Origin of the sequence: Shimia aestuarii, assembly GCF_022814865.1 — a bacterium.
Lineage (GTDB): Bacteria > Pseudomonadota > Alphaproteobacteria > Rhodobacterales > Rhodobacteraceae > Shimia > Shimia aestuarii_A.
Window position 1 is genome coordinate 111991 of sequence record NZ_JAKVRD010000007.1, and the last position, 57342, is coordinate 169332.

At 60.3% G+C, this 57342-nt stretch carries 53 protein-coding genes (1 of these 53 only partly in view); 24 read left to right on the forward strand and 29 right to left on the reverse strand.

Going from position 1 to position 57342, the window contains the following annotated elements; all coding sequences use genetic code 11:
* Positions 1-42 precede the first annotated feature (42 nt).
* Positions 43-1338, forward strand: a complete 1296-nt coding sequence (gene gltA / locus MK745_RS09270) for a citrate synthase (protein WP_243613009.1) — start codon at positions 43-45, stop codon at positions 1336-1338.
* Between the two features lie 241 nt (positions 1339-1579).
* A complete protein-coding gene (locus tag MK745_RS09275) occupies positions 1580-2581 on the forward strand; it encodes a calcium-binding protein (protein ID WP_243613010.1) in 1002 nt (333 codons plus the stop codon).
* On the opposite strand, the gene MK745_RS09280 is transcribed toward MK745_RS09275, so the two are convergent.
* The 10 genes from MK745_RS09280 to MK745_RS09325 all read right to left on the reverse strand — a co-directional run bounded on the left by MK745_RS09280 (position 2578) and on the right by MK745_RS09325 (position 14106).
* Complete coding sequence (locus MK745_RS09280; RefSeq protein WP_243613011.1) at positions 2578-3357, reverse strand: enoyl-CoA hydratase-related protein; 780 nt, start codon at positions 3355-3357, stop codon at positions 2578-2580. The two genes, MK745_RS09275 and MK745_RS09280, sit on opposite strands and share 4 nt — an antisense overlap.
* 71 nt (positions 3358-3428) lie before the next feature.
* Complete coding sequence (locus tag MK745_RS09285) at positions 3429-3881, reverse strand: cytochrome c-type biogenesis protein (RefSeq protein WP_243613012.1); 453 nt, start codon at positions 3879-3881, stop codon at positions 3429-3431.
* Entirely contained in the window at positions 3878-5854 is a 1977-nt protein-coding gene (locus MK745_RS09290) for a heme lyase CcmF/NrfE family subunit (RefSeq protein WP_243613013.1), read from the reverse strand. Before MK745_RS09290 ends, MK745_RS09285 begins: the two co-directional genes overlap by 4 nt.
* An 83-nt stretch (positions 5855-5937) precedes the next feature.
* Positions 5938-6498, reverse strand: coding sequence for a holin family protein (locus MK745_RS09295; protein ID WP_243613014.1), 561 nt, complete (start codon positions 6496-6498; stop codon positions 5938-5940).
* Positions 6489-7100: a holin-associated N-acetylmuramidase gene (locus tag MK745_RS09300; protein WP_243613015.1), complete on the reverse strand. Its 612-nt coding sequence runs from the start codon at positions 7098-7100 to the stop codon at positions 6489-6491. The genes MK745_RS09295 and MK745_RS09300 overlap by 10 nt, the downstream gene beginning before the upstream one ends.
* A gap of 136 nt (positions 7101-7236) precedes the next feature.
* On the reverse strand, positions 7237-7680 hold the full coding sequence (ccmE, locus tag MK745_RS09305; RefSeq protein ID WP_243613016.1) for a cytochrome c maturation protein CcmE: 444 nt from the start codon (positions 7678-7680) through the stop codon (positions 7237-7239).
* A gap of 16 nt (positions 7681-7696) precedes the next feature.
* Positions 7697-8725: an N-acetyl-gamma-glutamyl-phosphate reductase gene (gene argC, locus MK745_RS09310; protein WP_243613017.1), complete on the reverse strand. Its 1029-nt coding sequence runs from the start codon at positions 8723-8725 to the stop codon at positions 7697-7699.
* 107 nt (positions 8726-8832) lie between these two features.
* Positions 8833-9645 carry a glutamate racemase gene (locus tag MK745_RS09315; protein ID WP_243613018.1) on the reverse strand — a complete coding sequence of 271 codons (813 nt, stop codon included), beginning with the start codon at positions 9643-9645 and terminating at the stop codon, positions 8833-8835.
* Between the two features lie 30 nt (positions 9646-9675).
* Positions 9676-10554: a lysophospholipid acyltransferase family protein gene (locus MK745_RS09320; RefSeq protein ID WP_243613019.1), complete on the reverse strand. Its 879-nt coding sequence runs from the start codon at positions 10552-10554 to the stop codon at positions 9676-9678.
* 132 nt (positions 10555-10686) lie between these two features.
* Positions 10687-14106: an indolepyruvate ferredoxin oxidoreductase family protein gene (locus MK745_RS09325; protein ID WP_243613020.1), complete on the reverse strand. Its 3420-nt coding sequence runs from the start codon at positions 14104-14106 to the stop codon at positions 10687-10689.
* A gap of 172 nt (positions 14107-14278) precedes the next feature.
* Here MK745_RS09325 and MK745_RS09330 point away from each other — a divergent pair, with 172 nt between their 5' ends.
* From MK745_RS09330 to grxD, 6 genes are all read left to right on the forward strand, one after another.
* Complete coding sequence (locus MK745_RS09330) at positions 14279-15184, forward strand: LysR family transcriptional regulator (RefSeq protein ID WP_243613021.1); 906 nt, start codon at positions 14279-14281, stop codon at positions 15182-15184.
* A 232-nt stretch (positions 15185-15416) separates the two neighbouring features.
* Positions 15417-16886, forward strand: a complete 1470-nt coding sequence (locus MK745_RS09335) for a nitrilase-related carbon-nitrogen hydrolase (RefSeq protein WP_243613022.1) — start codon at positions 15417-15419, stop codon at positions 16884-16886.
* Positions 16887-16984: 98 nt separating this feature from the next.
* Positions 16985-19144 (forward strand): phosphoribosylformylglycinamidine synthase subunit PurL, encoded by a 2160-nt coding sequence (purL, locus tag MK745_RS09340; protein ID WP_243613023.1) that lies wholly within the window; start codon positions 16985-16987, stop codon positions 19142-19144.
* 115 nt (positions 19145-19259) lie between these two features.
* Complete coding sequence (locus MK745_RS09345; RefSeq protein ID WP_243613024.1) at positions 19260-19490, forward strand: BolA family protein; 231 nt, start codon at positions 19260-19262, stop codon at positions 19488-19490.
* 4 nt (positions 19491-19494) lie between these two features.
* Entirely contained in the window at positions 19495-19776 is a 282-nt protein-coding gene (locus MK745_RS09350) for a hypothetical protein (RefSeq protein ID WP_243613025.1), read from the forward strand.
* Positions 19773-20135, forward strand: a complete 363-nt coding sequence (gene grxD, locus MK745_RS09355; protein WP_243613026.1) for a Grx4 family monothiol glutaredoxin — start codon at positions 19773-19775, stop codon at positions 20133-20135. The genes MK745_RS09350 and grxD overlap by 4 nt, the downstream gene beginning before the upstream one ends.
* 94 nt (positions 20136-20229) lie before the next feature.
* Here the strand turns inward: grxD and MK745_RS09360 are convergent, their stop codons facing one another.
* Both MK745_RS09360 and MK745_RS09365 read right to left on the reverse strand, forming a co-directional pair.
* A complete protein-coding gene (locus MK745_RS09360) occupies positions 20230-20613 on the reverse strand; it encodes a cell division protein ZapA (protein ID WP_243613027.1) in 384 nt (127 codons plus the stop codon).
* Positions 20613-21266, reverse strand: a complete 654-nt coding sequence (locus tag MK745_RS09365; protein ID WP_243613028.1) for a hypothetical protein — start codon at positions 21264-21266, stop codon at positions 20613-20615. Before MK745_RS09365 ends, MK745_RS09360 begins: the two co-directional genes overlap by 1 nt.
* A 234-nt stretch (positions 21267-21500) precedes the next feature.
* Between MK745_RS09365 and tkt the strand changes: the two genes are divergently transcribed.
* Positions 21501-23522, forward strand: a complete 2022-nt coding sequence (tkt, locus tag MK745_RS09370; RefSeq protein ID WP_243613029.1) for a transketolase — start codon at positions 21501-21503, stop codon at positions 23520-23522.
* A gap of 91 nt (positions 23523-23613) precedes the next feature.
* Here the strand turns inward: tkt and MK745_RS19765 are convergent, their stop codons facing one another.
* The 6 genes from MK745_RS19765 to MK745_RS09395 all read right to left on the reverse strand — a co-directional run bounded on the left by MK745_RS19765 (position 23614) and on the right by MK745_RS09395 (position 27647).
* The gene (locus MK745_RS19765) at positions 23614-23736 is read right to left on the reverse strand and encodes a hypothetical protein (protein WP_279391774.1); all 123 of its coding nucleotides are present in this window, start codon (positions 23734-23736) and stop codon (positions 23614-23616) included.
* 62 nt (positions 23737-23798) lie between these two features.
* Positions 23799-24242, reverse strand: coding sequence for a hypothetical protein (locus MK745_RS09375; protein ID WP_243613030.1), 444 nt, complete (start codon positions 24240-24242; stop codon positions 23799-23801).
* A gap of 120 nt (positions 24243-24362) precedes the next feature.
* Positions 24363-25337 carry a DUF808 domain-containing protein gene (locus MK745_RS09380; RefSeq protein WP_243613031.1) on the reverse strand — a complete coding sequence of 325 codons (975 nt, stop codon included), beginning with the start codon at positions 25335-25337 and terminating at the stop codon, positions 24363-24365.
* Positions 25338-25645: 308 nt separating this feature from the next.
* Positions 25646-26137 carry a pantetheine-phosphate adenylyltransferase gene (coaD, locus tag MK745_RS09385; RefSeq protein ID WP_243613032.1) on the reverse strand — a complete coding sequence of 164 codons (492 nt, stop codon included), beginning with the start codon at positions 26135-26137 and terminating at the stop codon, positions 25646-25648.
* Positions 26138-26256: 119 nt separating this feature from the next.
* On the reverse strand, positions 26257-26691 hold the full coding sequence (locus MK745_RS09390; protein WP_243613033.1) for a CBS domain-containing protein: 435 nt from the start codon (positions 26689-26691) through the stop codon (positions 26257-26259).
* Between the two features lie 59 nt (positions 26692-26750).
* Positions 26751-27647 (reverse strand): LysR family transcriptional regulator, encoded by an 897-nt coding sequence (locus tag MK745_RS09395; RefSeq protein ID WP_243613034.1) that lies wholly within the window; start codon positions 27645-27647, stop codon positions 26751-26753.
* Between the two features lie 101 nt (positions 27648-27748).
* On the opposite strand from MK745_RS09395, the gene MK745_RS09400 reads away from it, so the two are divergent.
* From MK745_RS09400 to mmsB, 5 genes are all read left to right on the forward strand, one after another.
* Positions 27749-29248, forward strand: a complete 1500-nt coding sequence (locus tag MK745_RS09400; RefSeq protein ID WP_243613035.1) for a CoA-acylating methylmalonate-semialdehyde dehydrogenase — start codon at positions 27749-27751, stop codon at positions 29246-29248.
* 144 nt (positions 29249-29392) lie between these two features.
* Complete coding sequence (locus tag MK745_RS09405) at positions 29393-30526, forward strand: carboxylate-amine ligase (protein ID WP_243613036.1); 1134 nt, start codon at positions 29393-29395, stop codon at positions 30524-30526.
* A gap of 110 nt (positions 30527-30636) precedes the next feature.
* A complete protein-coding gene (locus MK745_RS09410) occupies positions 30637-31782 on the forward strand; it encodes an acyl-CoA dehydrogenase family protein (protein ID WP_243613037.1) in 1146 nt (381 codons plus the stop codon).
* Between the two features lie 64 nt (positions 31783-31846).
* A complete protein-coding gene (locus tag MK745_RS09415; RefSeq protein ID WP_243613038.1) occupies positions 31847-32887 on the forward strand; it encodes an enoyl-CoA hydratase/isomerase family protein in 1041 nt (346 codons plus the stop codon).
* A 3-nt stretch (positions 32888-32890) separates the two neighbouring features.
* Positions 32891-33763 (forward strand): 3-hydroxyisobutyrate dehydrogenase, encoded by an 873-nt coding sequence (gene mmsB / locus MK745_RS09420; protein ID WP_243613039.1) that lies wholly within the window; start codon positions 32891-32893, stop codon positions 33761-33763.
* 31 nt (positions 33764-33794) lie between these two features.
* Here mmsB and MK745_RS09425 read toward each other — a convergent pair whose 3' ends face one another.
* On the reverse strand, positions 33795-34670 hold the full coding sequence (locus tag MK745_RS09425; RefSeq protein ID WP_243613040.1) for a patatin-like phospholipase family protein: 876 nt from the start codon (positions 34668-34670) through the stop codon (positions 33795-33797).
* Positions 34667-37525 carry an excinuclease ABC subunit UvrA gene (gene uvrA, locus MK745_RS09430; protein WP_243613041.1) on the reverse strand — a complete coding sequence of 953 codons (2859 nt, stop codon included), beginning with the start codon at positions 37523-37525 and terminating at the stop codon, positions 34667-34669. Before uvrA ends, MK745_RS09425 begins: the two co-directional genes overlap by 4 nt.
* Before the next feature lie 183 nt (positions 37526-37708).
* Here uvrA and MK745_RS09435 point away from each other — a divergent pair, with 183 nt between their 5' ends.
* Positions 37709-38068 carry a rhodanese-like domain-containing protein gene (locus MK745_RS09435; protein WP_243613042.1) on the forward strand — a complete coding sequence of 120 codons (360 nt, stop codon included), beginning with the start codon at positions 37709-37711 and terminating at the stop codon, positions 38066-38068.
* 15 nt (positions 38069-38083) lie between these two features.
* On the opposite strand, the gene MK745_RS09440 is transcribed toward MK745_RS09435, so the two are convergent.
* The 6 genes from MK745_RS09440 to MK745_RS09465 form a co-directional block, all read right to left on the reverse strand.
* Entirely contained in the window at positions 38084-38680 is a 597-nt protein-coding gene (locus tag MK745_RS09440) for a class I SAM-dependent methyltransferase (protein ID WP_243613043.1), read from the reverse strand.
* Between the two features lie 22 nt (positions 38681-38702).
* Positions 38703-40094 (reverse strand): dihydrolipoyl dehydrogenase, encoded by a 1392-nt coding sequence (gene lpdA, locus MK745_RS09445; RefSeq protein WP_243613044.1) that lies wholly within the window; start codon positions 40092-40094, stop codon positions 38703-38705.
* Between the two features lie 133 nt (positions 40095-40227).
* On the reverse strand, positions 40228-40806 hold the full coding sequence (locus tag MK745_RS09450) for a DUF924 family protein (protein ID WP_243613045.1): 579 nt from the start codon (positions 40804-40806) through the stop codon (positions 40228-40230).
* 101 nt (positions 40807-40907) lie between these two features.
* Entirely contained in the window at positions 40908-42167 is a 1260-nt protein-coding gene (locus MK745_RS09455) for an MFS transporter (RefSeq protein ID WP_243613046.1), read from the reverse strand.
* A gap of 86 nt (positions 42168-42253) precedes the next feature.
* A complete protein-coding gene (gene queA / locus MK745_RS09460; protein WP_243613047.1) occupies positions 42254-43312 on the reverse strand; it encodes a tRNA preQ1(34) S-adenosylmethionine ribosyltransferase-isomerase QueA in 1059 nt (352 codons plus the stop codon).
* Between the two features lie 5 nt (positions 43313-43317).
* On the reverse strand, positions 43318-46533 hold the full coding sequence (locus tag MK745_RS09465; RefSeq protein ID WP_243613048.1) for a DUF3971 domain-containing protein: 3216 nt from the start codon (positions 46531-46533) through the stop codon (positions 43318-43320).
* A 157-nt stretch (positions 46534-46690) separates the two neighbouring features.
* On the opposite strand from MK745_RS09465, the gene MK745_RS09470 reads away from it, so the two are divergent.
* The 4 genes from MK745_RS09470 to MK745_RS09485 all read left to right on the forward strand — a co-directional run bounded on the left by MK745_RS09470 (position 46691) and on the right by MK745_RS09485 (position 49971).
* Positions 46691-47152 carry a peroxiredoxin gene (locus MK745_RS09470; protein WP_243613049.1) on the forward strand — a complete coding sequence of 154 codons (462 nt, stop codon included), beginning with the start codon at positions 46691-46693 and terminating at the stop codon, positions 47150-47152.
* A 20-nt stretch (positions 47153-47172) separates the two neighbouring features.
* The gene (locus tag MK745_RS09475) at positions 47173-47982 is read left to right on the forward strand and encodes a ferritin-like domain-containing protein (RefSeq protein WP_243613094.1); all 810 of its coding nucleotides are present in this window, start codon (positions 47173-47175) and stop codon (positions 47980-47982) included.
* Positions 47983-48134: 152 nt separating this feature from the next.
* Positions 48135-49448: a M23 family metallopeptidase gene (locus MK745_RS09480; RefSeq protein WP_243613050.1), complete on the forward strand. Its 1314-nt coding sequence runs from the start codon at positions 48135-48137 to the stop codon at positions 49446-49448.
* Positions 49438-49971 (forward strand): bactofilin family protein, encoded by a 534-nt coding sequence (locus tag MK745_RS09485; protein ID WP_243613051.1) that lies wholly within the window; start codon positions 49438-49440, stop codon positions 49969-49971. The genes MK745_RS09480 and MK745_RS09485 overlap by 11 nt, the downstream gene beginning before the upstream one ends.
* Before the next feature lie 230 nt (positions 49972-50201).
* Here the strand turns inward: MK745_RS09485 and MK745_RS09490 are convergent, their stop codons facing one another.
* Positions 50202-50756: a peptidylprolyl isomerase gene (locus tag MK745_RS09490; protein ID WP_243613095.1), complete on the reverse strand. Its 555-nt coding sequence runs from the start codon at positions 50754-50756 to the stop codon at positions 50202-50204.
* Positions 50749-51261, reverse strand: a complete 513-nt coding sequence (locus tag MK745_RS09495) for a peptidylprolyl isomerase (RefSeq protein WP_243613052.1) — start codon at positions 51259-51261, stop codon at positions 50749-50751. Before MK745_RS09495 ends, MK745_RS09490 begins: the two co-directional genes overlap by 8 nt.
* A gap of 136 nt (positions 51262-51397) precedes the next feature.
* Between MK745_RS09495 and MK745_RS09500 the strand changes: the two genes are divergently transcribed.
* Complete coding sequence (locus MK745_RS09500; RefSeq protein ID WP_243613053.1) at positions 51398-52588, forward strand: phosphoglycerate kinase; 1191 nt, start codon at positions 51398-51400, stop codon at positions 52586-52588.
* Positions 52589-52727: 139 nt separating this feature from the next.
* Positions 52728-53621, forward strand: a complete 894-nt coding sequence (locus MK745_RS09505; RefSeq protein WP_243613054.1) for a fructose bisphosphate aldolase — start codon at positions 52728-52730, stop codon at positions 53619-53621.
* A gap of 84 nt (positions 53622-53705) precedes the next feature.
* Here the strand turns inward: MK745_RS09505 and MK745_RS09510 are convergent, their stop codons facing one another.
* Complete coding sequence (locus tag MK745_RS09510) at positions 53706-55325, reverse strand: acyl-CoA dehydrogenase family protein (RefSeq protein ID WP_243613055.1); 1620 nt, start codon at positions 55323-55325, stop codon at positions 53706-53708.
* Between the two features lie 158 nt (positions 55326-55483).
* Here MK745_RS09510 and MK745_RS09515 point away from each other — a divergent pair, with 158 nt between their 5' ends.
* From MK745_RS09515 to MK745_RS09525, 3 genes are all read left to right on the forward strand, one after another.
* Positions 55484-55786 (forward strand): FtsB family cell division protein, encoded by a 303-nt coding sequence (locus MK745_RS09515; protein WP_243613056.1) that lies wholly within the window; start codon positions 55484-55486, stop codon positions 55784-55786.
* A gap of 130 nt (positions 55787-55916) precedes the next feature.
* Complete coding sequence (pdhA, locus tag MK745_RS09520; protein ID WP_243613057.1) at positions 55917-56906, forward strand: pyruvate dehydrogenase (acetyl-transferring) E1 component subunit alpha; 990 nt, start codon at positions 55917-55919, stop codon at positions 56904-56906.
* 21 nt (positions 56907-56927) lie between these two features.
* Positions 56928-57342 carry the 5' end (the start) of a pyruvate dehydrogenase complex E1 component subunit beta gene (locus MK745_RS09525; RefSeq protein WP_243613058.1) on the forward strand. The gene runs 947 nt beyond the window's last position, so the window shows 415 of its 1362 coding nt (coding positions 1-415); its start codon is at positions 56928-56930; its stop codon lies beyond the right edge, outside the window.

Genomic DNA, 57342 nt, shown 5'->3' on the forward strand with positions numbered 1-57342 from the left:
CCCGACGCGCCACGCCGAGGGAACGAGAGGAAGGGAACACGTATGACCGATAGCCAGAGAACTGCGACTTTGACCATTGGAGACAAGTCGTTTGATTTGCCGATCCATTCGCCGACGGCGGGGCCAGACGTGCTCGACATCCGCAAGCTCTATGCTCAGGCTGGTGTCTTTACCTACGATCCGGGCTTTACCTCGACCGCGTCCTGCGACTCCACCATCACCTATATTGATGGCAACGAGGGCGTCCTGCTGCACCGCGGCTATCCGATCAGCGATCTCGCAGGCAAATCGCACTATCTCGAAGTCTGCTTCCTGCTGCTCTACGGCTACCTGCCCTCCGCGGCAGAGCTTGAGCAGTTCGAAGACACGATCACGCGCCACACCATGGTGCACGAGCAGATGCACACCTTCTTCCGTGGCTTCCGCCGTGACGCGCACCCGATGGCGATCATGGTCGGTGTTGTCGGCGCAATGTCGGCCTTCTACCACGACTCGACCGACATCTCGGATCCGCGTCAGCGTGAAATCGCATCGCACCGCCTAGTTGCGAAGATGCCGACCATCGCGGCGATGGCCTATAAATACACCATCGGCCAGCCCTTCGTGTATCCGCGCAATGACCTCGACTATGCGTCGAACTTCCTGCGCATGTGTTTCGCCGTACCGGCCGAAGACTATGAAGTGAACCCGATCCTCGCCCGCGCGATGGACCGTATCTTTACGCTCCATGCCGACCACGAGCAGAACGCCTCGACCTCGACCGTGCGTCTTGCATCTTCGTCGGGCGCCAACCCGTTTGCCTGCATCGCAGCGGGCATCGCCTGTCTTTGGGGCCCCGCACATGGCGGCGCCAACCAGGCTTGTCTCGAGATGCTCAAGGAAATCGGCTCGCCCGAGAACATCCCGGAATACATCGCCCGCGCCAAGGACAAGGACGATCCGTTCCGCCTGATGGGCTTTGGCCACCGCGTCTATAAGAACTTTGACCCGCGCGCGACCGTGATGAAACAGTCCGCCGACGAGGTGCTCGAACTGCTCGGCGTGGAAAACAACCCGATCCTCGCGACCGCCAAGGCGCTCGAAGAAGCAGCCCTCGCCGATCCCTATTTCGCTGAGAAAAAGCTCTTCCCGAACGTCGACTTCTACTCGGGCATCATCCTCGAGGCGATGGGCTTCCCGACCTCGATGTTCACCCCGATCTTCGCGCTGTCGCGCACCGTCGGCTGGATCTCGCAGTGGAAAGAACAGTTCTCGGATCCGGCCCACAAGATCGGCCGCCCGCGTCAGCTTTATCTCGGCGAAACCGAGCGCAGCTACACGGACATCGAAGACCGCTAAGGCGCGATTCAACCCACATTCAAAGACGCGCCCCGGCCTTGCCGCGGGCGCGTTTTTCGTTGGGTTTTTGGTGCTAACCCTTTCTAATTCTGACGCTTTCCTTGGATTGTTCGCAAACCGTAAACAACCGCGACTGTGATTTGACTTCTCTCACGACTCGGCGCAAATCTTAACGCGCTGGGACACATTTCTGCCTCATTTCCCGATCTGCCAACACGCGCTTCGCGCCAAGGGGGCCTTTATGCTCTACGCTGCCGCCATTCTCGGAACCGCCTTTCTTGGCTGGGGTCTCATCGAATTGCTTGGTGAAGACGATGACTCCGCGCCTGAAACCGTGGTCGAAGAACAAGAGTACGATACCGTCACCAAAGGCGACGCTGAAGACAACGACCTGACCGGCAGCACAGGCAATGACCTCCTGATCGGCAAGGGCGGCGACGACACGCTCACCGGCGGCGATGGCAACGACGACCTGCGTGGATGGGCCGGGTTCGATACCCTCTTTGGTGGCGACGGCATGGATACGCTCGATGGCGGCTCTGCCGACGATAGCCTCCGAGGCGGCGATGGCGATGACCTCCTGATCGGCGGCACCGGCGACGACCATCTCGAAGGCGGCGCCCAGAATGACCAGATGGCAGGCGGCGATGGCACCGATACGCTTTTTGGCGAACGCGGCGATGACTCGCTGCTCGGCAATGCAGGCGATGATAGCCTAATCGGTGGCAATGGCGCGGATGCTCTGGCTGGCGGCAGCGGAGAGGACGTCCTTCTTGGTGGTGACGGCAATGACGTGCTCCTCGGGACCGATCCTTTCGCCCACGAGCTGACCTTCGATGACCTGGCACAGATCTCCCCCGACGCCTCCGCCCTCGCCGGTCTCTCCGCCGATGTCAGCGAAGACACAAGCGGCCCTGACACGCTTTATGGCGAAGCCGGAGATGATTGGCTGGTGTTCGGCGCGGGCGATCAGGTCTGGGGCGGCGACGGCGAAGATCTCTTCACCCTCTTTAATGACCAAACCGACGGCAGCGCCCCGGCATCTATCGTCGATTTCAACAACGGGTCGGACGCGGAACAGATTGCCGTGATCTACAAAGGTGGCACCACACCCCCTGCCGTCACTGCCGAAAAGATCGGCGACGACACCCATGTTTCGCTGGATGGGGTCAAAGCACTGATCGTCGAGGATGAGGACGTGGCGACCGTTCTGGCCGCCATCGTCCTTGTCGAAAGCGCTTAACGCCCCTCGTAATGCGCTGGCCGTTTCTCTAGGAAGGCGACAACGCCTTCTTGGAAATCGCGGGTCTTGCCGCATTTGCCCTGAAGCTTCGCCTCGAGCGAAAGCTGCTCTTCGAAATCATTCTCCGGCGAAGCCTGAATCGCGGCCTTGATATGCGCGTAAGCCTGCGTTGGCCCTTCTGCGAGCGTCTTGGCCCGGCCGCGCCACGTCTCTTCAAACGCCTCATCGGCGACCGCTTCCCAGATCATGCCCCAGCTTTCCGCCTGTTTCGCACTGATCTTCTCGGCGAAAAGCGACGCGCCCATGGCACGCGCCTGCCCGACAAGCCGCGGCAGCGCATAAGTGCCGCCCGCATCCGGGATCAGACCAATCTTGGAAAACGCCTGCATGAAATAAGCCCGCTCCGACGCGATCACCACATCCGCCGCGAGCGCAAGGTTGGCCCCTGCCCCCGCTGCCGCACCGTTGACCGCCGCGATGACAGGCACCGGACAATCCCGGATCGCCCGTAGCATCGGCGTATACTCATCGCGCAACGCCCGCTCGAGATCGAGATTCGTGGCATTGCCCACGCCATCGCCAAGGTCTTGCCCAGAACAAAAGGCCCGCCCTGCCCCGGTAAGCACGACGACGCGCGCCTCGCGTCCAGCTTCGATCATCGCATGCGTGATCTCGGCCCGCATCTGTGCGGTAAAGGCGTTCATCACATCCGGGCGGTTGAGCGCAATGATCGCGATCCCGTCCGTGAGCTCATAGGTGATGGCTTGATAGTCCATGGCGTTTCCCCGTCAGTTCGATTTGCCCAGAGCATACCCGGACACCCTTCGCACCCAAGCGAAACCGCGCGTCATTCCTCGAGAATTTCTTTCAACCGCGCCTGTTCCTCGGCATCAAGCCCTTCTTCCGCCGTCTTCGGCGCGCTCTGGCGTCGGCGCAGGTAAAGCGCCGCCGTGCCAAGCGCGAGGAGGAGCATCACCGGCCCCGCAAGGTAGAGCACAAGGTTCGTCCCCCCTGCGCGCGGCTTGAGAAGGACATACTCACCATAGCGCGAAACGATGAAATCCACCGCCTCCTCATCCGTGTCCCCGGCGACAAGCCGTTCCCGCACCAAAAGCCGCAGGTCACGCGCCAGTTCGGCATTGGAATCGTCGATGCTCTCGTTGCGACACACAAGACAACGCAGGTCTTTCGACAGATCCCGCGCCCGTTCCTCGAGCACCGGATCATCAAGGATTTCGTCAGGCTGCACCGCCCAAACCGGCGCCGCGATCAGGGCAAGGATGACCAGAAGACGTTTCATTCCGCAGGCACTCCCGCACTCGGCACCGATTTGCGCGCCCCTGCGGCGACGCGATAGCGCCGGTCGCTGAGGCTGAAGACACCGCCAATCGCCATCATCAAACACCCTAGCCAGATCCAGTTGGTCAGCGGCTTGATGTAAATCCGCATGGCCCAACCGCCATCATTCTGCGGATCGCCAATCACCACATAGACATCGCGCAGGAACCGGTAGTCGATCGAGGCCTCTGTGGTCGGCATCGACTGCACCGGATAGGCGCGTTTCTCAGGATGTAGCGTCGCGACGAAATTGCCATCGCGGCGCACGGTCACGTCGCCCATGGTCGAGATATAGTTTGGCCCCTGCACGCGCTCGACGCTGTTGAGCGTGAACTCATAGGCGCCCACTGTCCACGGCTCGCCCGTCTGCACAACGCGGATATCTTCCTGCTCCCACGCCATCAGACCGGCAATCCCGACCATCGTCACGCCAAGCCCGGCATGGGCCACCGCCTTGCCCCAATCCGCGCGCGGCAGGCGTTTGAGACGACCAAGACGCTGACCGAACGCGCCGCGCCCGGTGCGGCTAAAGATATCGACCATCGCACCGACAACGATCCACGTCCCAAGGAAGACCCCGACCGGACCAAGAAGCGACTTTTCGCTCTGCACCGACCACGCGAGCCCGGCCAATGCAAACGCCAGCAAGAGCGCCGGCAGGAGCGGACGCGCCGCGCGCAGCACATTGGCCCGCTTCCAAGGCAGCATCGCACCCACCGGCAGAAGCACCCCGAGCAAGACCATGAACGGCGTGAACGCCATATTGAAGAACGGCGCCCCAACCGAGAGCTTGCGGGTAAAGAAGATCTCCGACACCAGCGGCCAGATCGTGCCGATAAACACCACGAAACAGGCCACCGCGAGAAGAATGTTGTTCATCACGAGAACGCTTTCGCGACTCACGATGCTAAAGACGCCCTTGGCCTCCATGGCGCTTGCCCGCGCGGCGAAAAGCATAAGCGCCCCGCCCATGAAGATCGCAAGAATCGCAAGGATAAACACCCCGCGCTCCGGGTCATTGGCAAAGGCATGCACCGAGGTGATGACGCCCGAGCGCACGATGAACGTCCCAATGAGGGAGAATCCAAAGGCCAGAATGGCAAGCAGGATGGTCCAGCTTTTCAACGCCTCGCGCTTCTCGACCACGATGGCCGAATGCAAGAGCGCCGCCGCAAGAAGCCACGGCATGAACGAGGCATTCTCGACCGGATCCCAGAACCAGAACCCGCCCCAGCCAAGCTCGTAATAGGCCCACCAAGACCCAAGCGCGATACCAATGGTGAGGAACACCCATGCCGCCAGCGTCCAAGGCCGCACCCACCGCGCCCATGCCGCATCGACACGGCCCTCGATCAAGGCTGCCACAGCAAAGCTGAACGCCATCGAAAGGCCCACATACCCGAGATAGAGAAACGGCGGATGGAAGGCGAGACCGGGGTCTTGCAAAAGCGGGTTGAGCCCGTTGCCATCAAACGGCGGCACGCCTTCGCGAAGGAACGGGTTCGAGGTAAAGAGGATAAAGGCGTAGAAGGCCACCGACACAAGCGACTGCACCGCAAGCGCCCGCGCCCGCAGGCTTGGCGGCAAGTTGTTTCCAAACCACGCCAGCGTCGCCCCGAACAGCGTCAGGATCAACACCCAAAGGAGCATCGACCCCTCGTGGTTGCCCCAGACGCCCGAAATCTTATAGAGCATCGGCTTCATCGAATGCGAGTTGTTCGTCACCAGCGTCACCGAGAAATCAGAGACCACGAAGGCATAGGTCAACGCGCAAAACGAGAAGGCGGTGAGAAGGAACTGAATGCCCGCCGCCGGTTCAGCAACCGCCATCCAGGCGGGCCAGCGTTTATGAGCACCAATGAGCGGAACCACCGCCTGCACCACGGCGGTGAGGGCGGCGAGTATAAGGGCGAAGTGGCCGAGTTCTACTATCATGCCCTGCGTTATAAGTCGCACGCGTCCGGTGGCCAATGCATTTCGCGATGTGAATGCGATCACATTGTCGCGGGGGCGGCGCTTTATCGCAGGTCGCCCGCATCAGGCAGCGCGGCTTTGCGCGCCTCTGCCCGCCACGCCCCGAGCGCCGGGTTTTGCACATCCACAACGCTGTCCTCGCCGCCCTGCCGCAGCGTATCAATCGCGCCCTTGACTTGTGGCACACGTGTCAAAGTTTCCGCGATAGATCGTTGAAATTCCTGCCCTTTCGCTTGATGCCGCGCGCCGAAATAGAAGCTCACGATGACACCGAGAAGCCACCACAGGGGCTCCGGCACAAGCGCCAGCCCCGCCATGCGTGCCGAGAACCAAACCGGGTCGATCATCGCAACGATGACAAGGCCAATACAGCCAAGCGCCATGACCGGGCGCGGCAGGCGATTGAGCCCATCCATGATCCTGTCGAACGCGCCGCGCCGTGTGGCGCGAAACTCCGCCCCCTGTGCCGCCAGCGCCGCAAGCTGCACCTCCTTGGCCCGCGCCGCGCCGGCTTCGGCGTTCTCGCGAAACACCTCGACCGTCTCGCGCACCGCGTTGCGCCCGTCGCCGAAGATCATTGTGAAAATCCGCGCGATTAACCCCATGCCGCCACCCTTTCCTGAAACGCCGCTTCGCTTAGGCGATAGCGCGGCTGCATGAAGGCTTCGGCCCGCGTGATCCATCCGCCCTTCCCGCCATCCCGGCGGCGCGCGTATTTGCGGCTCGCCGGGCGGCGGTCGGCCAAGGCGAAATAGTAATTGCGCCGCGCAATCGCATAGGCATCGCCAAGATGATCCGGCGCGGCCCTGTCGGCCTCCGCCGCGGCCTGCACCGTCTCGCCCCCGATCACCCCATCAACCGTCACCGACCAACCCATCTCGCAAAGGAGCCTTTGCAGAATACGCACCGCCTGCCCGCCCGCGTTGACATACATGTCAAAAACCGACGCACGAAGGCTCTCTGGCAGGCCCTCTATGCCGGGACGGCGATAGTAGTGTTCAAGGAAAATCTCGACCGCCTGCACCTCGCTCACGCGCCGCACGTCCTGCGCATCCACATCGCCATCCCCGTCGAGATCGAGCCCCAAACGACGCATCGTGTGCACTGTCACGCCATGTTTCGTCGCCCCGCCCGGATCGTCCAGGTCATTCACATAGCCCCCTTCTCGCGCCACGATCTCGCGCGCAATCGCTGCCACATCCTGCATGATCGACCTCTATGCGTTGCCTGCATGATCGACCCTGCCGCGCCCGGGTTAACCGCGCCTCACACCACCGCACGGCCCAAACGCAAACGGCCCGCAGCATCTGCCACGGGCCGTCCTTTTACACTGGTGCTCGGGATCAGGAACCGGGTTCCTGATAAACCCCCTGCTCCTTGAGCGCATCCACCACTTCCTTAGGCATATAGGTCTCGTCATGCTTGGCGAGGATTTCCTCGGCCTCAAACACGCCATTGATATACCGCCCGGTGCCGATCATGCCTTGGTTTTCGTCAAACAGGTCCGGCAACACGCCAGTGAACACGACCGGGATCGACGCCCCGCCATCCGTCACCACGAAATGGATCGTCTCGCCCTGCCCGCGCTTGAGAGAACCTTCCTCGACAAGCCCGCCAATCCGGAAAACCTCGTTCGGCGGCGGCGGCGCATCGGCCACCTCGCTGGGGCTGCGGAAGAAGTTGATCCCGTCCTTGAAGGCAAACCCGATCAACCCCGTCGACACCGCGAGCGCCACGAAGGCCAGCACGATGATCTGGATGCGCCGTCTCTTCTTGAGGTTCTTCATTCTCTCATTCTCCGTATCAGGGGAACACCGGCGCGAGCATAAGCCCCGCGGTCTCCTCTTCCCCAAGCATCAGGTTGGCGTTCTGAATCGCCTGCCCGCTGGACCCCTTGGTCAGGTTGTCGAGCACCGCCACAACGATGGTGCGGCCCTCAATCCGGTCGCCCACAACGCCGATATGGCAGAAGTTGGACGCCCGCACATGTTTCACATTCGGCGTCTCGCCAAGCGGCAAGACCTCGATGAACGGCTCCGCCTCATAGGCCCGCGCAAGCGTCGCGTGAACCGTCTCGGCATCCCCGTGCACATAGGCCGTCGCAAGAATCCCCCGGTTCGCCGGAAGAAGATGCGGCGTGAACTGAATCCGCACCTCGCGCCCTGCAACCGCGCTGAACTCCTGATCGAACTCGCCAAGGTGACGGTGCTTCCCGCCTACGGCATAGGCGTTGTAGCCTTCGCTCAGCTCGGCATGCAGCAGGTTTTCCTTCAACGACCGACCTGCACCAGAGACTGCGCATTTCAGGTCGAGAATGATATGATCAAAGTCAATCACACCCTCGGCAATAAGCGGGCGCAGCACGAACTGCCCCGTCGCTGCGTTACAGCCGGTTCCGGCGACAAGCCGCGCCGATTTGATCTCATCGCGGTAGAACTCGGTCAGGCCATAGACCGCTTCTTTTTGCAACTCGACCGCATCATGTTCTCCGCCATACCACTTGGCGTATTCTTCCGGGTCGCGGAGACGGAAATCCGCCGAGAGATCGACCACTTTGACGGCCTCTGGCAGCGCCTTGATGACCTTCTGGCTCGTCGCATGCGGCAAGGCACAGAAACACAGGTCCACTCCGTCAAAGTCGATTTCATCGATTTTACAAAGCGTTGGAAGCTCAAGATGACGTAGATGCGGGAACACTTCGGCCATCTCCATCCCGGCCTTACGATCCGCCGAAAGCGCGACGATCTCCATGCTGGGATGGGTTGCAATAAGGCGGACAAGCTCGGCTCCGGTATAGCCGCTGGCCCCGAGGATGGCGATTTTATGGGTCATGTCTGGACCTCTTTCATCTGTGGGTTTCGCGCCCTTCCGGGGCGCGCCGTCCCAAACTTTGAGACGGTTATAATCATTCTAATTCAGGAATGCGAGAGACGCGCGGATCACGCTTTTTCGAACGTGATCTTTCGTCGCAGGAACTGCGTCGCGCGGCTCGAGACTTTCGCCGGATCGCCCGTCGTCAGGAAAAGCGACTCCTCCCCCGCGCCGATCATCTTCGGATGCCGCACAAGGTAGTCGGCAAGCGACTCTGCAACGAGGTTTGCCTGACTATAAACAGCAACGTCTGCGCCAAGTGCGTTCTGAAACGCTTCATGCATGAGCGGGTAGTGCGTGCAGCCAAGGATTGCCGCTTCCGGGTTTGGCATCTTGCGCTTGAGCGCATCGACATGGCTATTCACAAGCGCCTCGGCGAGGATCATGTCGCCCTCCTCGATGGCATCCACCACCCCGCCACAGGCCTGCGCCTCAACATCGACACCGATGGCGCGGAAGGCCAATTCACGCTGAAACGCACGGCTCGCCACGGTCGCGGGCGTCGCGAAAAGCGCCACGTGTTTGACTGCAACCTCGCGCGGTGGCGAGTTATCGCCCCAGCTCCGCTCGGTCAGCGCTTCAATCAAAGGCACGAAAACCCCCAAGACCCGCTTATCCGTCGGGATCCAGCTTTCTTGCATCCGTCTGAGGGCCGCCGCACTTGCGGTGTTACAGGCAAGGATCACGAGATCACAGCCCGCCGCCCACATCCGCTCCACCGCGGCGGTGGTGAGGTTGTAGACGTCATCCGCATCCCGCACCCCGTAAGGCGCATGCGCGTTGTCTCCGAAATACACGAAGGGCACATCCGGCAACCGCTTGGTCACCGCGTCCAGAACCGTCAGCCCACCAAGGCCACTATCAAAAATGCCGACTGCCATGATCTCTCGCCACTACCCTCGGGGCCTGTCTCAGGCCTTGTATTTCTCTTCAAATTCAAACCCGTATCCCTCAAGCGGAATGGGTTCTGGAGACAGAGCATAGGTCTGCATCCTGAGGAAGTCCATCAGCGCCTTGGTATCCTTGCTACGTGCATCAAGCGCGGCGCGGTCAATCGGCTCTCCTATCACCACGCGCACCGGCGTATCGACCCGTTTCTTGAACTCCCGAATGAGGAATCCCATCCGAAGCGTGACATGCAAATGGCTGGCAAGTTGGAACAGGCGGCTTGTCGTGCCATCAAAGAAGACCGGCACCACCGTCGCTTTGGATTTCGCCACCATCCGCGCCGTAAACCCACGCCAGCCCGGATCGAGCGGCAAGCCAAAAGGCGTCTGCGCCGTCGACACCGTGCCGCCCGGAAAAATCCCGATCGCACCGCCCTGCGCAAGGTAGTCGAGCGCCGTCTTGCGGGTTTGCAGGTTGAGCTTCACCGCCTCTTTCGTCTCGTCAAACGAGACCGGCAGGATGATCCGGTTGAGATCTTCAGCCTTACGAAACACCTGATGCGCGAGAATGCGGAAATCGCCCCGCGTCTCCGACAGGATATGGCCAAGCATCAACCCATCGAGAATCCCATAAGGATGGTTGGCAATGAGGATCAACGGCCCCTCGCGCGGGATATTGTCGAGCGAGCCGCCCACCACCTCGAGCTTGAGCCCGTAGCGTTCGGTCATCACCTCCCAGAAATCGCGCCCCTGCGCGACCTCGTGCTCATAGCCCTTGGCCCGCTTGATAAGCCCGATCCGCCCGGTCGCGTTCTCTAGGACACGGATCATCGCCCGCCCGCCCTTGGTCGCGGCGGAATGGGCATAGCTGATTTCTCTGGCAACGTCTTTCTGGTGCGCCATGGCTGTGTCTTTCCGGCTTCTCACGCGTCACATAATCCTGTTCCGCGCCTCTGGAAAGACCTTATGACACTGCCGTGACAGCCAGATGACCCGGCGGCAACACTCTGCCGCCGGGATCTCTTCGTCCCGCGCTTATTCCGCCGCCTCAGGAAGCGCCTCGCCACTCTTCAGAACCGCAAGGATTTCCTCCCGGCGCTTAGCGGCCTTCTCGGCGTTCTCCGCCTTGACCGGACCAAAGCCCCGGATCGAGAGCGGCAGTTCGGCAAGCGCAATCGCTGCGTCCGACGCCTTGTCACCATGCTCAGCAAGAAGCGCCTTCATATCGGCCTCATACTGCTTGATGAGCGCGCGCTCCATCTTGCGTTCTTCGGTGCGGCCAAAGGGATCAAGCGGCGTACCGCGCAGCCCTTTGAGCTTGGCAAGGATTTTGAACCCGCGAAGCATGCCCGGCCCAAAGGTCTTTTTCTCCGGCCGACCGTTCGCCCCCATCTTCGACAGGATCGGCGGCGCAAGGTGGAACTTCATCTTAAAGTCCCCCTCGAACACCTCTTCCGCCTTCGCCCGGCTCTCAAGATGCAGGCGCGCGACCTCATATTCGTCCTTATAGGCCAGAAGCTTGTGATACCCCTTCGCCACCGCCTCCTTGAGGCGTTCGTCTTGGATTCCCTCGACCATCTTGCGATACCGCTTGGCAAGGCCCTTGCCCTGATACTTCACCAGGTGGTCGGCCCGAAACGCGATCTTCTCCTCAAGGGACTTCGGCAAGGACACCACGTTCGGCGTGACCATTTTGCCCGCCTCTTCCGGGTAAAGCACGGCCCAACGCCCAATCTCAAACGCGCGCAGGTTCTTCTCGACCGCCGCACCATTAAGCTCGATCGCCGATTTGAGTGCTTCATGGCTGACCGGGACAAGCCCCTTCTGCCACGCCGCGCCAAAGATGATCATGTTGGAAAAGATCGAATCCCCAAGCACGATCCGCGCAAGCTCCGACGCATCAAACATCGAAAGCCCCTCCTTGAGCCGCGCCTCAAGCGCCACCTCAAGCCGGTCGGTCGGCAGTTTGAACTCTGTGTCGCGGGTAAAATCGCCGGTGATGATCTCGTGGCTGTTCACAACAGCCCCCGTGCGCCCCGTCGATGTAAGGCCAAGCGTCTTCGCCCCGGCGCTCACCACAAGGTCGCCCCCGATCAGCGTATCGCATTCGCCCGTGGCAACGCGGATCGCGCTGATGTCTTCCGGCGTCTCAGCAAGGCGACAATGGATATGCACCGCACCGCCCTTCTGCGCGAGGCCCGCCATCTCCATCATGCCTGCGGCCTTGCCGTCGATCTGTGCCGCCTGTGCAAGCACCGCGCCGATGGTGACAACACCCGTGCCGCCGACGCCGGTAATCACGACGTTATGCGTGCCTTCGATCGTCTTGATCTCAGGGCCGACCATCTCCGGCAGGTCCAATTCCGCCGTCGCCTCCTTGCGGATCTTCGCCCCTTCCACGGTAAGGAAGCTCGGGCAGAACCCATTCAGACAAGAGAAGTCCTTGTTACAGGAGGATTGGTTGATCGCCCGTTTGCGGCCAAGCTCGGTCTGCACCGGCTCGATAGAGATACAGTTCGACTGCACCCCGCAATCGCCGCAGCCCTCGCAGACATCGGTGTTGATGAACACCCGCTGATCCGGGTCCGGGAAAAGCCCGCGCTTGCGGCGGCGGCGCTTCTCTGCGGCGCAGGTCTGGATGTAAAGAATGACCGATACACCCTTGTGATCCCTGAATTTTTCCTCAACCGTGAGCAGTTCTTTGCGCTCATGAAAGTCTAGCCCGGTCGGGAAACCGGCACGGTCGACCTCTTCCTTCTCGTCATAAACCACGGCCACATGCTCAACCCCCATCGCCTTCACTTCGGCGGCGATCTGCTGGGGCGAAAGATCGCCCTCGTTGGCCTGCCCGCCGGTCATCGCGACGGCATCGTTATAGAGAATCTTGTAGGTGATGTTGGTCCCCGCCGCGAGCGCAGCACGGATCGCCTGAATGCCAGAGTGGTTGTAGGTGCCATCGCCGAGGTTCTGGAACACATGCGCGCGTTTGGAGAACGGCGCCTCCCCGATCCAGTTCGCGCCCTCGCCGCCCATATGGGTAAAGCCCACGGTATCGCGATCCATCCACTGCACCATGTAGTGACAGCCAATACCCGCATAGGCCCGGCTTCCATCCGGAAGCTTGGTGGAGCTGTTATGCGGACAGCCCGAGCAGAAATACGGGATACGCGCAGCGATTTCCTCGGCATTGTCGGCGCGTTTCGCTTCGGCGATCTGCGCCAGCCCCGCCTTGACGGCTTCGGTTCCACGGCCCTCTTCAATGAGGATTTCGCCAAGCTTCTCGGCAATCATGATCGGATCAAGCGCCGCCTTGGTCTGGAACAGTTCCGGCCCATGCATCGAGCCCGCACCGCCGCCCTTGTGCCAGCCATAGACCCGGCGGCCCCGACGGTCGTCAAAGATCGCTTCCTTGACCTGCACCTCAATGAGCTTGCGCTTTTCCTCCACCACGACAATCAGGTCGAGCCCCTCAGCCCAATCGTGGAACCCCTTCATATCCAAGGGGAATGTCTGACCGACTTTGTAGGTCGTGATGCCAAGACGCTCGGCCTCCGCCTCGTCGATCCCGAGAAGCGAGAGCGCATGCACAAGGTCGAGCCAGTTCTTGCCCGCCGCCACGAACCCGATCTTCGCGCCGGGCTTGCCCCACATGCGCTTGTCCATCTTGTTGGCATGGCTAAAGGCTTCGGCGGCAAAACGTTTATAGTCGATCATCCGCGCTTCCTGCGCGTGCGGCGTGTCGGTCAGGCGGATATTGAGACCGCCCTCTGGCATCTCGAACTCCGGCGTCACGAAACTCAAACGGTTCGGATCGCCATTGACGACCGCCGTCGCCTCGATCGTGTCCTTCATCGTCTTGAGGCCGACCCAGACGCCGGCAAATCGCGACAACGCGATACCGTAAAGACCGTAATCGAGAATTTCCTGCACCCCAGCGGGCGATACAACCGGCATATAGGCATCGACCATGGCCCATTCTGATTGATGCAACACGGTCGAGCTTTCGCCCGTGTGGTCATCGCCCATCGCCATCAGCACACCGCCATGCGCCGAAGTGCCCGCCATATTGGCGTGGCGCATCACGTCACCGGTGCGGTCCACCCCCGGCCCCTTGCCATACCAAAGGCCGAACACGCCATCGAACTTACCTTCACCGCGCAGCTCGGCCTGCTGGCTACCCCAAAGCGCCGTTGCCGCAAGGTCTTCGTTGAGACCCGCCTGAAAGGTAATGTCATTTTCCGTCAGATGCTTTTCGGCGCGCATCATTTGGCTGTCCACTGCACCAAGCGGCGAGCCGCGATACCCGGTCACAAGCCCCGCCGTATCAAGCCCCGAGGCCCGGTCGCGCGCCTTTTGCATCAACATCAGACGCACAAGCGCCTGTGTCCCGTTGAGCAGAACATTCTGCTTCTCCAGGTCGAATCGATCAGCGAGACTGACTTTCTGGATACTCATCACGCACCTCCCCTCGGCGGATTTTTTCTAGATCAAATATATCGCAATATTAGGTCACTATTTTTGACCTAACAAGCGATTTTTGCCAAAAGGTCGCACCATCGTGTCGACACGGTGTTTCGTTTATCAAAGCTTTCCCATAGACAGGGATTACCTTGAGAAAGTTGCGGACATGGATTGGGACAAGCTCAGAATATTTCACGCGGTTGCAGATGCTGGCAGCCTCACCCACGCGGGTGACACGCTGCATTTGTCGCAATCAGCGGTCTCCCGCCAGATTCGCGCGCTCGAGGAATCGCTCAACACGACCCTGTTCCACCGCCACGCCCGCGGCCTGATTCTCACCGAACAGGGTGAACTTCTGTTTGATGCCACATCGGCAATGATCAAACGCCTCGACGCCGCCGCCGCCCGCATCCGCGATAGCGAAGAAGAAGTGTTCGGCGAATTGCGCGTCACGACAACGATCGGTTTCGGCACCCTCTGGCTCGCCCCGCGCCTGCCCAAGCTCTACGAGAAATATCCCGACCTCAACATCGACCTGATGCTCGAGGAAAAGGTGCTCGACCTGCCTATGCGCGAGGCCGACGTCGCCATCCGCATGAAGGAACCGTCCCAGGCCGACCTGATCCGCAAGCGCCTGATGAACGTGCATATGCGCCTCTATGCGTCGCCCGAATACCTCGATCAGAACGGCCGCCCGGAAACGCTCGACGATCTGTCGTCGCACCGCCTGATAAGCCAGAACGTCACCTCCGCGCAGGTCGGAGCCGGTGCCAATCTCGTGCAGCAGATCATGAGCTATGACGTGCCTTCGGTGCTTTACGTCAACAACTACTACGGCGTCCTGCAAGCCGTGCGCCACAATCTCGGTATTGGTGTCCTGCCCGACTATCTGACGCAGGATTTCCCGAATCTCGAGCGGGTCTTGCCAGACCTTGAATCCGGCGATATCCCCGTTTTTCTCGCCTACCCGGAAGAGTTGCGGCAATCTAAACGCATCGCGGCCTTCCGCGATTTCGTGCAGGAAGAGATTATTTCACACCGCAAGCAACTGAGAGATCAGGGAAATTCCTGAGACATGCACATATAGCATAGCGGCTATGTTGCACCTGCGGCATTCTTTCCCTTGATCGATTCAAAACTGATGCCTAATTCATCTCTCGAAGACGGTGATTGCTGAAAAGCGCATCATCTTCAACCTCCCTGTTGGACTTCGGCCGAGCTTGATGCTCGGCCTTTTTTTTGGACTTGTGGCCCCCGGCATGACACAAGACAGAGAGTTATTTCCTCTCATGTGTTTGCCGAATATGCCTTTCCTTTTTGCCGTTCTGATCTGCGCCCTCTCCGGCGCAGTGACCGCTGCCGCCCTGCCGGGCTATGACCTGCCCTTTCTTGGCTGGGTTGGCTTTGTTCCCTACTTCACCCTCCTGCTGACCCAGCCCGACCGTCAGGTGCCGCTCCTGTCGATCGCCTTCTTCCTTGTCTTCTCGCTCGGCGCCCATAGCTGGTATCCGGCGATCTTCGGCCCCGCCCTCGGCTGGAGCCTCGTTTTCGCGGTGGCAGGTTGGTATGGGCTGAAAATTCGCCTTGGCCTTTGGCTCACCCGGCGCATGCCGGGCGCGATCCGCCTTCTCGCCCTGCCCTTGGTCTGGAGCGCGGTGGAGTTCGTGAAGTTCATCGCGCCTTATGTGCGCGATTGGTGGTTCGTCTCGCCCTCTGCCACACAATGGCGGTTTCCCCCGGCGCTGCAAATCCTCTCGGTGACCGGGTTTCCGGGCCTGACCCTTATGGTGCTTGTGGCCATCCTTTCCCTTGCCGCGCTCTTGATCCGCGCCCTACGTCTCACGCCACGCACGGGTCTTGAAATCGCGCCCCGCACTGCGTTCGCCGCTCTGGCCGTGATCGGCACGCTTCTCCTTGCCGGAGCCGCCCTTATGCCGCGCACGGGCACACCCGTGACCATCGCCGCCGTGACTGACATGACCCTGCAACGCGCCGACATGCCCTTGGTAGGCGACCTTGGCCAGATCGCCGCCGACCCCGCCCTCTCCCGCAAGGTGCTGGACGAGAATATCCGCCTGACAGAAACCCTGCCCGCGGGCATGGACCTGATCGTCTGGCCGGAAAACAAATTCGCCTACGATGACAACAAAGAGACCCGCGCCGCGCTGTCGTCGCTGGCCAAGGCCCAAGGCGCCTATCTCTCGGTCAACCTTCTGCACCGCACGGCACAGGGCAAAGAAAACACCAACACCCTTTTTGCCCCCTCTGGCGAGCAAGCCCTACAACGCGCCAAAATCAATCTCTTCCCGGCGGAAATCGCCGCCGGATATGCGCGCGGGCCTGAATCCTTCGCTCATATAGAAACGCCCTTTGGCCGCCTTTCCGGCGCGATCTGTTGGGACACGCACCGCCTCTGGATCCTACGCGCCCTCGCCCGCGAAGGCGCAGACGTCATCGCGCTGCCGATGGACAATGACTTCGACGCCGACCCGATCTTTCCCTATCATCACGCCGCCGATGTCGTCTTTCGCGCCGTCGAGAACCGCCTGACGATCGGCGTCGGCTCGGTCAACGGCATAAGCCTCGTCGTATCACCCGCTGGTGAAATCGTCGCAGAAAGCCCCGTCAACACCGCCGGCGCCATCCACGGACAAAGCTTCCGACACTCAGGCCAAAGCCTCTATACCCGCCTCGGTGACTGGTTCGGATGGGCGCTCGTCCTTGCCGCCGCGCTTCTCGCGCTCTTCGGCTGGCGGCGTGGGCGCACGGCCTGAGAGAAATGCGAGGGGCCAGAGACCGAAAGCCCCCTTTTCCACAGCGCCGCAATGCCCTAAAGAAGCGCCAGACACGCGCCGCCGGAGAGAGAGTCCCCATGCAAGAGCCCGCCATCACCCCCGACCTGATCGAAAGCCACGGTCTGAAGCCCGACGAATACGACCTGATCCTCGAGATCATCGGACGCGAACCGAGTTTCACCGAGCTTGGCATCTTCTCGGCCATGTGGAACGAACACTGCTCTTACAAATCCTCCAAGAAATGGCTGCGCACCCTGCCGACTGATGGCCCGCAGGTGATCTGCGGCCCCGGCGAAAACGCGGGCATCGTGGATATCGGCGATGGCGACGCCGTGGTCTTCAAGATGGAAAGCCACAACCACCCCTCCTACATCGAGCCCTATCAGGGCGCGGCCACAGGGGTCGGCGGTATCCTGCGTGACGTATTCACCATGGGCGCCCGCCCCATCGCGGCGATGAACTCCCTTTCCTTTGGCGAGCCGTCCCACCCCAAGACCCGCCAGCTCGTCAATGGCGTCGTCGAAGGCGTCGGCGGCTACGGCAACTGTTTCGGCGTGCCGACTGTCGGCGGCGAAGTGCGCTTCCATCCCGCCTATAATGGCAACTGCCTCGTCAATGCCTTCGCAGCAGGCCTCGCCAAAAGCGATGCGATCTTCTATTCGGCGGCCTCCGGTATCGGCATGCCCGTCGTCTATCTTGGCGCGAAGACCGGCCGTGACGGCGTCGGCGGCGCAACCATGGCAAGCGCCGAATTCGACGACACCATCGAAGAAAAACGCCCCACCGTTCAGGTCGGCGACCCCTTCACCGAGAAACGCCTGATGGAAGCGACGCTGGAACTCATGCAGACCGGCGCCGTAATCTCGATCCAAGACATGGGCGCCGCAGGCCTGACCTGCTCGGCCGTGGAAATGGGCGACAAGGGCAAGCTCGGGGTCAAGCTGAACCTCGAAGACGTGCCGCAGCGCGAAGACAACATGACCGCCTACGAGATGATGCTCTCTGAGAGCCAGGAACGTATGCTCATGGTCCTGCGCCCCGAGAAAGAGGCCGAGGCACGCGCCGTGTTCGAGAAATGGGACCTCGATTTCGCCATCGTCGGCGAGACCATTGCCGAGGATCGCTTCCTCATCCTGCACAATGGCGAAGTCAAAGCCGACCTGCCGCTCTCGCCCCTTTCGGGCCGTGCGCCGGAATATGATCGCCCGTGGGTCGAAACCCCGCCGGCTGAACCGCTGGCCGACGTGCCGCAGATTGATCCCATCGACGGCCTCAAGGCGCTGATCTCCTCGCCGAACTACGCCGGCAAGCAATGGGTCTATGAACAATATGACACCATGGTCATGGCCGATAGCGCCCGCTTGCCGGGCCTCGGCGCCGGGATCATCCGGGTCCACGGCACCGACAAAAAGCTCGCCTTTACCTCTGACGTGACACCGCGCTACGTGCGCGCCAACCCCGTCGAAGGCGGCAAGCAGGCCGTGGCAGAAGCCTGGCGCAACCTCTGCGCCGTCGGGGCCAAGCCGCTGGCGACAACCGACAACCTCAACTTCGGCAACCCCGAAAAGCCCGAGATCATGGGCCAATTCGTCGGCGCCATCAAAGGCATCGGCGAAGCCGTCGCCGCGCTCGACATGCCAATCGTTTCGGGCAACGTCTCGCTTTATAACGAGACCGATGGATCTGCCATCCTGCCGACGCCGACCATCGGCGCCGTGGGGCTGATCGCGGCCGACGAAGAACCGATCATCGGCGAAGTCCGCGACGGCCATGTGGCCCTCGTTATCGGCGACACGACCGGTCATCTGGGCCAATCGGCGCTTCTGGCCGAGGTGTTCAACCGCGAAGATGGCGACGCGCCGCATGTGGATCTCGCCGCAGAGAAAGCGACCGGCGAATTCATCCGCGCCAACCGCGATTTCATCAAGGCCTGCACCGATCTCTCCGACGGCGGCCTTGCGCTTGCCGCCTTCGAGATGGCCGAGGCCGCGGGCGTCGGTATCCATCTCGACAGCGACGACACCGCAACCCTCTTTGGCGAGGATCAGGCGCGCTACCTCGTGGCCTGTAACTTCGATCAGGCCGAGGCCCTGATGATCGCCGCAGGTCAGGCTGGTGTGGCGGTCCATAGCGTCGGTCGCTTTACCGGCACCGATGTTTGCATGGGCAATAGCTCCGCCTCCCTCGAAGAGCTTTCGGCGCTGTTCCGCGCGGGCTTTGCCGAGGCCGTCGCCTGACCCGACCAACGCATCCGGCCTCCGGACCTCACTGGCCCGGAGGCCCTACGCGGATTTGCTTGCAAGCCGCAAACGCACATCCTACATCTTAACGACATCTATTCGGGAGACCTCCATGGCCATGCTCGCCTCTGATATCGAAGCCCTGATCCGCGTGGGCTTTCCGGACGCCAAGATCACCGTCATGGGCGATGACGGTCAGCATTTTTCTGCCGAGGTGATCGACGAGAGCTTTCGCGGCATGTCCCGTGTGGCCCAGCAACGCGCCGTGAACGCGACGCTCAAGGAAAAGATCGACAGCGGCGAGCTGCACGCCCTCGCCCTGATGACCAAAGCGCCCGGCTAATTCCATGCTCTTTGCACGTCTCCCAAGCCTCTTGCTGCTGACGCCCTTCGTGCTGGTGTTCCTCTATGCGGCATGGCACGAATACAACCGCTTCAAACGCGACGGTGCATCTTCCTACGGTTTGAGTTACGATCCCGAAACCAATAGCACCTACGTGACCGCGCTGGCGGATGAAGAGGATCACTTCGACCTCGAAGATTTCAACCCAGACGACACACAAGACCCGGTCCAAACCGCTTCGGCCCCTGCCGAGGCAGACCCCAAGGAACAGGACAAGACATCATGACCGACGCAAAAACCCAGATCGACGAAATCGTAAAAGCCAACGACGTGGTGCTCTACATGAAAGGCACCAAGGAAATGCCGCAATGCGGCTTCTCCTCGCGCGTCGCAGGCGTGCTCAACTTCATGGGCGTGGATTATACTGACGTGAACGTGCTCGCAGACGAAGGCATCCGCCAAGGGATCAAGGATTATTCCGACTGGCCCACCATCCCCCAGCTCTACGTGAAGGGTGAGTTCGTGGGCGGCTGTGACATCATCACTGAAATGACCCTCTCGGGCGAGTTGGATACGTTGTTCGAAGAAAACGGCGTCGCCTACAACAAGGAAGCCGCCGACAAGATCCGCGAAGCCAACGCCTGATCCTGTCGCCCTAGGGTGGGCTTCACCCCACCATCCGAAACAGAAAAGGCCGATCCGCAAGGATCGGCCTTTTTCATGTTGTCTCAATACCTTATCAGCCGACCTTTTCCTCGACCGTATCGGCAAGCGACTCGGCCCGCGCGGCCAGTTCGGCAAGCGTATCGGTGACCTCCGGCGGGATCACAGCAACCTCGACCTTCTCCGGCCCGGCATCCTTCAAGCCCTGCAACTCGCCCTGCACCTGCGCCAGTTGCGCCTCGACCTCGCGCAGCTTGTCCTCAAGCCCCGCCGTCTTATCGGCAAGCATCAGCCCCGCCATCAATAGCATCCGCGGTTCGGGAATGCGGCCGATCTGGCTCGTGAGTACCTGTGCTTCGTCATCAAGCAATTTGGCCGCCGCCTGCAGGAAATGCTGCTCCCCGTCCTGACACGCAACCTCGAAGGTCCGGCCACCGATATGGATTTCCACTTCGGGCATCATGCACCTCCTTCTGCGGCTTGGTCTTTCTCCGCCTGCACCAGCATCGGGCGCAGCGTCGCGTTGACCGCCTTCATCTCGGCAAGTTCCGTCTCGCGCATCGCTTTGAGATCGGCAAGCTCGGCCTCGAGCGCCTGATTGACCAGCGTCGCATCCGACAACTCCGCCTTCATCGCGTCGCGCATCATCTGGTTCGACGCCCGGAGCATCCGGCTGGTGCGACGCATCCGGCGCAACCGACCGGCAAGCTGATTGAGAATATCGCGGCTCTCTTCAAGATCGACCGACACCTGCGCAGGCTCGGCGGCTTGGCTGGCCGTCGCTTCGGCCTCTGCACGCTTGGCCTCAGCGGCCTCCGCCGTGGCCTTGGCGCTTTCGGCCTCATCCGTAGCGCGCCGCGCTTCGGCCTTGGCGGTTTCAAGCGCCGTCTCCAGCGCCTCGCGCTCCACCGTCAGCGCCTCGACCCGCGCCTCAAGCTCAACCACCCGGTCTTTCTCTGCGGCAAGCGCGTCTTGTGCCTCGCCGAGGGCCGCGCTGTCGCTTTCGCTGCTCGCCGCCTCTGCGCCCGACGCCGTCTTCAGCCCCTCAAGACCGCGCCCGATGCGATCCATCGCGGCGCTGATCCGGCTTTCAAGGTCACTGATCTCACTCATCGGCCCCTCTCCTTGGTTCGAACCGTTGTCGCCGGTCCCGTCTGCTTCTTTGCTCCTCCAGTGCCCAATCCGCCACACGAATCGCCTTTTGCCCGGAGTTTTCACGAGTTTATCCAATGAATGTGCAAATTGCTTCCCCCATTGCCCGCCCCACGCCACGCACATGCTTGATAATTGGTCGTGGGCTGGTATTGAGCACCCACAAACAGACCCACCAGTCAAAGGACCTGCCCCGTGGATATCGCTGCCCTTCGCGCAAAGAACCCCGACCACTGGATGAAAGCTGCCGCGATCCGCGCGCTGACGCTTGACGCCGTGGCCGCCGCCAATTCCGGTCATTCCGGCATGCCCATGGGCATGGCCGATGTCGCCACCGTCCTGTTCGAGAACCACCTGAAGTTCGACGCTTCGGCCCCCAAATGGCCCGACCGCGACCGCTTCATCCTCTCTGCCGGTCATGGCTCGATGCTGATTTATTCGCTCCTGCACCTCGTCGGTGACGCGCAGGTCACGCTCGACCAGATCAAGAACTTCCGCCAACTTGGCGCGCTGACCGCCGGTCACCCCGAAAACTTCCTGCTCGACGCGGTCGAGACGACCACCGGGCCGCTCGGCCAAGGTATCTCCAACGCTGTCGGCTTCGCCATCGCCGAGGAAATCCAACGCGCCCAATACGGCAAGAAACTGGTCGATCACCACACCTACGCGATCGCCGGCGACGGCTGCCTCATGGAAGGCATCAGCCAGGAAGCCATCGGCCTCGCTGGTCGCCTTTCGCTGGGCAAGCTGATCGTCTTCTGGGACAACAACAACATCACCATCGACGGCACGGTCGAGCTTTCGGACCGCACCAACCAGGTGCAGCGGTTCAAGGCGTCCGGCTGGCATGTGCAGGAAATCGACGGCCACGACCCGGAGGCCATCGACGCCGCCATCACCGCCGCCAAAAAATCGCGCAAGCCCTCGATGATCGCCTGCAAGACCCATATCGCCCTCGGCCACGCGGCTCAGGACACGTCCAAGGGCCACGGCGCCCTGACTGACGCGGACCAACTCAAGGCCGCAAAAGAGGTCTATGGCTGGAACCACGGCCCGTTCGAAGTCCCCGCCGATGTCAAATCGCAATGGGAAGCCATCGGCGCCCGTGGCGCTGAGGAGCGCGCCGCATGGGAAGCCCGCCTCGCCGAGGTCGGCTCCGCCAAGCGCAACCGTTTTGAGCGCGCCTATGCGGGCGACGCCCCCAAAAAACTCTCGGCCACCATCAAGGCCCTGAAGAAACAGATCGCCGAAGAGGCGCCCTCCGTGGCGACCCGCAAATCGTCTGAGATGGTGCTCAAGGCGGTGAACCCGATCATGCCCGAAACCGTGGGCGGCTCGGCGGACCTTACCGGCTCCAACAATACCAAGACCGAAGACCTCGGTGTCTTTGACGTGGATAACCGCAAGGGCCGCTACATCTACTATGGCATCCGCGAACACGGCATGGCGGCGGCGATGAACGGCATGGCGCTGCACGGCGGCATCCGCCCCTATGGCGGCACCTTCTTCTGCTTCACCGATTATGCCCGCCCGGCCATGCGCCTCGCGGCTCTGATGAAAACCCCGACGGTCTTTGTGATGACCCACGATTCCATCGGTGTTGGCGAAGACGGACCCACCCACCAGCCGGTCGAACACCTCGCCATCTGTCGCGCCACGCCGAACACCTATGTGTTCCGCCCCGCCGACACCGCCGAGACCGCCGAGGCTTGGGAAATCGCCCTGACCTCCAAGGACACGCCCTCGGTCCTCGCGCTCACGCGCCAGAACCTGCCGACCGTGCGCACTGAGGCCAAGAACACCAACCTGACCGAGAAAGGCGCTTACGTGCTGGCCGAGGCGGAAGGCAAGCGTCAGGCCATCCTGATCGCGACCGGCTCTGAGGTTTCCGTCGCCATGGACGCCAAGGCCAAGCTCGAAGCCGAAGGCATCGGCACCCGCGTCGTCTCCATGCCCTGTATGGAGCTCTTCGCCGAACAGGACGAAGCCTATCGCCGCAAGGTACTGCCCGCAGGCGCCGCTGTCCGCGTCGGCATCGAGGCCGCCGCGCGTCAGGGCTGGGATCAATGGCTGCTCGGTGAGCGCGCCAAGCCCGGCAAATCCGATTTCGTCGGCATGGACCGCTTCGGCGCTTCCGCCCCGGCCGGTCAACTGTTCGAGAAGTTCGGCATCACCGCCGACAACGTCGTGGCCAAGGTCAAAACCCTGCTCGGCTAATCTCGACGCCATAGAAACACAAAAGCCGCCGGTCTCTCCCGGCGGCTTTTTCTTTGCTTCAAGAGACGCGCAGACGCACGCCCCCTCGCCCTTACTGGATCATCGCCGCCATAAGCGCTGGCACGCCAAGCATTCCGCCAACGATGATTGCGACCGAAAGTCCGAGTCCTTTGAACATGGTGATTTCTGCTCCTGTGCACGTGTTCGCAGACATCTAGGTAGAGCGCCCCTTCGTGCCGTCCATACCCCGAATGTCAAAAATCACCCGGTGCAGACCTAGCCAGAGATCGCCGCACGCACAGCCGCCTCATTGGCTTCTTTGCCCCAACCGAACACCGCCACGAACGGATGCCCTTCGCGCACCCCGCGCGTGACGTTGATCCCCGACATCTTGGCTTTCTGTTGGCCAGCCTCAAAGGCATAGGCCATTCCGTTTTCACAGGTCATGCTGGTGTAGCCAGACTTGGTGCTTTGGCCTTCGCAGTCGCCCCATGTAGGGCCGGTCAGGTTGAATTTCGCACTGCCATTCATATGACCGATCAACTCCCCGCGAAGAAGCTGCTGCTCCTCGCCTGCCGCCTCGATAAGTAACATGGCTGGCAGGGTCACTTCGAACATGCCGGTCATCTTGCCGTCATTTTGGTTCGCCGCAACGATGACCGGCACTTCGCAGCCCCCAAGCAGCGCCACCAGCGCCATACCTGAAACAAACTTCTTCATTCAAAATCTCCTTTGGCCTCTATCTCAATCTGCGGCATCGCCCATATCGAACACCGCCTCAAAGGGTTCTTGTAAGCCCTTGTCCAAGGGATTTCGAAGGCGCTTGCCAGAGCATAAATCTCAATGCGCCTCTTTCTTCCCGCCAAACACCGCGCCCCAAATTGGCGCGATGACCTTGGTAGCGACGGGAATAAGCACGAAGCCAAGCGCGAGGCCGAACACCCCGTCCATCGCCGCCTTCGCGGACCACTCCACAAGCCCCTCCCACGCCGCAGGCACCATATGCGCAACGGCATAGGCCCAGTCGTGGATATGATGCCCGAGCCAGCCATAGCCCAGCTCTTCTAGCCCGTGCACGATAATCGCGCCGCCGACCCAGAGCATCGCCGCCGTGCCGACAATCGTCAGGAACTTCATGAACTTCGGCATCGCCCGCACAAGGCCCCGCCCAAAGGCCTGCGTCAGGCCAAGCCGTCCATTCTGAGCCATGAAAAGCCCCACATCGTCCATTTTGACGATAAGCGCGACCGAGCCATAGACCGCCACCGTGATCCCGACCCCGGCCACCGCCAGCGTCGCCGCCTCCATCCAAAAGGTGCTTTCGGGAATGGCCGAAAGAATGATCGTCATGATCTCGGCCGAGAGGATGAAATCTGTCTTGATCGCACCCGCCGCCTTGCGTTCCTCAAGGTGCAATGGATCGCCCGGCGCATCCTCCTTGAACACCGCATGATCGTCATGCGGCACAAGCACGTGATAGATCTTTTCCGCCCCCTCGAAACAAAGATACGCGCCGCCAAGCATCAACAAGGGCGCGATGAGCCACGGTGCGAAATTCGACAGAAGCAGCGCCGCCGGAAGCAGGATCAAGAGCTTGTTGCGGATCGATCCGCGCGCGATCTTCCAGATGATCGGCAGTTCCCGCGCCGGTGCGAACCCGTGGAGATATTTCGGCGTCACCGCCGCATCGTCGATCACCGCGCCTGCCGCTTTGGCCCCGGCCTTGGCCGCCTGCGCCGCCACATCATCCACCGATGCCGCTGCAACCTTGGCAATCCCTGCCACATCATCGAGCAAGGCCAGCAATCCACTCATCCGAAATACTCCCGTTGAAACCGCTCTTTGCACCCTACCCGATCCGACGCGCCAAACAAGCATACCCAAAGGGTCCACGACGGGGAAAAACCTACCGCCGTCCCCCGTCACCTTGCGTGAGACCGTGCGCTGCCTTCATCCGCACCATCGGGGCCGCGCCACAGACGCAATACCGACGTGATACCGACGTGATACAGACCCCGAGTCCGCCCTGTCCCAAGGCCTTCACATTTGCCGTGATTCGAATGTGAAAACGCCCCGCACCGGTAAGATGCGAGGCGTTGCAGAAATCCTGTGCGGCGTCTGAATCAGGCGAAACGGGCCTTCAGCGCTTCGTTGACATCGGGCGAGACGAATTTCGAAACGTCCCCACCAAGCCGCGCGATCTCTTTGACGAGCTTGGAGGCAATCGCCTGATGCTTGGCCTCGGCCATAAGGAATACCGTCTCAACCGAAGAGTCGAGCGCCCGGTTCATGCCAACCATCTGGAATTCATACTCAAAATCGGCCACAGCCCGAAGCCCGCGCACGATCACCTGGGCCCCGACATCATGGGCGCAATCGATCAAAAGGTTCTCGAACGGATGCGCGACAATCTCGGTGCCGGTCTCTTTCGAGAGCGCGGCGCATTCCGCCTCGACCATGGCAACGCGCTCTTCAAGCGTGAACAGCGGCCCCTTGTCACGGTTGATCGCAACCCCGATGACCAGCTTGTCCACCAAGAGACAGGCCCGGCGAATAATGTCGATATGACCCATTGTGATCGGGTCAAACGTGCCCGGATAAAGACCAACGCGCATGGATTGTCTCCGCTTTTCAGTGGCTTCCGCGGCACGCAACATTATTGCGCCCAGAAATGCAAGCCCTCATTGGTCGCACCCGTAGTCTTACGGGGTATGTACCGCTCTGGGATTGGGCCTCAATGGCCCATGATCATCCCCTCAAGAGCGTCTTTCTCCATCGCAAGCTCCGTTAAGCGGGCCTTAACCACATCTCCGATACTGATGAAACCGACCATAACGCCGGCATCGACCACCGGCATGTGACGGAACCGTTTCTCGGTCATCGTCGCAAGCACCGCATCGGCCTTTTCGCCAAGGCCGCAAGTGATGATATTGCGCGACATGATCTCTTCGACCTTGGTCTCAAGGCACACAGAGCCGCGCCGCGCCACCTCGCGCACGATATCGCGCTCGGAACAGATGCCGTCGGCGGTGTCGCCTGTGGAAGAAATGACCAATGTGCCGATCCGTTTTTCATCAAGAAGCTTTGCCGCTTCCGCAACCGTCATGGACGGCGGCACCGTGACAACGCCTTGATCGCCTTTGTGTTTCAGGATCTGATGGACCAGCATATTCATTCCTCCATAAGAATATTGCGTAAATCCAATGGTCGTCGCAATTTTTTCACCTGTCAAGCTTCGCTCTCAAGCCGCGCGACCTCTGCGCGAATTCCCTCGCAAAGCGCTTCGGCAAAACGGTTCATCCGCTCAAGCCGCCGATCATCCGCATGCCGGATCAGGTAGAAACTCCGCGTCAGGCTGACCGCCTCCGGCAAGACCTTCACCATGCCGCGCGCCGAAGGTAAGGCGAAATCATGCACGATCCCGATCCCATGCCCGCCCCGGACCCAGTTGAACTGAACAGAGGCCGAGTTCGACGCTAGCCGCACCCGCTCCACCCCGGTCTCGTTGAGATAGTCGAGCTCCTTGTCGAAAATCATATCCGGGATATAGCCGACCACCATATGTTCACGCAGGTCTTCAAGGCTCTCGATCGGTGGGGCATTGCGCAGATACCAACGCGCCGCCGCAAGGTGCAGCGAGTAGTCCGTGATCTTCTGCACCGTGAGCTTGCCTGCGCTTGGCGGGCTTACGGCGACGACAAGATCGGCCTCACGCTTGGATAGGTTGACGACCCGCGGCAACGCCACGATCTGAATTTCAAGGTCTGGATTGCTCCGCGCGATCTCGGCACAGACCTGCGGCAAGAGGTAGTTCGCCGCCCCGTCCGGCGCCCCGATGCGGATCTGCCCCGAAAGCCCCCCGCTCGTCCCGGCCATCTCCTGCGTCGCTTCTTCGAGCGACTGCTCGATCCGCACCGCATGCACCAAGAGCCGCTGCCCGGCATCTGTCATGGCATAGCCCGAGGGTGATTTGACAAATAGCGGCGCACCCATATCCGTCTCGAGCCGCGCCACCCGCCGCCCCACTGTCGCCGGATCCACCTTGAGCCGCCGACCCGCCGCAGAAAGGCTTTCTTCGCGCGCCACAGCCAGAAACACCCGAAGATCGTCCCATTGTGGTGCCATGCCGCCCTCCTGCATTCTCGCAAAGCTGTTTTGAGATGTTGGCTCTTTTAAAGGCATTCTTGCAAGTCTAATCTGCCCCGGAACGCTTTGGAGGAGATCCCATGCAAGAACTGACCCATTTCATCAACGGCAAGCACGTCAAAGGCACGTCCGGCCGTTTCGCAGATGTCTACAACCCCGCCACCGGCGAAGTGCAGGCCAAGGTGCCGCTCGCGACCGTGGACGAGATGAACGCCGCCATCGCCGCTGCCGAAGCCGCTCAGCCCGCTTGGGCCGCGACCAACCCGCAGCGCCGCGCCCGCGTCATGATGAAGTTCGCCGCTCTGATCGAAGAGCACATGGACGAGCTGTCCGAGCTGGTAAGCCGGGAACACGGCAAGACCCTGCCCGACGGGCGTGGCGATGTGCAGCGCGGCCTCGAGGTGATCGAGGTCTGCATGGGCGCGCCGAACCTGCTCAAGGGCGAATACATGAACGATGGCGGCCCCGGCATCGACCTCTACGCCATGCGCCAGCCGCTCGGCGTTGTCGCGGGCATCACCCCGTTCAACTTCCCGGCCATGATCCCGCTCTGGAAGATGGGCCCCGCGCTTGCCTCCGGCAACGCGATGATCCTGAAACCCTCCGAGCGCTGCCCCTCGACCTCGCTGCGCCTTGCCGAACTTATCAAAGAAGCGGGCCTGCCCGATGGTGTGCTTCAGGTCGTCAACGGCGACAAAGAAGCCGTGGACACGATCCTCGACAACGAGACGATCCAGGCCGTGGGCTTTGTCGGCTCGACTCCGATCGCCCAGTATATCTATGGCCGCGCCTGCACCAACGGCAAACGCGCCCAATGCTTCGGCGGTGCCAAGAACCACATGATTATCATGCCCGACGCGGACATGGACAAAGCCGCTGACGCGCTCGTGGGCGCGGGCTTTGGTGCGGCTGGCGAACGCTGCATGGCGATCTCCGTGGCCGTGCCGGTTGGCGAGAAGACCGCCGACGCCCTTATCGAACGCCTTGTGCCGCGTATCGAGAAACTCAAGGTTGGCCCCTATACTGCTGGCGCCGACGTGGATTACGGCCCGGTCATCACCCCGCAAGCCAAGGACCGCATCAACGGCCTCGTCTCGAGCGGTGTCGACCAAGGCGCGACGCTTGTCGTCGACGGCCGTGACTTCTCGATGCAGGGCTACGAGGACGGCTTCTTTGTCGGCCCGAGCCTCTTTGACAACGTGACCAAGGACATGGACATCTACAAGGAAGAGATCTTTGGCCCGGTCCTGTCGACCGTGCGCACCGAGAGCTATGAAGAAGCGCTCGATCTCGTGATGACCAACCAATACGGCAACGGCACCTCGATCTTTACCGCAGATGGCGACACCGCACGCGACTTTGCCACCAAGGTCAATGTCGGCATGGTCGGCATCAACTTCCCGATCCCGGTGCCGCTGAGCTACTTCACCTTCGGCGGCTGGAAGAAATCGGCCTTTGGCGATCTGAACCAATACGGCCCCGACGCCTTCCGCTTCTACACCAAGACCAAGACCGTCACCGCGCGCTGGTTCTCGGGCATCAAGGAAGGCGGAGAGTTCCACTTCAAGCAAATGGACTGATCTCCCAGCGACAGTCATCCAAGAGAGGCCGGACATCGTTCCGGCCTCTTTCGCGTTTATGCCACAGGCCCCGACCGCCCGCGGCGCTTGAAACGATCCCACATTCCTGCTCAACTCCTTCCAAGACCACTCGGGAGGGCCGCCATGTCACCGCAGGGACCGGATTTCACCATCGGCGTGGAAGAGGAATACCTCCTCATCGACAAGGATAGCCTCGACCTCGCGGCCGCGCCGGACGGGCTGATGGAGGCCTGCAAGGCCGAGCTTGAAGGCCAGGTCAGCCCCGAGTTCCTCAACTGCCAGATCGAAATCGGCACGGCCGTCTGTCGCAACGTGGCCGAGGCCCGCGAAGACCTCAAGCGCCTGCGCTCGACCGTGGCGCGGGTGGCGGGCAAGTATAACCTCGCCCCGATCGCCGCCTCCTGCCATCCGTTCTCGGACTGGCGCAACCAACATCACACCGACAAGCAACGCTATAACGAGCTGCGCGACGACCTCGCAGGTGTGGTACGGCGTATGCTGATCTGCGGCATGCATGTCCATGTCGGCATCGACGGTCCGGACCAACGCATCGACCTGATGAACCAGCTCAAGTATTTCCTGCCACATCTGCTTGCGCTGAGCTGTTCCTCGCCGTTCTGGCAAGGCGAGGATACGGGCCTGAGTTGTTACCGTCTGACGGTGTTTGACAACCTGCCCCGCACCGGCCTGCCGCCGCGCGTCGAGGGATGGGGCGAATATGAACGCTCGGTTGAGGCGATGAAAACCGTGGGCGTGATCGAGGACGCCTCCAAGATCTGGTGGGATCTGCGCCCCTCCTCTCGCTTTCCAACCATCGAGAGCCGGGTTTGCGATGTGTCGCCCCGCCTTGAAACCGCACTAACCCTTGCCGCATTGACCCAAGCCCTGACCCGGATGCTCTGGCGCCTCGCGATCAAGAACCAACGCTGGCGCCTCTATGATAATTTTCTCATCTCCGAGAACCGCTGGCGTGCACAGCGATATGGCATTTCATCCGGCCTGATCGACTGGGGCCGCCGCGAAATCGTTTCCTTCGAAGAACTCGCAGAAGAATTCATCGCGCTTCTACATGAAGACGCCGAAACCCTCGGCTGCCTGCGCGAAATCGAGAACACCCGCACCATCGTCGCCACCGGCAATAGCGCCGATCAACAACGCGCGGTCTACCGCGATGCGATCCAGGCCGAATACACCCATGAAGAGGCATTGCGCGCCGTGGTCAAACACCTGATCGAAGAATACCACGCAGATTTGTAGGAGGTCCGGGCATATTCGCCAGCCTGTTTTGCATTTTTGCGCACTGACACCGCGCTTACGGCACTGTATAATTTAACAGTCGTTCAATTTCGCGTTTTGGGAGGAACCCGATGGATTTTGCACTGAGTGAAGAGCAAACCCTGATCTTTGATATGGCCAAGGGCTTTGGCGAAGAACACATCGCCCCCAACGCCCAGAAATGGGAGGCCGAAGGCACGATCCCGAAAGAGCTCTGGCCGCAGATTGCCGAGCTTGGCCTTGGCGGCATTTACGTCAGCGAAGAGTACGGCGGCTCCGGCCTGTCGCGCCTCGACGCGACCCTCGTCTTTGAGGCGCTCGCCATGTCCTGCCCCTCTGTCGGCTCCTTCCTGTCGATCCACAATATGTGCGGCGGCATGATCGACAAATTCGGCAGCGAAGAAACCAAGCAGAAATGGCTTCCAGACCTCTGCACCATGTCCAAGGTCTTCTCCTACTGCCTGACCGAACCCGGCTCCGGTTCCGACGCGGCCGCGCTCAAGACCCGCGCCGCCAAAACCAATGACGGCTATGTGCTGAATGGCACCAAGGCGTTTATCTCCGGCGGCGGCTACTCCGATGCTTATGTCACCATGGTGCGCACCGGCGATGACGGCCCCAAGGGCATCTCGACCGTGGTTGTCGAAGACGGCTCCGCGGGCCTGAGTTTTGGCGGGCTTGAGAACAAGATGGGCTGGCGCTCGCAACCGACCGCGCAGGTGCAGTTCGACGATTGTAAAGTCCCGCATGACAACCTCATCGGCGAAGAAGGCAAAGGCTTCTCCTACGCAATGGCCGGTCTCGACGGGGGCCGCCTCAACATCGCCGCCTCTGCGCTTGGTGGTGCGCAGAACGCCCTCGACCTGACGATGCAATACATGGCCGAGCGCAAAGCCTTCGGCAAACCCATCAACCAGTTCCAGGCGCTGCAATTCCGCCTCGCCGAGTTCGAAACGAAGCTGCAAGCCGCCCGCATCTTCCTGCGCCAGGCCGCGTGGAAGCTCGACAACAAATCCCACGACGCGACCAAGTTCTGCGCCATGGCCAAGCTCATGGTGACCGATGTCGCCTTCGAAGTGGCAAATGGCTGTCTGCAACTGCACGGCGGTTATGGCTACCTTGCGGATTACGGGGTCGAGAAGATCGTGCGCGATCTGCGCGTCCACCAGATTCTCGAAGGCACAAATGAGATCATGCGCCTGATCGTATCGCGCCAAATGATCGCCGATGCGGCCTGATTCCGCAATTCGCACCGACGCAATACCGACGTGATACCGACGCGTTACAGATAGGGGTTTTCCCATGGGCGATATCAATATTCGCAAGGTCGGAAAGACCGGCCGCATCACCTTTACCCGCCCCAAGGCGCTCAATGCGATGAGCTACGAGATGTGCATCGCCATCGAAGACGCGCTCGACGCGTGGTCCGATGACGATCAGGTCAAGATGCTGGTGATTGACGCCGAAGGCGAGAAGGCCTTTTGCGCAGGCGGCGACATCGCTGAACTGTACGAAACAGGGAAAGCCGGAAATTTCGCATTTGGACAGAAATTCTGGGCTGATGAGTACAGAATGAACGCCAAGATGTTCGAATTCTACAAGCCTGTGGCGAGCTTCATGCAGGGGTTCACAATGGGCGGCGGCGTCGGCGTCGGATGCCACGCATCGCACCGTGTGGTTGGCGAGTCGAGCCAGATCGCCATGCCTGAATGCGGCATTGGCCTCGTACCGGATGTCGGCGGCTCCTACATCCTCGCTCATGCGCCGGGCCGTCTTGGCGAATATCTCGGCCTCACCGCCTCACGCCTCGCCGCCGGAGACGCCATCCTCGCGGGCTTCGCAGACTACTATATCCACGAGAAGAACTGGCCGGAACTCATTGCAAAACTTGAAGAAACTGGCGATTGGACATTGATTGACGCCGCTGCGGAACCGGTGCCTGAGGCGGCGCTCGCCACACAAGAAGACGAGATCAACGCCTTCTTCGGCGGCGAGGCACTGCCCGATATTGTCAACGCCCTGAAGGCCAGCAAAAGCACCTTCGCAGAAGCCGCGCTCAAGAAGCTCTCCCGCAACTCACCCCTCGCCATGGGGTGCACGCTCGAGATCATCCACCGGGTGCGCGGCACCGAGACACTCCGCCCGGCCCTCGAACAAGAATACCGCTTTACCTATCGCGCGATGCAAAAGGGCGATTTCCTTGAAGGAATCCGCGCCCAGATCATCGACAAGGACAGAAACCCAAGCTGGAAACACGCGCTTTCCGCGCTCCCGGCCACCGCCGTGAGCCAGATGTTGATGCCTTTGGGAGAGGCAAAACTCACATTCGAAAAGGGAGACTAAGCCATGAAAATCGGATTTATTGGACTTGGCAACATGGGCGGTCCTATGGCCGCAAACCTCGCCAAAGCCGGGCATGAGGTCACGGGGTTCGATATGGCCGAGGTGACCGTTGAGGGCGTCACCATGGCCGCCTCTGGGCCCGACGCCGCCAAGGGTGCCGACGTGGTGATCACCATGCTCCCCAACGGCCAAATCCTGCGCAGCGTTGCGGCAGAACTGATCCCCGCGATGGATAAAGGCGCGGCACTTGTCGATTGCTCGACCGTAGATGTCGAAAGCGCCCGTGCTGTGGCAGAACAGGCCGAGGCCGCGGGTCTTCTGGCCGTGGACGCCCCTGTGTCTGGCGGTGTTGGCGGTGCAGCCGGCGGCACGCTCACCTTCATGGCTGGCGGCAGCGACGCCGCATTTGCCAAGGCCGAGCCCCTCTTTGACATCATGGGCCAGAAGGCCGTGCATTGCGGCGAAGCAGGAGCCGGGCAGGCCGCGAAGATCTGCAACAACATGATCCTTGGTGTGACCATGATCGCCACCTGCGAAGCCTTTGCGCTCGCCGACAAGCTTGGTCTTGATCGTCAGAAGATGTTCGACGTGGTGTCGACCTCTTCGGGCTATTCCTGGACCATGAATGCCTATTGCCCAGCCCCGGGGGTTGGGCCGCAATCGCCCTCAGACAACGACTACAAGCCCGGTTTTGCGGCCGACCTGATGCTCAAGGACCTGCGCCTTTCGCAACAGGCCGCTGAGGCTGCTGACGCAGACACCCCGATGGGTCAGATGGCGCGCGACCTCTATGCCAAGTTCGTCGAAAACGAAGATGGGGCCGGAATGGATTTCTCGGCCATGCTACCCCGCTTTGAGAAACGTGGGCGCGGCTAAAGACGTAAGGCCCCGCCCGCCTTGGGCGGGGTCACCCCTTCAGCAGATCGCGGATCGCATCTGCCTGATCCCGCACGATCCGTTCACCTTCGCTGATCGCCTTATCGGCTCGGAACAGTTCCAACACCGACATGTCGTTTAGATCCGCCTCAAGGGCGAGGTTCGGTGGATCAGAGGCGCTTCGGGTCTTCCGGACATATTCCGTCATGATATCAATGGAAGTCGACACCACATCGAGCGAGTTCGGCCCCGGCTCGCTATCCGGTTGCAGCATATCGCGCACGCTATCTGGCAGCTTCTCCACCCACCCCGCAGAACCCAATTTGGATAGAAAGCTTTCGCGTGGTTCCCAAAGGTTGCCGAACTTTGCGTTGGGATTTACAGCAAGGGTCACGTCCGCCTCAAGTGCACGACAGGCAGAGCTTGGGACCGGATTGACCAGCCCTCCATCCAACAGCCATTTCCCATCAACCTTGTGAGGGCTGAACAAACCGGGGATCGAGATGGTCGCCCGAATGGCGTCAAAAAGCGATCCGCGTTGGATCCAGATCTCCCGCCCCGTCGCCATATCCGTTGCGACGACGATAAACGGCTTGCCGAGGTCTTCGATCCGTTCCGGCAGATCGAGATCCTTGAGCATCTCGCGCACTGTCCCACCGCGCAAAAGACCGCCATGTTCAAACCGCAGGTCGACGTAGTTGAGCATTCCGCGTTGTGTCAGGGCGCGCGCCCAATCTTCCAGGCGAGACAGACGGCCAGAGGCCCATGCCGCGCCCACAAGCGCGCCCATAGAGCATCCAGCGACCACGTCCGGAGCAACGCCGATCGCATCAAGCTCTTTGAGCACACCGATATGGCACCACCCTCGCGCACCACCAGAGCCAAGAGCGATCCCGAGCCGGCTCATTCCGCGGCAACCCGTTTGGCCGCTAGCATCGGTTTCAGGTAGCGCCCTGTATGACTGCGTTCGACCTCGGCCACATCCTCGGGCGTCCCGCAAGCCGCGATCTCGCCCCCGCCATCACCGCCCTCTGGGCCAATGTCGATGATCCAATCCGCAGTCTTGATCACATCGAGGTTGTGTTCGATCACGACGACCGTATTGCCCTGCTCAACCAACTCATGCAGAACCTCGAGAAGTTTTCGCACGTCTTCGAAATGCAGGCCCGTGGTCGGTTCATCTAGGATATAGAGGGTACGCCCTGTGGACCGCTTTGCCAGTTCCTTGGAAAGCTTGACCCGCTGTGCCTCACCACCAGAGAGCGTCGTCGCCTGCTGGCCGACTTTGATGTAGCCAAGGCCGACCCGCGCCAGCGCATCCATCTTGTCCCGGATCGAGGGCACCGCCTTGAAGAAGTCCTGCGCATCTTCCACCGTCATATCGAGGACATCCGCAATGCTTTTGCCCTTGAATTTGATCTCCAGTGTCTCGCGGTTGTAGCGCGCACCGTTGCAGGTTTCGCAGGTGACATAGACATCAGGCAAGAAATGCATCTCGATCTTGATGACCCCGTCCCCCTGACAGGCTTCACAACGCCCGCCTTTGACGTTGAAACTAAACCGTCCCGGCTTGTAGCCCCGCGTCTTGGCCTCTGGTAGCCCCGCGAACCAATCTCGGATCGGAGTAAACGCCCCGGTATAGGTCGCGGGGTTGGAACGCGGTGTGCGGCCAATCGGGCGTTGGTCGATGTCGATGACCTTGTCGAGATGCTCGAGCCCCTTGATCGTCTCACAAGGAGCAGGCGTTTGGCGCGCCCCGTTGAGGCGCATTGAGGCCGTCTTGAACAGGGTTTCAATGGTGAGGGTTGACTTTCCCCCTCCAGACACACCCGTCACGCACACGAATTTCCCAAGTGGGAAATCCGCTGTGGCAGATTTGAGGTTGTTCCCGGTCGCCTTGACGACAGTGACTTTCTTGCCGTTCCCATCCCGGCGCTCTGTCGGTACGGTGATCTCGCGCTCGCCTGAAAGATACTGACCGGTCAGCGAGGCCGGATCCTCGGCGATCTCTTTCGGCGTGCCTTTAGAGACGACGCGACCACCATGCACACCAGCGCCGGGGCCGATATCGAACACATAGTCGGCCTCGCGGATCGCTTCTTCGTCGTGTTCGACAACAATGACAGTATTGCCCTGATCCCGTAGGTTCTTGAGTGTCCCAAGAAGCCGATCATTGTCACGTTGGTGAAGCCCGATCGACGGCTCGTCGAGCACGTAGAGCACCCCGGTCAAACCGGACCCAATCTGCGACGCGAGCCGAATTCGCTGGCTCTCACCACCGCTTAGCGTTCCACTTGAACGTGATAGTGTAAGGTATTCCAAACCAACGTTATTTAGGAAACCAAGCCGCTCTTTGATCTCTTTGACGATGGCACGTGCGATCTCTTTTTTCTGAGCCGTCAGATGGTTTGGCGCGTCTTCGATCCAACGATAGGCTTCGCGGATCGACATCTCGACGACCTTGCCGATATGCAGACCGGCGATGCGCACCGCCAAGGCCTCTTCCCGAAGGCGATATCCGCCGCAGGTGCCACAGGGTCGGTTGTTCTGGTAGCGTTCAAACTCTTCGCGGATCCAGTTGGAATCCGTCTCGCGATAGCGACGCTCCATGTTTGGAATGACGCCCTCGAAGACGCGCGTCACCTGATAGACGCGGCCCCCCTCATCATATCGGAAGGGGATTTCTTCCTCGCCGGAACCATACAGAAAAACCTGTTGCACATGTTTCGGCAGTTTTTTCCAAGGGGTATTCTTGTCAAATTCGTAATGGCGCGCAATCGCCTCGATGGTCTGCAAGAAGTACGGCGATTTCCCCTTCCGCCATGGCGCGAGCGCTCCATCATAAAGACGCAGCGTCGCATCTGGCACCACAAGGCGCTCATCAAAGAACAGCTCTTTGCCAAGCCCATCGCAATCGGGACAGGCCCCAAACGGCGCGTTGAACGAGAAAAGGCGCGGCTCGATCTCTGGGATCGTGAAACCGCTCACCGGACACGCGAAATTCTCGGAAAACGTGATCCGCTCTGGGTCGCCTTCCTTCGGTGCCGTCTCCAGAACCGCAATGCCGTCGGCAAGATCAAGCGCCGTGCGCAGACTGTCGGCAAGACGGGTTTCCATCCCTTCGCGCACCACAATACGATCCACCACGACGTCAATGTCATGACGAAACTTCTTGTCGAGTGTTGGCGGTTCATCCAGATCGTAGAATGTTCCATCGACCTTCACGCGTTGAAAGCCTTGTTTGCGCAGCTCTAGAAATTCCTTACGGTACTCGCCTTTGCGGTCACGAATAATTGGCGCAAGAAGATAACCGCGCGTCCCCTCTTCGAAAGACATAATCCGGTCGACCATATCCTGCACCTGTTGCGCTTCGATGGGCAGGCCCGTCGCCGGGCTATAGGGCGTCCCGACGCGCGCAAAAAGCAGACGCAAGTAGTCGTAGATCTCGGTCACCGTGCCAACGGTTGAGCGCGGGTTCTTGGAGGTCGTCTTCTGTTCGATCGAGATTGCCGGGGATAGCCCGCTAATATGATCGACATCCGGCTTTTCCATCATGTCGAGGAACTGTCGCGCATAGGCAGAGAGAGATTCGACGTAGCGCCTCTGCCCCTCAGCATAGATCGTATCGAAGGCGAGAGACGATTTTCCGGAACCGGACAGGCCAGTTATCACCACAAGCTGATCACGTGGAATGTCCACATCGACGTCTTTGAGATTGTGTTCGCGCGCGCCGCGCACTTCGATATTCTTCAGCTCGGCCATGATAATCCTCGCGGTGACTGCCCAAGAAATAGGTCAGATCAGCAGAGTCGCCAACCCAAAAACATGAACAAAGCATGAACTTTACCATTTTTTGGTCGTTTCTTGAATTGTATTCACAATTTCGAATGTTATTTCTGAGGCAATGGAAACACCGGCGCGGACCGGACAGCGAAGAGGTTCACCATGTTCTTTCTCAGGCAAAAGCCCAAAGCCGGAATGAGTGCACAGGAGGCCGTCCAAGGCGCCAAGGCCGGGGCGATCACCGTGATTGATGTGCGCGACGGAATGGAGCTTGCGAACTCCGGTATTGCCGAAGGGGCACTCCACATGCCCTTGATGCGACTGCGCGATATGGCCGATCCGCGCCACCCTGACTATCACCCAGCCCTCAAGACCACTGGCAAGATCGCTGTCTATTGCGCCTCTGGCGCGCGGTCACATTCTGCCGCATCCGTGTTGCGCCAACTTGGCTATGAAGACGTACACAACATCGGTGGTTTGTCGCATTGGGTGCAGGCTGGCGGCAAGGTCATCCGCACCTAGAGCTGCGCACCCGCCCTATGTGCGGCGCGCTATAGCCCAAGCACAGATCGGCATTTCCGGATCGTTTTCAAGCGTGTCCCGACCCTCATCATACATCGGAGGCCACGGCAGTTCGAGATTGCGCGCTGCAGCGGGACGGTTTCCCCATTGCTCGGCTTGAATCTCGTCCTCCGCGAATCCGCATTCAATCAACAGGTTCTTGAGGCCGCGCGCAGACCAACGCGAATTGTCCAAAGGCGCCGCATGAAACGGAATGTGGAAAGGCACCGCGACCCAGAAATGCCCTCCTTTCCGAAGCATCCTGCGCACGTTCTTCGTCGCCGCGTAGGGGCGATCAAGATGTTCCCAGACCTGGTTGGCGATGATGAGGTCGAATTTGCGCGGCTTTCCGTCCGGACGTGGGAACGGACCCGCGCAAATGTCAAACTCGGGGTAGATGAAGCGTTCGTAGGAGCGAAACCCAAACTGTTCGCCCCATCGCCCCGAGATTTCCGCTGCATCTAGTCGCTCAGGATCAAGCGCACGGATCATGCGGCGGCTCGATTTGGCCATAACGATCCGATTAAGGCTTGGCACTTCGGGCTCCCGGCTGGATCGGTGGGGACGGGCCATAGGCGCGCCCCTCTCCGATTGCTTACATATGGATCACGCGCCCATATGCATCGAGCACGCTTTCATGCATCATTTCAGAAAGCGTCGGGTGCGGGAAGACCGTTTCCATCAACTCCGCTTCGGTTGTCTCGAGGGTGCGGCCCACGACATAGCCCTGGATCATCTCGGTGACTTCCGCACCGACCATATGCGCCCCGAGCAGCTCTCCTGTCTTGGCATCGAACACTGTCTTTACCATGCCCTCTGCCTCGCCAAGTGCGATGGCCTTGCCGTTGCCGATGAACGGGAAACGCCCGACCTTGACCTCATACCCAAGCTCTTTGGCCTTTGCTTCACTATAGCCGACAGAGGCGACTTGCGGGTGACAATAGGTGCAACCCGCGATGCTTTCGGGTTTGACGGGATGAGGCTTCTGTCCGGCGATCAATTCCGCGATCATCACGCCCTCGTGGCTCGCCTTGTGGGCAAGCCAAGGCGCGCCGGCGATATCGCCGATCGCGTAGACGCCTTCGACATCTGTGCGGCAATAGGCATCTGTGACGACATGGGTACGATCCACCTTGACGCCGATCTCTTCAAGGCCAAGACCCTCGACGTTGCCGACGATACCAACCGCCGAAATGACCGTATCAAAGTCGTGTTTCTCGACCTTGCCACCAGCTTCGATATGGGCCGTGACTTTGCCTTTGCCGCGGTCAAGTTGCTTGACCATGGATTTCTCGCGAATGGTCATGCCTTGCTTTTGAAACTGTTTCTTCGCGAATGCGCTGATCTCTGCGTCTTCTACAGGCAAGACACGATCCATCACCTCAACCACCGTGGTATCGGCGCCAAGTGTATTGAAGAAACTTGCGAACTCGATCCCGATCGCGCCAGAGCCAATCACGAGGAGCTTCTTGGGCATACGTTTGGGCTGAAGTGCATGTTTGTAGGTCCATACGAGATCGCCATCCGCCTCAAGCCCCGGCAACTCGCGCGCGCGGGCGCCTGTCGCAAGCACGATATGCTTGGATGTCAGCTCTTCGTTGCCCTTCTCTGTCTTGACGGTCACTTTGCCTTTGGCGGGAAGGCTCGCTTCACCCATGACCACCGTGATCTTGTTCTTCTTCATCAGGTGGCCGATGCCAGAGCTCAGCTGCTTGGCAACACCACGCGAGCGTTTCACGACCGCATCAAGATCGTAAGACAGGTTATCTGCGCTGAGGCCAAATTCCTTCGCGCGATGCATCAGGTGATACACTTCTGCAGAGCGCAGAAGCGCCTTGGTCGGGATACACCCCCAGTTGAGGCAGATGCCCCCCATGTGCTCGCGCTCAACAATCGCGACGTTGAGGCCCAGCTGTGCGCCCCGGATCGCCGCCACATAGCCGCCCGGCCCTGCGCCGATCACGATCATATCGAAAGATTTGGCCATGACGCCCTCCGTGATTCAATTTAGTTCAGCATTAAACTATTTCTCCCGACGCTTCAAACGTCATTTCATTCAATACCAAAAACCCGCGCGAATTTATCGCACGGGTTCAGAAATTCTCATGATTTGGCGTGTTTCAGCCGACCTGCTGTAGCTCTTGCACGGTCTGGCCATAGCCTCCATTGGCAACATATGCCTTTTCCGGCTCGGTCGACGCCCGCGACAAGGCTTCGTTGCGATAGGGGAAACGCCCGAACTGACGAATGACTTCGCGATGCGCCTTGGCATGAAGCATATTGGAAGTGCCGGATTCCGGCATCCGCTCTTTCATCAGGCGCACGCAGCGCTCTTGATCACAGAGGTTTTCGGAATGCATCAGCGGCAGATAGAAGAACTGCCGCGCGGGCTCTGCAATTTTGAGATCATATCCATGATGAATTGCGCCCTTGGCCGCTGCGAGAGCAATGCGGTCCGACGAGAAGGCCTTGGAACTGCCACGGAACATGTTCCTTGGAAACTGGTCGTTGAGGACGACATAGGCGAGCGCGCCGCTCGGGTATGTCAGCCACTGTGCAAAGCTACCTTCCTGCGCAGCTGTCCACGTATCTTGAAATCCTTCTCGGATCTGTTCGTCCAGATCTTCTGAGACTTTGTACCACCCGTCTGGCCCGACGTCGTCCAGCCAGAACTTCAATATCTCTTCCGGGCTCGCCATTGCCCTTATCTCCTCACCATACGCCACCCACCTGTGACATAAAAACGTTACACATGATTACTGTCGAAAAAACAGTAACAAATTACAACAGCGACGACACATTATGACGCAGCCTCGGCCTCCTCTTCTTCGAGGGCGGTTTCAATGGCGAATTCCTGCGCAACCTCAACAGCCACTGGCGAAGAAGTAGGCAAAACCGGCGCGTAGGTTGCCGTTTCATCAACAGTTGACCGGCGTGTCATCCGGTACGCGGCGTAGCCCCCAAGGCCAATCATGAGTACGGCAATGAGCAGAAAGAAGCCGGAGGCGCCATAGGTCGACATGATCCACCCCGTCACGACCGGACCGGCGATGGCACCGATACCATTGACGAACACCATGCCGCCAGAGGCCGCAGCCATGTCATCAAGTTCGAGGAAATCGTTCGTGTGCGCGATCAGAAGTGAATAGAGCGGATTGGACAGCCCCCCAATAAGAGCAGCCGCGACAAGAAGCAGAACAAAGTTCTCGCCCGCGATCATCCCGAGCACCGCGCCAAGCCCACCGATGAGCGCCGCCGCCATGATAAGCACCCGGCGATCCATGCGGTCTGAAAGCCAGCCGAGCGGATATTGTAGGAACGTCGCTCCGACATAGAAGGCCGCGACAAAGATCGAAATCTGCGCAACGCTGAGCCCGATCTGAGCACCGAAAACCGCCGACATACCGAACTGCGCCGAGAATACGCTGCCGAGAAGGAACATGCCGACAACGCCAAGCGGCGATGTTTCCAGGAGGCTGCGCAGGTTCATCGGTTTCGTTGTGTCAAAGGCAGGTGTTGGTGAAATGCTCAGGAGAATGGGTGCAAACGAAATCGAAACAAGCACCGAGGGAATGACGAAGAGGACAAAACCCGAAGGATCGGCCGTCACGAGAAGCGCTTGAGCGACGATAATGCCGATCATCTGCACGATCACATAGAGCGACAGCGCTTGCCCGCGCGTCTCATTCGTGGCGGCGTTGTTGAGCCAGCTTTCGGCGGTCACATACACGCCCGAGAAACAGAACCCGATAATGATCCGCCCAATCGCCCAAACCCAAGGGTTTGCAAAGGTCGGATAGAGAATCAGGACGGCAGAGATGAACGACGCCAGCGCTGCGAAGACCCGCACATGGCCGACCCGCCGGATCATCTCGGGCGCCATACGCGAGCCACCGAGAAAGCCGAGGAAGTAGGAGGACATGACAATCGACATCTCAAAGGTCGAGAAGCCTTCAATCTCGCCGCGAATACCAAGCAACGTGGATTGCAGGCCGTTCCCGACCATCAAGAGCATCATACCGAGCAATAGCGCCCAGGCGTTGGACAGGAACTGAAACATTCACCCCTCCTGAAGGTTTTTCTCCGCACTACCGTGCGTGACGTATGCCGGGCCTCATATGAACGACAAAACCCGGTCCATGTGCGTCACGCCTGTGACGGTATCAACAAAGACGCATCGCCATATGAAAAAAACCGGTACTCATTCACGATCGCGTGTGAATAGATCGCCTTGATCCGATCTTCTCCCATGAGTGCTGATACAAGCATCATCAATGTCGATTTCGGTAGGTGGAAGTTTGTCATCAGCGCATCCGCAACATGAAACACGAAACCCGGATAGATGAAGATATCGGTTTCCCCCTGCCACGGCGCAATCGCGCCGCTTTCGCGCGCCGCGCTCTCGATCAGGCGCAGGGCGGTGGTGCCGACGGGGATCACGCGCCCGCCTGCGGCCTTTGTGGCTGCGATCTCTGCGGCAGCGGTGTCGCTCACATGGCCCCACTCGGCATGCATCTTGTGCTTGGTCACGTCCTCGACCTTGACCGGAAGAAACGTCCCCGCTCCGACATGCAGGGTCACGAAGGTAAACGTGACACCCATCTCACGCAGACGTTCGAGAAGCGGCGCATCGAAATGAAGGGAAGCCGTCGGCGCGGCCACGGCGCCTTTGTGTCGGGCGAAGACGGTTTGGTAATCGTCCATGTCGCGCTCGTCCGCTGCACGTTTGGCCGCAATGTAAGGGGGCAATGGCATCATGCCCGCCTCGGCCAATGCTGCATCGAAATCTTCCCCGACAAGGTTGAAGCTCAGGATGCCCTGCCCTTCTTCCTTGGCAAGGAGCGTCGCACTCAGCCGCTCGGAGAAAACGATATCTTCGCCTTCGCGCACCTTCTTCAAGGGCTTAAGGAGCGCCGTCCAAGCGCCATCACCACGCGGCTCAAGCAAGGTCACATCAATGCGCGCCTCTGTGGGACCGTCCGGCCCCTGTCGTAGGCGGCGCCCAAAGAGGCGAGCGGGGATAACCTTGGTGTCGTTCAGGACGAGCCGATCCCCGGGACGCAGCCATTTGGTCAGGTCCGTCACCACCGCATCGGTGATCTTATCGCCATCTGCCACGAGAAGCCGCGCGGAACTGCGCGGGTCTGCTGGGCGCGTGGCAATCAATCGATCAGGAAGATCGAAGTCGAAATCGGACAGGTTCATTTGGGCTACTCTTCAAGATTCGGGGCCGGGCGGCGGAAAATCTCGCGTAAGAACCCGGGCGTCAAGGCCGAGAGCGGATTGACCGAGACGCGCATGTTGTCCGGCGTGCCGCGCAAGTTGTAGTTGAAGGCGATCAAACCTTCGCCCTTCTTGGCAACGATCCGGCCGATAGCGTTCACCACGTAGAGCGGCGATAAAGCCCCCTGAAAATCCATCTGACGCGAGGCAAGATCATAGACACCATCAAGCGAAATCCCCATGGCAGGGCCGACCGCACTACTCTCGCCCACGATGATCTGGTCCGGCGTGAGGCGGAACTCTGCGGTGACATCGGAAAAGCTGATACCGGGCCCGTTCAATTGGTCGAGCAAGCCGACAATGCTCAACGCATTAAAGACCTCCGCCATCACCGGTGCGTTCTGGATGCGAATATCTTCGATCTTGACGTAGCCATTGAATACTCCGGGGCCTTGCGTGGGTGTCAGCGCCATTTGCAGCGTCCCGGCATCAGAGGCATCCGAAAATCCAAGTGATTTGATAATCCTACCAGCCTGACGCGAGCGCAGATCAATCCGGGTCCGACCATTGAGCGGCGAAAGCGTTCCATCGACGGCCGCCTCGCCGTTGAGCAACCCTGAGAAGGCTCCGCGCAGCGTCGACCCTCCCGTGGTTTCAACCGCTACATTTCTAAGGTGGATCGTGTCCGACACATCGACACGGTCAAGACGTCCAGAGATCGGGCCCATCGGGCGCCCCGACGACGCGCCACCAGAAGGTAGGCCCCGAATATCGACGCGCCCCCCAGAGACGCGTATCGCGGCCGGAACATCTTCACCACGGCCCTGCAAACGTCCCTGCCCATCAAGCCAAGCCCCGACCTGGAAGGTGGTAAAGTCAGCGGCATCAAGCGTCCCATCCGGTTTCAGTGTGACGCTGCCTTCCGCGTTGAGATTGCCACCGGAAAGCGCGATCTTCTCTAGAGAAGGCGGGGTTGATAGCACCATGTCGACGGCAAGATCGCCATTGGCAGTGGCGCTCTTTCGAATGCCAAGCGGCGCAAAAGCCAAAGACAAACCGTCGAGATCCGACGTCAGGCGCATCTGCGGCGGTTCGCCCTTGTTGAAATCGATCCGAAACGCCGCCTTGGCAGTGCCGTCCACTGTGCCTTGTGGAAGGCCTATGCGAAATTCATCCATGGCCACAGGACCGAGGTCTGCGGTCCCCTGCAAGGTGCTGCGCCCGTTCGCGCTTGGGCCAAGGGCTGTCTCCCAAATGGCCACGAATGGCACCGCGCCAAGCTGACCGGAGCCATCGATCGTCAAAGACCTGTTTGTTGCCTCCCAAGTCGCGCGGCCCTTGATCGTCTTCTCCTTAACGAAGTGATCGCTCATGAAGGCTGGCATGGTGCCCGCAAGGTCAAAGGTCACAAGTTCTTTGGGCAGTTTCTTTTTCAGAAGTAGTTCGATCGTCCCCGAAGCCGTCATATCGCCTTGCGCGAGGGTCACGGGCAAGTTGGCCTTATCCATGGCCGATAGAGGCGGCCGGTTGAGAAGAGAAAGCGCCGCCGGGATCGGTCCGCTGGCCTTGAGATCGACACGCGCGGGTGCAGGTTTTTGCCGCGTATCGAGAATGGTGAACCCCGTCCCTGTTGCGTCAATCGCGCCCCCTTCGTCCGCCGTCACATAGCCTTTTTCTGCCGCAACGCGGAACGTATTGTCGGAAAAGCTCGCATAGCCCGCCGCACCTTGCATATCCGGCAGGCTCTTCACAAAACGCATGTCGAGGTCACGAAACTGAAAATCTGCGCGCACTTTGGGGCGATCGTTCTCTTGCGAGCGTAGCGCGACCCGTGCGGAATGTAGGTCTAACTTGTGGATGTTCTCATCAATCCAAATGCGCAGCTTCGGTAGGAACGCCTCGGGCCAAAGACCAAGAACACGGCGATGATCGAGCGTGTTTGCCTGAGCGTCGATCGCATACTGCCAGTTATCGGGCGTGGTACGCACGTCACCGCTCAGGGATAAGACCTGATTTCCTTCGATCAACACTGCTTGGCCGAGTTGTATCTCGAAAGGAGACAGATCGAGGTGGAAATCGGCAAATGCCTGATCGAGTGCGACCGGTATCGTCTCGCGGTCGTTTGGATTGACTTCGAGCTGATCGAGGCGCAACTGCACCACCATTTCACCGGGAAGCCCCAGTTCCATATCCTGCAGAAGCGCCTTGCCATTTGCTGTAAGCCGCACCCACGGAGCTTGCACGGAGAGTTCATCAAGCAAGAGCGTGTCACCGGTCGGCTCAAAGGTCAGATAGGTATGCGCAGATTCGAAAGGGATCGGACTGACGGTATCGGTTGGTTGCACTGCGCCTGCGCCGATCTGAAGTGCGGCGCTGGTGGCGCCAAGCGCGCCGGTCTCGTCAATCGAGCTGCGCAGTGAGCCGGAAATCGGCGCACGCAGGATATCGAGCCAAGCCAGTGCCGGGGATTGCGAGGCGATGTCCTCAGCGGAAATGTCCTCGAATGTGACACCAAAACGTGACGCATCAGAGCCATAGGAGGTTTCGTATTTTACTTCCAACGTGGTGACGTAGTCCCGCGCACCAAGCGCCACGAGACTCGCGGAAAGATCGATCCCGGCCTCGTCACGACTTAGGCGCGCTTGCCCACCGTCAATCGTCCACCCTTTCCCGGCGCGCACATCTTCATAGCGCAGGGTCACGGCGGTCAGGCTGGCCTCGGCCAGACGCGCAAGCCAAGGTTTGGCAAGCCCCTCTTTGAGTTCTCGTGACAGGCTTGCAAGCGTGGTCTTGCGGTCCACCGGGTCAACCGTTTGAGCGTCAGTGCCAAGTGCCACGCTGATCGACCCGTCCGAAAGCCGGCGCATATTGAGGAACAGCCCACTGACATGCAGCGCGCTCGGGGCAAGGCGGCCCTCCTTCAACGCTTCAAGTGAAAGGGTGCTATCAATCTCGGCTATCTCAACGACGGCCCCTGTCTCGGGATCTTGCAACAACACCGCAGAGGCGCGGATACGCGGGCGCCAGTCCTCTTCAAGCACGATGGAGATCTGGCCAATCTCGACATCCAGCTCGGGTACTTCGCGCGCCACCACCTCGACCACCTGCTCCGCCGCCCAGTCGGGTAGCGTCAAGCTCCGCTCGAGCAACAGAATAAGCCCAAGCGCAATGACAACCGCCGAAAGCGATAGACTCAGGAGCATCCACAGACCGACGCGCCGACGACGCGGGGGCCTCGGGTCTTCGGAGTCCGGGATATCATCCGTGTTGCTCAGGGCCGCCTCGTTTGGTTTTCTGGTTGGGCTTGCTCGTTGGATGGCACTATATACCCTACGCTAGAGACACCCAAGGACTGAGCACATGATTGACGTCAATGACACGGCCCCCGACTTCACCCTCCCGGCGACGGGTACGCAGGACATAACCCTTTCAGAGTTGCGCCCTGCCCCGGTGGTTCTCTTCTTCTATCCACGCGACAACACTGCCGGCTGCACGCGCGAGGCCATCGAGTTCACCGAGTCGCTCGCAGCCTTCAAGGCAGCTGATGCGAAGGTGTTTGGCATTTCCAAGGATGGCTTGGCCTCGCATGAGAAGTTCATTGCCAAAAAAGAACTCGGGATGCCGCTGCTTTCGGATGAGGATAGCGATGTCTGCGAGACCTATGGCGTCTGGAAAGAAAAGAAGATGTATGGCAAGACCTTCATGGGCATTGAGCGCAGCACTTTCTTAATTGATGGTGATGGTCGGATCGCGAAGGTCTGGCGCAAGGTTAAGGTTGATGGCCATGTCGCCGAAGTCCTTGAGGCGGTGACCGCGCTGTGACTGACCTGACCCTGTCTGAAATGGCGGTCGAAGTCTTGACCACCGCCGATGGGCGCGCAAAGACCGCGCTTTCTCACAAGCATGCGGCCACGTGGTTCGCGGCCCGCGCGCGGGGCGAGACAATCGAAATCGGTCGCGCCAGCCCACCGCTGCGCCCTGCACGCCCGGAAAAACCAGAACTATTGTCGCCACGCGACGTGCCCCGGCGCAGACCCGGAAGTCCTGAGGGCCGCATCGCACTTCTCCACGCAGTGGCGCATATCGAGTTGAACGCGGTGGACCTTCACTGGGACATCATCGCGCGCTTTACAGACACGCCGATGCCGGTTGGTTTCTATGATGACTGGGTGAAATCAGCAGACGAAGAATCCAAGCATTTCAACCTTATATGCGACTGCCTTGAAGCTATGGGGAGCCACTATGGCGCGCTCGCCGCACATGCCGGCATGTGGCGCGCCGCCGAAGATACGGCCGAGGACTTCCTCGGTCGACTCGCGGTTGTGCCCATGGTGCTCGAGGCGCGCGGGCTTGATGTCACCCCCGGCATGATCAAGATTTTCGAGAAGGCCAAAGAAGAACAGACGCTTGAAGCGCTGCGCATTATCTATGCCGAAGAGGTTGGTCATGTGGCCTATGGAGCCAAGTGGTTCAATTTCCTTTGTGGCCGCGACAACCTCGATCCGAAATCGGAATTCCACGCCCTCGTGCAGCGCTATTTCCACTCGAACCTGAAGGCGCCGTTCAACGAGGAAAAGCGTGCGGAAGCCGGTATTCCGCCCGATTTCTACTGGCCGCTCGCCGACGAACTGCCACCGCCCTACGCCCGTTGATCGGCAAGTCCTTGCCCATGCGCGTTTTAATCCTGTTGCCCAATCGGCTCTGTATCGGCAAAAACCTTGCTCGTGTGGGCCTGAATGGGTAAGACCCCTACGTCGGGGTGTCATGCGGCCCCGCATCGACGACAGGGACAAGGACGATAGCATTGAGAACGCGGCTCGCGATAAAGATGAATGCCTTTCTGGAACGCTACTTCCCGGAACGCCGCCTCTTCCTCCGCTCCGAGACCGATACGAGGTTCATTCGCCTGCGCCCTGCAACGCAGATCATGGTCTTCCTCGGCAGTTCCGGCATCGTGGCTTGGGCCATCATTGCGACAGCGATCCTTCTCATGGATTCGATTGGCGCCGGGAACTTCCGTGAACAGGCCCGTCGTGACCAACAGACATACGAACAACGCCTGAACGACCTCTCTGACGAGCGTGACGCCCGCACCGAAGAAGCATTGGCAGCACAGGACCGGTTCAACTCGGCGCTGGCACAGATTTCCGAAATGCAATCCGAGCTTCTGGCCTCCGAGGCGCGCGGTCGGGAACTCGAAACCGGTATCGAGGTCATTCAATCGACATTGCGCCGCACGATGAAGGAACGCGATCTCGCGCGGCTTGAAAGTGAAAGCCTGCGCAGCAATGCCAGCGGTCAGAACACGCTGATGGCGGCGGGCTCGCAAACCGGCAATGACATGGTGGATGCGCTTGCAGCAGCGCTCGAAGAAACCGCGACACAGCGCGACGAACTGATCCGCAACGCCGAGGCCGCAATCGAAGCCGAAGAAGCGATGCGCCTTGAACTTGCCCTGATGGAAGAGAAAAACGACCGCATTTTCAGGCAGTTGGAAGACGCGATGACGGTGTCAGTCGCGCCGCTTGAGAAAATGTTCAAATCCGCCGGTCTCGACACGGACGCGCTCATCAATGAGGTGAAGCGCGGCTATAACGGTCAAGGCGGCCCGATGATGCCCCTGTCTTTCTCGACAAAAGGCGGCGAGATCGATCCCGAGGCGCAGCGCGCCAACCGCCTGCTCGACCGGCTCGACGCTCTGAATACCTACCGCATTGCGGCAGAAACCGCGCCCTTCTCGATCCCGGTCAAGAGCGCTTATCGCTTTACCAGCGGCTTTGGCATGCGCTGGGGTCGGATGCATAAAGGGTCGGACTTTGCAGCGAAGCACGGAACTCCGATCTATGCGACGGCGGACGGGGTTGTGGTCCATGCCGATTGGCTTTCGGGCTATGGCCGTCTCGTAAAGATCAAGCACGATTTCGGGATCGAAACCCGTTACGCGCACCTATCCAAGTTCCGCGTGAAGAAAGGCCAAAGGGTCTCGCGCGGAGACCATATTGGTGATATGGGCAACTCTGGTCGCTCGACCGGAACCCACCTCCACTACGAAATTCGGCTCAATGGTCGTGCCGTGAATCCGATGAACTTTATCAAGGCTGGAAGAGATGTTTTCTAAGAGCAAAATCAACGAACCTGCACCGAAATCCGAGGATCCGGCCAAGCCCGCAGCGGCCGATGCCGCACCGAAGCCTGCGGCTCCGGCTCCGTCGAGCGAGTTCAAGGCCTCCGCACCCAAGGCGAAACCGCCGGCATCGGTGCTGTCCTCTGACCTCCACATTAGCGGCAACCTCAAGACGACCGGCGATATTCAAGTCGAGGGCACCGTCGAAGGCGATATCCGCGCGCACCTGCTGACCGTTGGTGAGAACGCCACGATCCGCGGCGAAGTCATCGCCGATGACGTGGTCGTCAATGGCCGCATCGTGGGTCGCGTGCGTGGCCTCAAGGTGCGCCTGACCTCGACCGCACGTGTCGAAGGCGACATCATCCACAAGACCATCGCCATCGAGAGCGGCGCGCATTTCGAAGGTTCGGTGCAGCGTCAGGACGACCCGCTTTCGGCAGGCGCCAAGAAGGCCGCTCCGGCCCCGGCGGCCAAGCCTGCACCGGCGGCAAAACCGGCTGGCAACGGTTCCTGATCTTAACAGATCTCTGGACATTTCGAGACGCCGCCTTTCTTGGGCGGCGTTTCTTTTTTGTCTTAACCTCTCAAAGAGTTAACGGCGAAATGGCGCATCTGTATCGCGTCGGTATCACGTCGGTATTGCGTCAGTGCCATTTCGCGCGCCCGTCGATTTGTTAACCTTTGCCTCTAGGCACAAAAAAGGGGGCCGCAGCCCCCTTCCCGTCTCTTTCAATGTGGGGCCGGTCACTCGGTCACGGTCACCTTGACCATGCGATCTGGCTGACCATAGACGAGACCATTCGGCCCCTCGCCGCGCTTGATCTGATCAACCACATCCATGCCCGAGGTCACCTTGCCGACGACAGTGTAGTTGCCGTTCAGGAAATAGCCTTCGTCAAACATGATGAAGAATTGCGAGTTCGCAGAGTCCGGTTCGCTCGAGCGGGCCATGCCAACGACGCCACGGTCAAAGGGGGTCTCGGAAAACTCGGCCGTAAGATCCGGGTAGGACGATCCGCCGCGTCCGGCATAGCGCATGTCGAAATCATCATCGAGCACGCCATGTTCCACATCGCCCGTCTGGGCCATGAAACCCTCGATCACCCGATGAAAAACCACGTCATCATAGGCGCCATCTTTGGCAAGCGTCGTCAGGCGCTCGGCATGGCCGGGGGCGATGTCTTCGAGAAGGTCGATGACCACTGTCCCATTGGCGCCAGGGCCGGAGATTTCGATCTCGAGGCCAGTGGCCAGAGCCGGGCTGGCGAGGAGGGTCAGAACGAGCGCGGATTTAAGCATCTGCATTGGCCGCCACCTTTACAGAGACCATGCGGTCAGGTTGCGCAGGCGGCTCGCCACGTGTGATCGCATCAACAAGTTCCATACCCGCGATCACGCGGCCATAGACCGTATATTGGCCATTGAGAAAGTGGTTGTCGCTGAAGTTGATGAAGAACTGCGAGTTTGCGCTGTCGGGCATCGCCGAACGGGCCGCGCCGAGCGTGCCGCGATCATGCGGGATGCGCGAGAACTCGGCCTTGAGGTTCGGCAAGTCCGAGCCACCGGTTCCTGCGCGGCGCAGATCAAAGTCTTTTTCCATGTTGCCGTTGGCGACATCACCTGTCTGGGCCATGAAGCCGTCGATCACGCGATGAAAGGCGACGTTGTCGTAGGCACCGGAGCGCGCCAGTTCTTTCATGCGGTCGCAATGGCCGGGCGCAATATCGGGCAGCAGTTCAATGATGACGGTGCCGTCTTTGAGTTCCATCAGGATGGTGTTTTCGGGGTCTTTGATCTCGGCCATGGGGCCCTCCTGTCATTCGTGTTGCGTGATAGTTAATCACCGGCCAGCAGAAAGCCAAGACACCGCATTGACGGTTAGGGTGTTTCCTATATGAAACGGGGCGAGCGCATTGTGAAAGACATCAGGGAGGAACCCCATGCCTTGGAAAACACTCGACGAGATGGATCTCGCCGGAAAGCGGGTCTTGACCCGTGTGGACATCAATGTGCCGGTCGTGGACGGCGTCGTGACCGACGCCACGCGCATTCAACGGATCGTACCGACGGTCAAAGACATTCTCGCTGCGGGCGGCAAGCCGATCTTGCTCGCGCATTTCGGGCGCCCCGGCGGTGAACGGCGCGAGAACCTGTCTCTCAAACAGCTTGTGCCGACGCTTGAGACCGCCTTTGGTGTTCCGGTCGCTTTTGCCGCCGATTGCGTTGGCACCGAGGCCGAGCTTGCCACCGAGACGCTTGGCGCAGGCAAGGTTCTTCTTCTCGAGAACACGCGCTTTCATGCAGGTGAGACAAAGAACGATCCGGCCCTGACCGACGCCATGGCCAAGCTTGGCGAAATCTATTGCAACGATGCCTTCTCGGCGGCGCACCGGGCGCATTGTTCGACCGAAGGCCTTGCGCACAAGATGCCCGCCTGTGCAGGGCGCCTCATGCAGGCCGAGCTTTCGGCGCTTGAAGCTGCGCTTGGCAAGCCGAACCGGCCTGTGACGGCCGTGGTCGGGGGGGCGAAAGTGTCGACCAAGCTCGAGCTGTTGTCGAACCTTGTTGAGAAGGTCGACAATCTGATCATCGGTGGCGGGATGGCGAACACCTTCCTCGCGGCCAAGGGACTCTGCATCGGGAAATCGCTGGCCGAGTTGAACATGACCGACACAGCGAAAGAGATTATGGACAAGGCCGAAGGCACAGGCTGTAGCATCGTGTTGCCGAGCGACGTTGTGGTCGCGCGCGAGTTCAAGGCCCATGCGGACAACGAGACGGTGCCGGCGGATGCCTGCCCCGAGGATGCAATGATCCTTGATGCCGGAGCACAAAGCGTGAAGACGATCACCGCCGTGCTTTCGGCGTCGCATACTGTGATCTGGAACGGTCCGCTTGGCGCCTTCGAGATCGAACCTTTTGACACGGCGACCAATGCCGCTGCGCTTGTTGCGGCGGCGCTGACAAAGTCAGGTGGAATCATTTCTGTAGCCGGGGGCGGCGACACGGTCGCGGCGCTCAATGCGTCTGGCGCAGCCAAGGACTTCAGCTATATCTCGACGGCAGGCGGTGCGTTCCTCGAATGGATGGAAGGCAAAGCCCTGCCGGGTGTGGCCGCGCTCGAAGGATAGGGCCGCCCTGCCCCGAATTCAGAAGCCCGGCGCAGATCGTTAGCGCCACCAGAATTGCATGATGCGCCCCGCTCCCGTAGAAGCGGGGCGCATTCATTTCGCAACTGCGGCAGACAAGAAATTCAAGGGCGGACCCGGCATGACCAAGCAAGCACAGATCGAACAGATGACCAGCGGCGCAGGTTTTATCGCCGCGCTGGACCAATCGGGCGGTTCCACCCCGAAAGCGCTGCGACTATATGGCGTGGAAGAGGATCAATACGGCTCGGAAGCCGAGATGTTCGACATGATCCACGCCATGCGCGCGCGGATCGCCAAGGCGCCGGCATTCAGCGGCGAGAAGGTGATTGGCGCAATCCTGTTCGAGATGACCATGGAACGCGAGATCGACGGCAAACCAACCGCGACCTATATGTGGGAAGAGCGCGGGGTGGTGCCGTTTCTCAAGGTCGACAAGGGGCTGGCCGAGGAAGCAAACGGCGTGCAGGTGATGAAGCCGATGCCTGAGCTCGACGCGCTTCTGGGCCGCGCCGTGAAGGCGGGGATCTTCGGCACCAAGATGCGTTCGGTCATCAACGCGGCGAATCCGGAAGGGATCAAGGCGGTCGTGGCGCAGCAATTCGAGGTTGGCCAAGAGATTCTTGGCCATGGGCTCTTGCCGATCATCGAGCCGGAAGTGACGATCTCGATTGCAGACAAGGCGCAAGCGGAAGACATCCTGCGGGCCGAGTTGGTCGCGCATCTCGACGCGCTGCCGGAGGGGCAGAAGGTCATGCTCAAGCTGACGCTGCCGGAGGTGGCGAACCATTATAAGGCGCTGGTCGATCATCCGAAGGTGATGCGTGTTGTGGCGCTTTCGGGGGGCTATAGCCGTGAGGAGGCCAATGATCGCCTGTCGCAAAACACTGGCGTCATTGCATCGTTCAGCCGGGCCCTGACCGAAGGGCTCACAGCGGATCAATCAGACGCGGATTTCAACGACACCATCGCGGGCACGATCGAGAGCATCTATGCGGCCTCCGTGGCGGGCTAAGAGACCCTCTCCAGAAGTCTAGAGATATTGCTTCCGTCGGATGCCTCCGGCGGGAGTATTTTCTTCAGAGAAGACCCCCTGCCCCTATCCGAGGCGCGCTAGGATGGCGTCGGTGTCAAGACCGCTGACGCTTCCGGCGATGGTGCCGCGTTGTCCGGTCAGGCGCGAAGTGATGTAGCCTTCGACCACGGGCGCGGGCGCAGACTGCATGAGCGCCGCCGTGGTGAGGAGCGAGGCGAGGCTTTCGGCGAACCAACGCGCCTCTTGTTCAGCGGGAATACCTTGCCAGCGGGTGCGGTGTTGGTTGAGGACGGCATCATAGCGCGGATCGCGGCCCTTGGCGGCGTCGAGCACGGCGTCGAGCGCCTCGACGGCAAGTGGTTCGCGCGCCAATGTGCGCAGGATGTCGAGGCAGATCACGTTACCCGAGCCTTCCCAGATCGAATTTAGCGGCGCTTCGCGGTAAAGCATGGGCATCGGCGTGTCCTCGACATAGCCCATGCCGCCAAGCACTTCCATCGCCTCGCCAATGACAGAGATACAGCGTTTGTTGTTGAGAAACTTGGCCAGCGCGACGCCAATCCGAGCAAGCGCGCGGCTCTCGTCGTCGGTCTTGTCGAAGGTGCCCGCCATGAACATGGCGACAGCCAACGCGCCTTCCCAATCAAGCGCAAGATCGGCCAGAACGGCGCGCATGAGCGGCTGGTCAATCAGGCGGCGTTGGAAGGTCGAGCGGTGCGAGACCCAATGATGCGCCTCTGCAAGGGCCGCGCGCATGAGGCCCGCGGGGGCAATGGCGGTGTCGAGGCGGGTATGGTGGACCATCTCGATGATCGTGCGCACACCGCCGCCCTCATCGCCAAGGCGATAGGCGAGCGTGTCGTGGTATTCGATCTCGGAGCTGGCATTGGCCTTGTTGCCGAGCTTGTCCTTCAGACGTTGCAAACGCATGGAATTACGCTCGCCCTCGAGCCAGCGCGGCACGAGGAAACAAGTCAGCCCGCCCTCGGCCTGGGCCAAGGTCAGAAAGCCGTCGCACATCGGCGCGGAGCAGAACCATTTATGGCCGCGCAGGCGGTAATGGTCACCGTCGCGATGGGCAATGGTCGAATTGGCGCGCACGTCAGAGCCCCCCTGTTTTTCGGTCATCGCCATGCCCATGGTCGCGCCCGCTTTCTCTGTTATCGGGCGGGTCGAGGGATCGTAGAGGCCCGACGCAAGGCGCGGCGCCCAGATTTTCTCAAGCTCGGGGTTATGACGCAGGGCCGGCACGGCGGCATAGGTCATGGTCATCGGACAGCAAGCGCCCGGCTCGACCTGGGCCATCATGTAGGAGACGACCGCATGCGTCGCATGGCCGCCCGGTTTGCCGTCCCAAGCGGCAGAGGCATAGCCCGCCTCGAGGCCAGCCTTCATGACGGTGTGATAGCCGTCGTTGAAGGCCACCTCGTCAAGCCGACGCCCGCCCCGATCGAAGAGAACGAGGCGTGGCGGGTCGCGGCGGGCGTCTTCGCCTGCGGCAATGAGGCTCTCGTCCCCGAGCGCTGCGCCGGTTGTGGCGAGCGTCTTAGTGCGTGCGCCTGCCGCCGTTGCCGCATCGCGCAGGGGCGCATCCTCAGCCCAAAGATCACGCGATCCGCGCAAAGACGGTTGGTTCATCACCTCATGGGTTTCGAGGCGGCTTGCAGCTTCGGATTGGCTCATTCGGGTCTCCTCCCTTTCGCGCCCATGCTAGGGGCGCAAGGCGCGCGATGGCCAGCGTAGCGTTGCGTCAAAAACAAGGGCCGAGGGGGATTCACACGGCGAATCACTTATGGCATAGTGATTCGCAGAAGCTCGCAAAGGGCTCGCAAGAGGCAGAAATGACAGCACAAAAAAACCGTCCCGCGATTGGTGCGCTCCTGTTTTTCGGAGTGGCGTTTGCGCTTGCCTCGATCTTTACCTTTGCTGCCGTGCAGGGCGACTATGGTCTCTTCCGACGCGTTGAGGTCGAAGCCGAAAAAGCCGTTCTGAAAGAGGATCTTGCACGGCTTCAGTCCGAGGTCACGCGGATGGAGAACCTCACCCAGCGGCTTAGCGATGACTATCTCGATCTCGACCTTCTCGATCAGCAGGCGCGCGATGTGCTTGGCCTGATCCGCTCGGACGAGATCGTTATTCGCTAACCCCTCCCTAGAATTTGACAGCATTTCTCTGCTGGTATTGCGCCAGTGGAAAATTTTCTCTCGCATGTCATACGCGATTGCGATATGTTTTTGTTTAACGTTAAACTATTTTCCTCATAGGAGGTGAGACATGGCTGCCAAACGGCCTGCGAAGAAGACGAATGTCTCGGGTGACGAACTCAAGCAATATTACCGAGACATGCTTTTGATCCGGCGCTTTGAAGAGAAAGCCGGACAACTTTACGGGATGGGCCTCATTGGCGGTTTCTGTCACCTGTATATCGGTCAGGAAGCGGTTGTTGTCGGTCTTGAGGCCGCGGCAGAGGAAGGCGACAAGCGCGTCACCTCATATCGTGACCACGGGCATATGCTTGCCTGCGGAATGGACCCGAACGGCGTCATGGCCGAGTTGACGGGGCGCGAGGGCGGCTATTCCAAGGGGAAAGGCGGCTCGATGCACATGTTCTCCAAGGAAAAGCACTTCTATGGCGGTCACGGCATCGTCGGCGCACAGGTGCCGATCGGCGCGGGCCTCGCCTTTGCCGACAAGTACAAGGACAACGGCCGCGTGACATTCACCTATTTCGGCGATGGCGCGGCGAACCAGGGACAGGTCTATGAGACCTTCAACATGGCGGCGCTTTGGGATCTTCCGGTGATCTTTGTCATCGAGAACAACCAATATGCCATGGGCACGGCGCAGCAGCGGTCGACCTCGACCCCGGACATTCACACGCGCGGCGAAGCCTTTGGCATTCCGGGCGAAGCGGTTGACGGGATGGACGTTCTTGCCGTCAAGGAGGCGGGCGAGCGCGCTGTGGCGCACTGCCGCAAGGGCAAGGGGCCCTATATCCTTGAGGTGAAGACCTATCGCTATCGCGGGCACTCCATGTCGGACCCGGCAAAGTATCGCACCCGCGAAGAGGTGCAGAAGATGCGCGAAGAGCGCGACGCGATCGAACATGTGCGGGCACTTCTGCTTGAAGGCAAGCACGCCAGCGAGGACGACCTCAAGGCGATCGACAAGGACATCAAGGCCGTGGTCAACGCCAGTGCGGACTTCGCCAAGGACAGCCCGCTACCCGCGCTCGAAGAGCTGTGGACCGACATTTACGCCTGAGACGACGGAGAGATTTGAAAGATGGCTATTGAAATTCTGATGCCTGCCCTGTCGCCGACGATGGAAGAGGGCACGCTTGCAAAATGGCTCGTGAAAGAGGGGGACGAAGTGTCCTCGGGCGATATTCTCGCCGAGATCGAGACAGACAAGGCGACGATGGAATTCGAAGCGGTGGATGAAGGCGTGATTGGCCAGATCCTCGTGCCGGAAGGCACAGAGGGCGTAAAGGTCAACACCGCCATTGCGACGCTTCTTGAAGAGGGCGATGCGCCCGACGCGACCCCGAAGAGCGCCTCTGCGCCTGCGGAAGAGGATGCGGCCCCTGCCCCGGCAGCCGCTGTTGCGGCCGCGCCGGACGCGCCCAAGGCTGACCTCAGCCCGGATTGGCCGGAAGGCACCGAGATGAAATCGCAGACCGTGCGCGAAGCGCTGCGCG

Excerpts from the sequence above, each read along its gene's own strand:
- gltA (WP_243613009.1), top strand. The coding sequence starts at position 43 with ATGACCGATAGCCAGAGAACTGCGACTTTGACCATTGGAGACAAGTCG.
- MK745_RS09275 (WP_243613010.1), top strand. The coding sequence starts at position 1,580 with ATGCTCTACGCTGCCGCCATTCTCGGAACCGCCTTTCTTGGCTGGGGT.
- MK745_RS09280 (WP_243613011.1), bottom strand. The coding sequence starts at position 3,357 with ATGGACTATCAAGCCATCACCTATGAGCTCACGGACGGGATCGCGATC.
- MK745_RS09285 (WP_243613012.1), bottom strand. The coding sequence starts at position 3,881 with ATGAAACGTCTTCTGGTCATCCTTGCCCTGATCGCGGCGCCGGTTTGG.
- MK745_RS09290 (WP_243613013.1), bottom strand. The coding sequence starts at position 5,854 with ATGATAGTAGAACTCGGCCACTTCGCCCTTATACTCGCCGCCCTCACC.
- MK745_RS09295 (WP_243613014.1), bottom strand. The coding sequence starts at position 6,498 with ATGGGGTTAATCGCGCGGATTTTCACAATGATCTTCGGCGACGGGCGC.
- MK745_RS09300 (WP_243613015.1), bottom strand. The coding sequence starts at position 7,100 with ATGCAGGATGTGGCAGCGATTGCGCGCGAGATCGTGGCGCGAGAAGGG.
- ccmE (WP_243613016.1), bottom strand. The coding sequence starts at position 7,680 with ATGAAGAACCTCAAGAAGAGACGGCGCATCCAGATCATCGTGCTGGCC.
- argC (WP_243613017.1), bottom strand. The coding sequence starts at position 8,725 with ATGACCCATAAAATCGCCATCCTCGGGGCCAGCGGCTATACCGGAGCC.
- MK745_RS09315 (WP_243613018.1), bottom strand. The coding sequence starts at position 9,645 with ATGGCAGTCGGCATTTTTGATAGTGGCCTTGGTGGGCTGACGGTTCTG.
- MK745_RS09320 (WP_243613019.1), bottom strand. The coding sequence starts at position 10,554 with ATGGCGCACCAGAAAGACGTTGCCAGAGAAATCAGCTATGCCCATTCC.
- MK745_RS09325 (WP_243613020.1), bottom strand. The coding sequence starts at position 14,106 with ATGAGTATCCAGAAAGTCAGTCTCGCTGATCGATTCGACCTGGAGAAG.
- MK745_RS09330 (WP_243613021.1), top strand. The coding sequence starts at position 14,279 with ATGGATTGGGACAAGCTCAGAATATTTCACGCGGTTGCAGATGCTGGC.
- MK745_RS09335 (WP_243613022.1), top strand. The coding sequence starts at position 15,417 with ATGCCTTTCCTTTTTGCCGTTCTGATCTGCGCCCTCTCCGGCGCAGTG.
- purL (WP_243613023.1), top strand. The coding sequence starts at position 16,985 with ATGCAAGAGCCCGCCATCACCCCCGACCTGATCGAAAGCCACGGTCTG.
- MK745_RS09345 (WP_243613024.1), top strand. The coding sequence starts at position 19,260 with ATGGCCATGCTCGCCTCTGATATCGAAGCCCTGATCCGCGTGGGCTTT.
- MK745_RS09350 (WP_243613025.1), top strand. The coding sequence starts at position 19,495 with ATGCTCTTTGCACGTCTCCCAAGCCTCTTGCTGCTGACGCCCTTCGTG.
- grxD (WP_243613026.1), top strand. The coding sequence starts at position 19,773 with ATGACCGACGCAAAAACCCAGATCGACGAAATCGTAAAAGCCAACGAC.
- MK745_RS09360 (WP_243613027.1), bottom strand. The coding sequence starts at position 20,613 with ATGCCCGAAGTGGAAATCCATATCGGTGGCCGGACCTTCGAGGTTGCG.
- MK745_RS09365 (WP_243613028.1), bottom strand. The coding sequence starts at position 21,266 with ATGAGTGAGATCAGTGACCTTGAAAGCCGGATCAGCGCCGCGATGGAT.
- MK745_RS19765 (WP_279391774.1), bottom strand. The coding sequence starts at position 23,736 with ATGTCTGCGAACACGTGCACAGGAGCAGAAATCACCATGTTCAAAGGA.
- MK745_RS09375 (WP_243613030.1), bottom strand. The coding sequence starts at position 24,242 with ATGAAGAAGTTTGTTTCAGGTATGGCGCTGGTGGCGCTGCTTGGGGGC.
- MK745_RS09380 (WP_243613031.1), bottom strand. The coding sequence starts at position 25,337 with ATGAGTGGATTGCTGGCCTTGCTCGATGATGTGGCAGGGATTGCCAAG.
- coaD (WP_243613032.1), bottom strand. The coding sequence starts at position 26,137 with ATGCGCGTTGGTCTTTATCCGGGCACGTTTGACCCGATCACAATGGGT.
- MK745_RS09390 (WP_243613033.1), bottom strand. The coding sequence starts at position 26,691 with ATGCTGGTCCATCAGATCCTGAAACACAAAGGCGATCAAGGCGTTGTC.
- MK745_RS09395 (WP_243613034.1), bottom strand. The coding sequence starts at position 27,647 with ATGGCACCACAATGGGACGATCTTCGGGTGTTTCTGGCTGTGGCGCGC.
- MK745_RS09400 (WP_243613035.1), top strand. The coding sequence starts at position 27,749 with ATGCAAGAACTGACCCATTTCATCAACGGCAAGCACGTCAAAGGCACG.
- MK745_RS09405 (WP_243613036.1), top strand. The coding sequence starts at position 29,393 with ATGTCACCGCAGGGACCGGATTTCACCATCGGCGTGGAAGAGGAATAC.
- MK745_RS09410 (WP_243613037.1), top strand. The coding sequence starts at position 30,637 with ATGGATTTTGCACTGAGTGAAGAGCAAACCCTGATCTTTGATATGGCC.
- MK745_RS09415 (WP_243613038.1), top strand. The coding sequence starts at position 31,847 with ATGGGCGATATCAATATTCGCAAGGTCGGAAAGACCGGCCGCATCACC.
- mmsB (WP_243613039.1), top strand. The coding sequence starts at position 32,891 with ATGAAAATCGGATTTATTGGACTTGGCAACATGGGCGGTCCTATGGCC.
- MK745_RS09425 (WP_243613040.1), bottom strand. The coding sequence starts at position 34,670 with ATGAGCCGGCTCGGGATCGCTCTTGGCTCTGGTGGTGCGCGAGGGTGG.
- uvrA (WP_243613041.1), bottom strand. The coding sequence starts at position 37,525 with ATGGCCGAGCTGAAGAATATCGAAGTGCGCGGCGCGCGCGAACACAAT.
- MK745_RS09435 (WP_243613042.1), top strand. The coding sequence starts at position 37,709 with ATGTTCTTTCTCAGGCAAAAGCCCAAAGCCGGAATGAGTGCACAGGAG.
- MK745_RS09440 (WP_243613043.1), bottom strand. The coding sequence starts at position 38,680 with ATGGCCCGTCCCCACCGATCCAGCCGGGAGCCCGAAGTGCCAAGCCTT.
- lpdA (WP_243613044.1), bottom strand. The coding sequence starts at position 40,094 with ATGGCCAAATCTTTCGATATGATCGTGATCGGCGCAGGGCCGGGCGGC.
- MK745_RS09450 (WP_243613045.1), bottom strand. The coding sequence starts at position 40,806 with ATGGCGAGCCCGGAAGAGATATTGAAGTTCTGGCTGGACGACGTCGGG.
- MK745_RS09455 (WP_243613046.1), bottom strand. The coding sequence starts at position 42,167 with ATGTTTCAGTTCCTGTCCAACGCCTGGGCGCTATTGCTCGGTATGATG.
- queA (WP_243613047.1), bottom strand. The coding sequence starts at position 43,312 with ATGAACCTGTCCGATTTCGACTTCGATCTTCCTGATCGATTGATTGCC.
- MK745_RS09465 (WP_243613048.1), bottom strand. The coding sequence starts at position 46,533 with ATGCTCCTGAGTCTATCGCTTTCGGCGGTTGTCATTGCGCTTGGGCTT.
- MK745_RS09470 (WP_243613049.1), top strand. The coding sequence starts at position 46,691 with ATGATTGACGTCAATGACACGGCCCCCGACTTCACCCTCCCGGCGACG.
- MK745_RS09475 (WP_243613094.1), top strand. The coding sequence starts at position 47,173 with ATGGCGGTCGAAGTCTTGACCACCGCCGATGGGCGCGCAAAGACCGCG.
- MK745_RS09485 (WP_243613051.1), top strand. The coding sequence starts at position 49,438 with ATGTTTTCTAAGAGCAAAATCAACGAACCTGCACCGAAATCCGAGGAT.
- MK745_RS09490 (WP_243613095.1), bottom strand. The coding sequence starts at position 50,756 with ATGCTTAAATCCGCGCTCGTTCTGACCCTCCTCGCCAGCCCGGCTCTG.
- MK745_RS09495 (WP_243613052.1), bottom strand. The coding sequence starts at position 51,261 with ATGGCCGAGATCAAAGACCCCGAAAACACCATCCTGATGGAACTCAAA.
- MK745_RS09500 (WP_243613053.1), top strand. The coding sequence starts at position 51,398 with ATGCCTTGGAAAACACTCGACGAGATGGATCTCGCCGGAAAGCGGGTC.
- MK745_RS09505 (WP_243613054.1), top strand. The coding sequence starts at position 52,728 with ATGACCAAGCAAGCACAGATCGAACAGATGACCAGCGGCGCAGGTTTT.
- MK745_RS09510 (WP_243613055.1), bottom strand. The coding sequence starts at position 55,325 with ATGAGCCAATCCGAAGCTGCAAGCCGCCTCGAAACCCATGAGGTGATG.
- MK745_RS09515 (WP_243613056.1), top strand. The coding sequence starts at position 55,484 with ATGACAGCACAAAAAAACCGTCCCGCGATTGGTGCGCTCCTGTTTTTC.
- pdhA (WP_243613057.1), top strand. The coding sequence starts at position 55,917 with ATGGCTGCCAAACGGCCTGCGAAGAAGACGAATGTCTCGGGTGACGAA.